This window comes from Corynebacterium sp. CNJ-954, assembly GCF_001942345.1.
In the GTDB taxonomy this organism is placed as follows: Bacteria; Actinomycetota; Actinomycetes; order Mycobacteriales; family Mycobacteriaceae; genus Corynebacterium.
Genome location: NZ_MKKI01000022.1, coordinates 1 through 57,671 on the forward strand (window position 1 = coordinate 1; position 57,671 = coordinate 57,671).

At 66.9% G+C, this 57,671-nt stretch carries 45 protein-coding genes, 1 tRNA gene, 1 other RNA gene and 2 pseudogenes (1 of these 49 running past the window's edge); 29 read left to right on the forward strand and 20 right to left on the reverse strand.

Annotation, left to right across the window (positions count from 1 at the left end; all coding sequences use genetic code 11):
• From BJF89_RS07905 to BJF89_RS07930, 6 genes and pseudogenes are all read right to left on the reverse strand, one after another.
• Nucleotides 1-547 (reverse strand): annotated as a pseudogene (locus BJF89_RS07905) (HNH endonuclease); the annotation flags it as partial.
• Between the two features lie 95 nt (nt 548-642).
• Nucleotides 643-1,098, reverse strand: coding sequence for an NUDIX hydrolase (locus tag BJF89_RS07910; RefSeq protein WP_075813835.1), 456 nt, complete (start codon nt 1,096-1,098; stop codon nt 643-645).
• A gap of 11 nt (nt 1,099-1,109) precedes the next feature.
• Nucleotides 1,110-2,837 (reverse strand): AarF/ABC1/UbiB kinase family protein, encoded by a 1,728-nt coding sequence (locus BJF89_RS07915; RefSeq protein ID WP_075814321.1) that lies wholly within the window; start codon nt 2,835-2,837, stop codon nt 1,110-1,112.
• Nucleotides 2,821-3,453 carry a PadR family transcriptional regulator gene (locus tag BJF89_RS07920; protein WP_075813837.1) on the reverse strand — a complete coding sequence of 211 codons (633 nt, stop codon included), beginning with the start codon at nt 3,451-3,453 and terminating at the stop codon, nt 2,821-2,823. The genes BJF89_RS07915 and BJF89_RS07920 overlap by 17 nt, the downstream gene beginning before the upstream one ends.
• Nucleotides 3,454-3,539: 86 nt before the next feature.
• Nucleotides 3,540-4,421, reverse strand: coding sequence for a hypothetical protein (locus BJF89_RS07925; protein WP_075813839.1), 882 nt, complete (start codon nt 4,419-4,421; stop codon nt 3,540-3,542).
• Entirely contained in the window at nt 4,418-5,137 is a 720-nt protein-coding gene (locus BJF89_RS07930; protein WP_083650584.1) for an AraC family transcriptional regulator, read from the reverse strand. Before BJF89_RS07930 ends, BJF89_RS07925 begins: the two co-directional genes overlap by 4 nt.
• 111 nt (nt 5,138-5,248) lie before the next feature.
• Here BJF89_RS07930 and gluQRS point away from each other — a divergent pair, with 111 nt between their 5' ends.
• Nucleotides 5,249-6,163: a tRNA glutamyl-Q(34) synthetase GluQRS gene (gene gluQRS, locus BJF89_RS07935; RefSeq protein ID WP_075814323.1), complete on the forward strand. Its 915-nt coding sequence runs from the start codon at nt 5,249-5,251 to the stop codon at nt 6,161-6,163.
• On the opposite strand, the gene BJF89_RS07940 is transcribed toward gluQRS, so the two are convergent.
• Nucleotides 6,160-6,969 carry a crotonase/enoyl-CoA hydratase family protein gene (locus BJF89_RS07940; protein WP_075813843.1) on the reverse strand — a complete coding sequence of 270 codons (810 nt, stop codon included), beginning with the start codon at nt 6,967-6,969 and terminating at the stop codon, nt 6,160-6,162. The two genes, gluQRS and BJF89_RS07940, sit on opposite strands and share 4 nt — an antisense overlap.
• A 47-nt stretch (nt 6,970-7,016) precedes the next feature.
• Nucleotides 7,017-8,012: an ABC transporter substrate-binding protein gene (locus BJF89_RS07945; RefSeq protein ID WP_075813845.1), complete on the reverse strand. Its 996-nt coding sequence runs from the start codon at nt 8,010-8,012 to the stop codon at nt 7,017-7,019.
• Nucleotides 8,013-8,073: 61 nt separating this feature from the next.
• Here BJF89_RS07945 and BJF89_RS07950 point away from each other — a divergent pair, with 61 nt between their 5' ends.
• The 5 genes from BJF89_RS07950 (at nt 8,074) to BJF89_RS07970 (ending at nt 12,945) form a co-directional block, all read left to right on the forward strand.
• Nucleotides 8,074-8,850 (forward strand): AraC family transcriptional regulator, encoded by a 777-nt coding sequence (locus BJF89_RS07950; RefSeq protein WP_255372537.1) that lies wholly within the window; start codon nt 8,074-8,076, stop codon nt 8,848-8,850.
• Between the two features lie 141 nt (nt 8,851-8,991).
• Nucleotides 8,992-10,041, forward strand: coding sequence for an iron-siderophore ABC transporter substrate-binding protein (locus BJF89_RS07955; protein WP_075813847.1), 1,050 nt, complete (start codon nt 8,992-8,994; stop codon nt 10,039-10,041).
• Between the two features lie 14 nt (nt 10,042-10,055).
• Nucleotides 10,056-11,105 (forward strand): iron ABC transporter permease, encoded by a 1,050-nt coding sequence (locus BJF89_RS07960; RefSeq protein WP_075813849.1) that lies wholly within the window; start codon nt 10,056-10,058, stop codon nt 11,103-11,105.
• Complete coding sequence (locus BJF89_RS07965) at nt 11,102-12,148, forward strand: iron chelate uptake ABC transporter family permease subunit (RefSeq protein ID WP_075813851.1); 1,047 nt, start codon at nt 11,102-11,104, stop codon at nt 12,146-12,148. Before BJF89_RS07960 ends, BJF89_RS07965 begins: the two co-directional genes overlap by 4 nt.
• Nucleotides 12,145-12,945, forward strand: coding sequence for an ABC transporter ATP-binding protein (locus BJF89_RS07970; RefSeq protein ID WP_075813853.1), 801 nt, complete (start codon nt 12,145-12,147; stop codon nt 12,943-12,945). Before BJF89_RS07965 ends, BJF89_RS07970 begins: the two co-directional genes overlap by 4 nt.
• Here the strand turns inward: BJF89_RS07970 and BJF89_RS07975 are convergent.
• On the reverse strand, nt 12,930-14,408 hold the full coding sequence (locus BJF89_RS07975; protein ID WP_075813855.1) for an alanine/glycine:cation symporter family protein: 1,479 nt from the start codon (nt 14,406-14,408) through the stop codon (nt 12,930-12,932). The two genes, BJF89_RS07970 and BJF89_RS07975, sit on opposite strands and share 16 nt — an antisense overlap.
• A 376-nt stretch (nt 14,409-14,784) precedes the next feature.
• Between BJF89_RS07975 and BJF89_RS07980 the strand changes: the two genes are divergently transcribed.
• From BJF89_RS07980 to BJF89_RS08005, 6 genes are all read left to right on the forward strand, one after another.
• Nucleotides 14,785-15,258 carry a universal stress protein gene (locus BJF89_RS07980; RefSeq protein ID WP_255372538.1) on the forward strand — a complete coding sequence of 158 codons (474 nt, stop codon included), beginning with the start codon at nt 14,785-14,787 and terminating at the stop codon, nt 15,256-15,258.
• 25 nt (nt 15,259-15,283) lie between these two features.
• On the forward strand, nt 15,284-15,961 hold the full coding sequence (locus BJF89_RS07985) for a cyclase family protein (protein WP_075813859.1): 678 nt from the start codon (nt 15,284-15,286) through the stop codon (nt 15,959-15,961).
• 49 nt (nt 15,962-16,010) lie between these two features.
• On the forward strand, nt 16,011-18,125 hold the full coding sequence (locus BJF89_RS07990; RefSeq protein WP_075813861.1) for an NAD(+) synthase: 2,115 nt from the start codon (nt 16,011-16,013) through the stop codon (nt 18,123-18,125).
• A 193-nt stretch (nt 18,126-18,318) separates the two neighbouring features.
• Nucleotides 18,319-19,347 (forward strand): glycine betaine/L-proline ABC transporter ATP-binding protein, encoded by a 1,029-nt coding sequence (locus BJF89_RS07995; RefSeq protein ID WP_083650621.1) that lies wholly within the window; start codon nt 18,319-18,321, stop codon nt 19,345-19,347.
• A gap of 3 nt (nt 19,348-19,350) precedes the next feature.
• A complete protein-coding gene (locus tag BJF89_RS08000; protein ID WP_075813863.1) occupies nt 19,351-20,217 on the forward strand; it encodes a proline/glycine betaine ABC transporter permease in 867 nt (288 codons plus the stop codon).
• Nucleotides 20,218-20,270: 53 nt separating this feature from the next.
• Nucleotides 20,271-21,302 carry a glycine betaine ABC transporter substrate-binding protein gene (locus BJF89_RS08005; protein ID WP_139311943.1) on the forward strand — a complete coding sequence of 344 codons (1,032 nt, stop codon included), beginning with the start codon at nt 20,271-20,273 and terminating at the stop codon, nt 21,300-21,302.
• Here BJF89_RS08005 and BJF89_RS08010 read toward each other — a convergent pair whose 3' ends face one another.
• From BJF89_RS08010 to BJF89_RS08020, 3 genes are all read right to left on the reverse strand, one after another.
• Nucleotides 21,303-22,622 (reverse strand): D-serine ammonia-lyase, encoded by a 1,320-nt coding sequence (locus BJF89_RS08010; protein WP_075813865.1) that lies wholly within the window; start codon nt 22,620-22,622, stop codon nt 21,303-21,305. It lies immediately after the preceding gene.
• Between the two features lie 30 nt (nt 22,623-22,652).
• A complete protein-coding gene (locus tag BJF89_RS08015) occupies nt 22,653-23,435 on the reverse strand; it encodes a pyrroline-5-carboxylate reductase (RefSeq protein WP_075813867.1) in 783 nt (260 codons plus the stop codon).
• Nucleotides 23,436-23,533: 98 nt separating this feature from the next.
• Nucleotides 23,534-23,622, reverse strand: a tRNA-Ser gene (locus BJF89_RS08020).
• 147 nt (nt 23,623-23,769) lie between these two features.
• Between BJF89_RS08020 and ffs the strand changes: the two genes are divergently transcribed.
• From ffs to BJF89_RS08035, 3 genes are all read left to right on the forward strand, one after another.
• An RNA gene (gene ffs / locus BJF89_RS08025) (signal recognition particle sRNA small type) lies at nt 23,770-23,866 on the forward strand.
• A gap of 132 nt (nt 23,867-23,998) precedes the next feature.
• The gene (locus BJF89_RS08030) at nt 23,999-25,630 is read left to right on the forward strand and encodes an ABC-F family ATP-binding cassette domain-containing protein (protein ID WP_075813869.1); all 1,632 of its coding nucleotides are present in this window, start codon (nt 23,999-24,001) and stop codon (nt 25,628-25,630) included.
• A gap of 43 nt (nt 25,631-25,673) precedes the next feature.
• Nucleotides 25,674-26,327, forward strand: a complete 654-nt coding sequence (locus tag BJF89_RS08035) for a dihydrofolate reductase family protein (protein WP_075813871.1) — start codon at nt 25,674-25,676, stop codon at nt 26,325-26,327.
• A gap of 14 nt (nt 26,328-26,341) precedes the next feature.
• Here BJF89_RS08035 and BJF89_RS08040 read toward each other — a convergent pair whose 3' ends face one another.
• Genes BJF89_RS08040 through BJF89_RS08050 form a run of 3 tightly spaced genes read right to left on the reverse strand, consistent with a single transcriptional unit; the run spans nt 26,342 to nt 28,901 of the window.
• Nucleotides 26,342-27,136, reverse strand: a complete 795-nt coding sequence (locus BJF89_RS08040) for an ABC transporter permease (RefSeq protein WP_075813873.1) — start codon at nt 27,134-27,136, stop codon at nt 26,342-26,344.
• Nucleotides 27,133-27,930 carry an ABC transporter permease gene (locus BJF89_RS08045; protein ID WP_075813875.1) on the reverse strand — a complete coding sequence of 266 codons (798 nt, stop codon included), beginning with the start codon at nt 27,928-27,930 and terminating at the stop codon, nt 27,133-27,135. Before BJF89_RS08045 ends, BJF89_RS08040 begins: the two co-directional genes overlap by 4 nt.
• Nucleotides 27,930-28,901, reverse strand: coding sequence for an ATP-binding cassette domain-containing protein (locus tag BJF89_RS08050; protein ID WP_075813877.1), 972 nt, complete (start codon nt 28,899-28,901; stop codon nt 27,930-27,932). Before BJF89_RS08050 ends, BJF89_RS08045 begins: the two co-directional genes overlap by 1 nt.
• 191 nt (nt 28,902-29,092) lie before the next feature.
• On the opposite strand from BJF89_RS08050, the gene BJF89_RS08055 reads away from it, so the two are divergent.
• The 10 genes and pseudogenes from BJF89_RS08055 to BJF89_RS08105 all read left to right on the forward strand — a co-directional run bounded on the left by BJF89_RS08055 (nt 29,093) and on the right by BJF89_RS08105 (nt 49,313).
• Nucleotides 29,093-30,379, forward strand: coding sequence for an aminotransferase (locus tag BJF89_RS08055; protein ID WP_075813879.1), 1,287 nt, complete (start codon nt 29,093-29,095; stop codon nt 30,377-30,379).
• A 30-nt stretch (nt 30,380-30,409) separates the two neighbouring features.
• Complete coding sequence (locus BJF89_RS08060; protein ID WP_255372539.1) at nt 30,410-31,024, forward strand: hypothetical protein; 615 nt, start codon at nt 30,410-30,412, stop codon at nt 31,022-31,024.
• A gap of 49 nt (nt 31,025-31,073) precedes the next feature.
• The gene (locus BJF89_RS08065) at nt 31,074-33,485 is read left to right on the forward strand and encodes a DNA polymerase III subunit gamma and tau (protein WP_075813883.1); all 2,412 of its coding nucleotides are present in this window, start codon (nt 31,074-31,076) and stop codon (nt 33,483-33,485) included.
• 95 nt (nt 33,486-33,580) lie between these two features.
• Nucleotides 33,581-33,895 (forward strand): YbaB/EbfC family nucleoid-associated protein, encoded by a 315-nt coding sequence (locus tag BJF89_RS08070; protein ID WP_075813885.1) that lies wholly within the window; start codon nt 33,581-33,583, stop codon nt 33,893-33,895.
• Between the two features lie 13 nt (nt 33,896-33,908).
• A complete protein-coding gene (recR, locus tag BJF89_RS08075; protein ID WP_075813887.1) occupies nt 33,909-34,553 on the forward strand; it encodes a recombination mediator RecR in 645 nt (214 codons plus the stop codon).
• Between the two features lie 752 nt (nt 34,554-35,305).
• Nucleotides 35,306-35,695, forward strand: a complete 390-nt coding sequence (locus BJF89_RS08085) for a hypothetical protein (protein WP_075813891.1) — start codon at nt 35,306-35,308, stop codon at nt 35,693-35,695.
• Nucleotides 35,696-36,075: 380 nt separating this feature from the next.
• A complete protein-coding gene (locus BJF89_RS08090) occupies nt 36,076-37,971 on the forward strand; it encodes a biotin carboxylase N-terminal domain-containing protein (protein ID WP_075813893.1) in 1,896 nt (631 codons plus the stop codon).
• A gap of 143 nt (nt 37,972-38,114) precedes the next feature.
• A pseudogene (locus BJF89_RS08095) lies at nt 38,115-39,535 on the forward strand (acyl-CoA carboxylase subunit beta).
• A gap of 23 nt (nt 39,536-39,558) precedes the next feature.
• On the forward strand, nt 39,559-48,843 hold the full coding sequence (locus BJF89_RS08100) for a type I polyketide synthase (RefSeq protein ID WP_075813895.1): 9,285 nt from the start codon (nt 39,559-39,561) through the stop codon (nt 48,841-48,843).
• The gene (locus BJF89_RS08105) at nt 48,840-49,313 is read left to right on the forward strand and encodes a holo-ACP synthase (protein ID WP_075813897.1); all 474 of its coding nucleotides are present in this window, start codon (nt 48,840-48,842) and stop codon (nt 49,311-49,313) included. Before BJF89_RS08100 ends, BJF89_RS08105 begins: the two co-directional genes overlap by 4 nt.
• A gap of 72 nt (nt 49,314-49,385) precedes the next feature.
• On the opposite strand, the gene BJF89_RS08110 is transcribed toward BJF89_RS08105, so the two are convergent.
• Nucleotides 49,386-50,051, reverse strand: coding sequence for a heme-binding protein (locus BJF89_RS08110; protein ID WP_255372540.1), 666 nt, complete (start codon nt 50,049-50,051; stop codon nt 49,386-49,388).
• A gap of 76 nt (nt 50,052-50,127) precedes the next feature.
• Between BJF89_RS08110 and BJF89_RS08115 the strand changes: the two genes are divergently transcribed.
• The 3 genes from BJF89_RS08115 (at nt 50,128) to BJF89_RS08125 (ending at nt 53,252) form a co-directional block, all read left to right on the forward strand.
• Nucleotides 50,128-51,288, forward strand: coding sequence for a sensor histidine kinase (locus BJF89_RS08115; RefSeq protein ID WP_075813899.1), 1,161 nt, complete (start codon nt 50,128-50,130; stop codon nt 51,286-51,288).
• Between the two features lie 14 nt (nt 51,289-51,302).
• Nucleotides 51,303-51,911: a response regulator transcription factor gene (locus tag BJF89_RS08120; RefSeq protein WP_255372541.1), complete on the forward strand. Its 609-nt coding sequence runs from the start codon at nt 51,303-51,305 to the stop codon at nt 51,909-51,911.
• A 156-nt stretch (nt 51,912-52,067) separates the two neighbouring features.
• The gene (locus tag BJF89_RS08125; protein WP_255372542.1) at nt 52,068-53,252 is read left to right on the forward strand and encodes an ankyrin repeat domain-containing protein; all 1,185 of its coding nucleotides are present in this window, start codon (nt 52,068-52,070) and stop codon (nt 53,250-53,252) included.
• Nucleotides 53,253-53,312: 60 nt separating this feature from the next.
• Here BJF89_RS08125 and BJF89_RS08130 read toward each other — a convergent pair whose 3' ends face one another.
• Nucleotides 53,313-53,576, reverse strand: coding sequence for a hypothetical protein (locus tag BJF89_RS08130; protein ID WP_075813903.1), 264 nt, complete (start codon nt 53,574-53,576; stop codon nt 53,313-53,315).
• A 128-nt stretch (nt 53,577-53,704) separates the two neighbouring features.
• Between BJF89_RS08130 and BJF89_RS08135 the strand changes: the two genes are divergently transcribed.
• Complete coding sequence (locus tag BJF89_RS08135; protein ID WP_083650623.1) at nt 53,705-53,902, forward strand: aldo/keto reductase; 198 nt, start codon at nt 53,705-53,707, stop codon at nt 53,900-53,902.
• Here the strand turns inward: BJF89_RS08135 and BJF89_RS08140 are convergent.
• The 3 genes in view from BJF89_RS08140 to BJF89_RS08150 are tightly spaced (at most 51 nt apart) and all read right to left on the reverse strand, a layout consistent with a single transcriptional unit that may run on beyond the window.
• The gene (locus BJF89_RS08140) at nt 53,899-55,401 is read right to left on the reverse strand and encodes an aldehyde dehydrogenase family protein (RefSeq protein ID WP_222843816.1); all 1,503 of its coding nucleotides are present in this window, start codon (nt 55,399-55,401) and stop codon (nt 53,899-53,901) included. The two genes, BJF89_RS08135 and BJF89_RS08140, sit on opposite strands and share 4 nt — an antisense overlap.
• Nucleotides 55,402-55,436: 35 nt before the next feature.
• Nucleotides 55,437-56,333 (reverse strand): dihydrodipicolinate synthase family protein, encoded by an 897-nt coding sequence (locus tag BJF89_RS08145; protein WP_075813905.1) that lies wholly within the window; start codon nt 56,331-56,333, stop codon nt 55,437-55,439.
• 51 nt (nt 56,334-56,384) lie between these two features.
• Nucleotides 56,385-57,671: the 3' portion of an NAD(P)/FAD-dependent oxidoreductase gene (locus BJF89_RS08150; RefSeq protein WP_075813907.1), read on the reverse strand. The gene runs 84 nt beyond the window's last position; the window shows 1,287 of its 1,371 coding nt (coding positions 85-1,371); the start codon falls outside the window, past its right edge; the stop codon is at nt 56,385-56,387.

Below are 57,671 nucleotides of genomic sequence, written 5' to 3' on the forward strand. Positions count from 1 at the left end.
GGCGGGTCAACGACACCGCACCGGCCTCTTGGGTCTCGGTGTCCTGCACGATCAGTGGGGCCACCCGGCACAGCACCTCGTCGGTGACATCGGCCAGGGCGGTGTGGCAGGTGATACCGGTGCTCTGGACCCAGTCGGCCACGCCCAGGGCGACAGCGGCATCGACGGCGTCAGCGGCGTCGGCGGTGTCGACGGTGTCGGCGGTGGTGGGTATCTGCGTCCCGGTGGTGGCCAGAGCGCGGGTGTGCCGGTTGATCCGGGTCCAGATCGCATCCAGGTGATCGACCGAATAGCGCCCGTCGGCACGGAACGAGTGGAACAGGTCGGGCATGCGTGCGGCCAGGTCGGCGGCGTGGGTGTAGCGGTGGGCTTCACGCGGTGTTCTGCGTCGTACGGCCAGGGCGGTGGAGTGGCGGGTGTCTGCCGGGATGGTGGTCAGAAAGGCCACGAGGTCGAGTTCGGCGGTGTTGACGGCCACGGCGAAGCGGGTGGCCAGGGTGGTGTAGGACTCGCCGGTGGTGGGTTCGGTGGTGTAGCTGCTGGTCATGGTGTCCCCTCCTTGGATACGAACACTGTATCGCATCAGTGGTACACCAAAACCAGGAACGAACAATAAATAGAACAGGAGTTCGAAACTGAAGGCTAGACGAGCTCCGCTGCCTGAGACAGAAGCTCCGGGAGGTCCTCGGGGAAGTACCGCACCTCCGTCTCACGGAGTTCCGCCACGCTCCACCACCGGGCCGTGACCATCGCGGCCCTCTCCAGCTCCGTCCACCCACCGGGACTCCACCGAGACGCCGGTGCACGGGCTGCGAAGAAGTGCTCGACCTGATGTCGGGCCACACCATGGTCGGTGAAATCGAATTCCCTACGGTGGAACGGGCCGACGAGCTCAAGCCCCTCCAGACCCGTTTCCTCACGGAGCTCCCGGATGGCAGCACCGTGCAGCGTCTCGCCGTCCTCGCAGCCCCCGCCGACCGTGAACCAGAACCGCACGGTGTCGGTGGCGTCGGAAAGATCCCGGCCCTCGAAGAGCAGGACGCGGGACGACGGGTCGAGGAGCACCACCCGTGCCGCGGTGCGGACATGGTCAGCCATGACCGGGAAGACTACCCGGTCCCACGACCGCCCACCAGCGCGTACAGGAACGGCATCGCCGAGATCACCATCATGGACGTACCGATGCCGAAGGCGACGCCACCGTCGGCACTGCTGCGGAGCACCGCGCCGCCGATGACGAGCCCGACGAAGATGATCGCGGCGACGACGCGCACTGCCGCGCGTTCCAGACGTTTGAGCTGCCGTTCGACCTGCGGCGTGTTGACCGAGAGGTCACCACTCGCGATCATCGTGATCGCATTGTCCAGGCGTCGGGGCAGACGGCCGAGTACCCGGGCGGTGGTCACCGTCGTGGTGAGCGCACGGTGCGCCAGGTCCTTCGCCGAGGAACCGGCCCGCTCCCTGATCAGCCGCGCGGCGAAGGGCTCCACCGAATCCCAGATGTTGAATCGGGGGTCCAGCGTGGAACACAGTCCGGAGAGCATCGACACGGCCCGCATGATCAGCAGGAAGTTCTCCGGCAACTGGAACGGCATCGAGCGGATGACGTCACGGAACCGTCTGGCGAAATCCTCGAACTCGCGGGGGTCGACATGCTGCAGGTCCATGACCCCCATCCCGCCGAAGCGGGCGAAGAGCTCGGTCATCGCCACCTGCAGTTCCGCCGTGTCCGCGGTCGGGAGCAGCACACCCAGGTGTTTCATGGCGTCGACCATGCCCGGTCCGTCCTGCATCCCCACCGCGACCACCAGGTCCTGGAGCTCCGACTTCAGCTCGTCATCGACGGTGCCGGTCATCCCGAAATCGATGAAAGTCAGACGGAACCCGTCGGTGGCACCGGCGTCGTCCGGGGTGACGAAGATATTTCCCGGGTGAGGGTCGGCATGGAAATGGCCGGTGTCGAAGAGCTGCGTGAACATCGACTCGGCGAGCCGCTCGGCCACCGCCGACGGGTCGATACCGGCGGAGCGCAGGCCGTCGACATCACTGATCTTGATCGCCGTGACATCCTGCAGGGTCAGGACGTGTCGGGTGCTGCGCTCCCACACGACCGTCGGGGCGTCCACGAGCGGGGAGTCTGCCCGGAAACTTGTGCGGAAAGCATCTGCTTCCGCCGCTTCGTGCAGGTAGTCGATCTCCTCGTAGCTGGTGCGGGCGAACTCCTCGACCAGAGCCGGTACGTCGGCCCGGGTGGCGATGAACCGGATCCGTGACAGCCACGCGGCGATGCGGCGCAGGGCAGCCAGATCGACGTCGACGATATCGGCGATACCCGGCCGTTGGATCTTCACCACGACGTCGGTGAAGCCGACGTCCGCGGCGTCCTGCGCCCGCAACCGGGCCCTGTACGCCTGGCCCAGGGAGGCCGCCGCCAACGGCTGTGGTGAGAATGCGTCGAACGCCCGCGTGAGTGGCATACCCAGGTCAGACTCGGCCAGCGCGATCATGGCGGCTGCATCCTCCGCCGGAACCTTGTCCTGCAGTTCGGCGAGTTCGTCGGTGACCGACGACGGCAGAATGTCGATCCGGGTCGACATGAACTGGCCGACCTTGATCATCAGTCCGCCGAGCCCGGTGGCCAGGACGCGGAAGCGGGCGGCCGCACGGACGAACCGGCGCTCCTGGCCGCGCTGGCTGAGCCTGCGCAGGCCGAGACGTGGCAGCACGATCTCGAACCACCACATCTGCACCATCAGCCGCAGACCGAAGGTGGTGATGCGCCGGTAACGGCGGCGGAGAGCTCTCCGGTCGCTCCGGCGGTCAGTCTTCCGGGACACCGTCGGCACGGTCGACACCGTCGACACCGTTGTCCTCGGCGAGGATGCCGTAGATCTGACGGCGGGTCTCGTCGAGCAGGGCAGTGGCACGACGTCGTTGGTCCTCGGTGCCGCTGATGCCGATCTGGTGCACCGCCTGGCCGAGCTTCACCCCGGATTTCGGCAGTTCCCCACGGCCGTCGAAGATCCGGGTGAACGCGTCCCACGGTGCCGGGGTGGCGTCGTCCTCCGTGACGTCGTCGGCCTCCGCACGTCCTGCGTCGGTCAGCGTGTAGGTCCGACGGCCGTCGGACTCCTCCACGGTGGCCAACCCTTCGTCGACGAGGAGCTGCAGCTCCGGGTAGATCTCCGCGGCCCCCGGTGGTTCATGGCCGTCCTGTGCGCCGTGACTGTCGGCGATCTCGCGGACGACCTGACCGCCGTGGCGCGGCCCGTCCGCGAGGACGCCGAGCACGGTCGCGTGCACACTCCGGCGGGGTCGGGACGTGCGGCGGGCCTGCTCCTGCGTCGTGGCCGGCGCAGGGAACGGCAGGTATCCCCGCACGTTCTCGAGCAGGTTCCACAGCGCCGCCGGATCCGGGGAGCCGTCGTATCGGTTCTGGTGAGAATATCCCATGTCAGCGCCTCCATGCGCCTGGTGACGGATAGGTGGACCACACCAACGCTACCTGCGCTCCCTGTCCGGCACCTGGGAGCTGCCGGTCAGTGGCCGTTGGCGCGGAGCACCTCGACCGCGCGCACCGTCGCGTGGCCACGCCACTCCAGGGAAGCGGCGGGCGAGTAGCTGGTGAAGTCGACGGGCCACCCGCCGTCGGTGCACTGCGACCGCTCCAGTCGGTCCAGGTCGTCCTCGAGGGCAGCGGTGTCTAACAGTTCGCGGACCGGCTGATCAGGGAAGGGGGAGATGTCGAGGAGCCGCAGCGTCTCGCCTTCCGCCCCTCCGGTGACCGGGACCGCACCGTCCGACGGCACGAATCGTCCCAGTGTCCTGATCTGGTCGGACGCGTCACCTGTGGCGTCGAGCAATTGCAGGGCGAAGGAAAGGACGTAGGCGAATGGAGGGTCCTGAAGCTTATTCAGATCGTGGATCGCATTGATGCAGTACTGCGTGGCTGTCGAGAGCCACGGGTGGTCCCGCACCCTGTCATCGCTGTGTGCGAGCAGGTGTGCCTGCGCTGCCACTGCGGCCGTGATCTGCAGCGACGACACCATCGGGTCGGCGTTCACCCAGAATGGTGAGCAGGCAGTGGGGTCGGCGAGGGGGAGGGCGAAGGGGAGGCCACCGTCGGGCAAAGTCACTGACTCCAACCAGTCGAGGAGATCGACCGTGTGTGGTGATAGCGCAGGGGCCGCGCTGACCAGTGCTTCGAGGGCGTGCAACGCCCCCGCCGGCTGGCTCTCTGGTGCACGTAGGTCGGGCTCCAGCCCCCAGCCGTAGCCGCCGTCGTCGTTGCGGTAGGCGCCGAGGGCACGGACGACCGCGTCATGGCCGGAACCGGTGGTCAGTATCTCGAACCGGTGTCTGTCGAGGGTACGTGCGTGGGAGGTCATGAACTGGGAGGCAAGTGTGAGGTCGATGCTCATGATGCCATTGTCCCGTGGGGGCGACCTGGTGTCTTGAAGGAATCGGCCATGGCTGGTGTGTGTGCAATCTGCGATGGTGTCTGGTCAGCGAACCGCTTCATCTCGCGAGATAGGTGTGCCTGGTCAGCATATCCTGTGGAACTCGCAACCTCACCCGGCGGTACTCCTTCCCGCAGAAGATGGAGGGCCGCCTGGAAACGGTGGATCTGCGATAGCATGCTGGGGCCATAGCCGAATTCCGCATCGCACAGCCTGCGCAGTGAGCGTTCCGACATCTCGTGTCGTGCCGCGATCTGCTGGACGGTTTCGCCGTTCCGTGCGGCCCGGTCGATTGAGGTGGCCAGGCGCAGAGCGCAGGCGTCCGGGCGTGCATGGTCCCACAGTGCGATGAACATGTCTTCGAGCCGCTGCGGGTGGATTGGGGGGACTGGGACGATGTCGACCAGCGGGACGCGTTCATTGCGTAGTTCCCGGACGGAGATCCGGAGTAGGGCATGCGCTACTCCCGGGTCGAAGCGTAGCCCCCATGTCGAGTCGCCGACGCTTACCGGGATAGACACGCAGTGCGTGTCGGGACCGGCGACGACCAACTCGTCCTGGAACCACATCAGGTCCATTACGCCGTCTGGAAGAATGCCCTGATGTGATTCATCCCGTACTGCCCGCCACAGGGTTACGCCCGTGATCGTGCTGCGCGTGGATCTGTAGTCGCTCATGGCGCCTCCCGTCGCAAGGTGTGTGATCCAGCATCGCACACCTTTTCCGTGGGGGAGGGCCGAGGTATCGGCGGAACGGCACTCGGCGACGCGCGCGTTATCCTGAATGCCATGACGGACTCCCGCACCAACGGCCGCTACGCGCCGAGCCCCAGCGGCGACCTGCACCTCGGCAACCTGCGCACCGCCGTGCTCGCCGAAGCCTGGGCGGGTGCCACGGGACGCGGGTTCGTCCTGCGTATCGATGACATCGACGCGTCACGGTCCTCGGAGATCTCCGCCTACCGCCAGCTCGAGGACCTTGAGGCCGTCGGTGTCCACTGGGATGGGGCGGTGGCACGGCAGTCGGAGACCGTCGACCGGTACGACGTGGCCCTGGAACGACTCCAGGAGGACGGTCTGGTCTACGAGTGCTACTGCTCCCGCAAGGACATCCGCGAGGCAGCACGTGCTCCGCACGTCGTCCCGGGGCACTATCCCGGCACCTGCCGCGACCTGGATGACGCCGAGCGGGAACGGCGTCGGGACGCCCTCGCCGCCGAGGGCCGCGTCCCGTCACTGCGGTTGCGTGCCCAGGTCAGCGAGTGGACGGTGCGGGAGGCTTTCGCCGTCGACGGCGGGCACTACACCGGTGACGTCGACGACATGGTGCTCAGACGGGGCGGCCAGGGTGGTGCCGACGTGGGCTTCGCCTACAATCTCGCCGTCGTAGTCGATGACACCCTGGCGGGCGTCGACCAGGTCGTCCGCGGTGACGACCTGTTGAGTTCCGCACCACGGCAGGCGTACCTGGCGCACCTGCTGGAACTTCCCGAGGTGGAGTACGTGCATGTCCCCCTGGTGCTGGGGCCGACCGGTGACCGGCTGGCGAAGCGGGACGGGGCGGTCACGCTGCGGGAGATGCCGGGGGACACGCTGGAGGAGAAGGGACGCACCGCACGCGCATGGATTGACCGGTCGATCGGGGAGGGTGCACTGCACGATCCGGCGCTGTTGTCCCGTGAGCCGGTCACGTGGGAGGGTTAGCGCACGCCGCGCCGCTGGAACACGGGCGCGGTCTTCTTCGCCGCCGCCTTCTGCGCTACGCGGGTGTTCTCCGCGGCGAGCAGCCGGAACTGACGCAGACGTTCCCGCAGGAAAGTGGCGTAGGGGCCGCGTGACCAGGTCTCGTCCACGAGCTTCTTGGTGTAGGCGACAGAGTCAGGGGAGCGCGTCGCGATCACGGCGGCAAGCTTTTCGGCGTCCTCGACCGGACTCTCGGAAACCTCGCTGGCCAGGCCGTACTCGACTGCGGTACGACCGTCGAAGACCTCCCCGGTCATCGTCAGTTTCTTCAGGACGTCCGCCCGCAGCTGCTGGGGCAGCGTCTGCATGCCCGACATGTCCGGGATCAGACCCCACTTCGACTCGAGGATGCTCCACTGGGCGTCGGCGGTGGTGAACCGCCAGTCCGCGGCGAGTGCCAGCTGCAGGCCGCCACCGAAACAGTGTCCGTGTACCGCGGCGATCACCGGGACCGGCAGACGACGGAAGCCCCAGCACGCTTCCTGGAACTGGTTCGTCCCGCGCCACGGACGGGACAGGAACGACGACACCATCGACGAGGGCTTCTTCATCGCAGACGCGAAGTCCAGGCCCGCGCTGAAGGAGCGGCCCTCCCCGGAGACGATCACCGCACGGATGGTGCGGTCCTTGCGGATGCGCCGGGTGATCGACACCAGTTCGTCGAGGATCTCGAGCGTGAGGGAGTTCAGCTTGTCCGGACGGTTGAGCCGGACGTGGGCGATCCGTGTGGGACCGTCGGTGATGGTGAGGGTGGGAAGACCAGTCATGGAGCCAACGCTAGAGCACGGGACACGTCGGCGCGGGTGAATGGCCGTCAGGAGCGGGCCTCGTCCACCGCCGCGAAACTCTCGTCGAGCTCGTCCACGGTCCACGGCACGGAGGCAACCGTCGGTTGACTCAGTGCCATGGCGGACGTCTGGTCAGGCAGGTAGGCAGCCCCGCTCCTGACCGCAGTGAGCTGGACCCACCCCTTGAGGTCCGACGGAGTGACCCCGATAGCCCACATCGCCAGGAAGTCGGTGTTCAGCATGTCGATGTTCTCCTCGGCGATGAAGGCACGTGAGCCGTCCTGGCTGGCGGACCTGATCTCCTCGGGAACGCTCATGCCCAGGTCACTCAGGAACGTGTTCGCCGGATCATTGTCGTCGGTGACCACGGCGAGCCCCTGCTCACTGATCTGTCCGAACGCGGCGCTGGCGCCGTCGAGCCCGGGGTGGGCGTCCTTCGTCCCGGCGATCTTGTCGTCCACGGACTGGATCAGGTCAGCGGCGTCCTCGGACCGGTCCAGGATCTCGCCGGCCAGCTCGGTGACCTCACGCCAGTCGTCCGACTGCGTGTTGTCCCCGACGACCGCGACGGTGGGCGCGATGGCGTTGAGCTTGTCGTAGGTGGCCTGGTCGGGAACGTAGCTCACGAAAATGACGTCCGGGTCCTCCGCGGCGATGTCCTCGCTGTTGTCGCTCCGTCCGGTCGCATCTGCGGAGTAGGTCTCGACCTGTCCTGAATCGTTGGTCGCCCAGGGTTTGTCGTCGTCGTAGCCGTCGATGCGGTACTCGATGTCCACGGGGCTGCCCAGGGCGCTGAAGGCGTCGGTCCACGCCGGTGAAAAACTCACGACTTTCTCCGGGTTCCTCGGCACCTCGGTCGTCCCCATCGAGTGGGTCACCGCCACGGGACCCGACGTGGTTGTCTCTGACGCTGATCCGGAATCATCGTTGTCGGAGCAGGCGGTCAGGACGGTGGCTGCGAGGAGGAGCGCGACGGCGGCGGTGCCGCGTCGGCGGCGACTTTGTGCGGGGAAAGTTGTCATGGAAGCGAAGCCTATACTAAGTTACTGGCACTATGGAACACCTCGCACAGGACGCCGACCGGTGACGGTGGAGAGCAGGAGTCTGCCGTTCTACCGGGCAGGTGAGCTCAGCTTCGACGTCCGGGCGTTCGGGTGGGACGAGGTCTTTGTCCGGGACACTGTCTGGGGCGAGCACTCGCACCCCACCCACGAACTCCTCTGGCACGACTACGGCTCCGGTGCCGTGAGTGTCGGCCAGCGCGTATGGACGATCGCAGGGGGTGTGGCGTTGTGGATTCCCGCCGGGCTGGTGCACACCGGACGTGCTCACGCAGGTTCACGTCAGCGCACCGTCCACTTCACCGTCGACACCCCGGCGTTGGGGGAGGACCCGGTCACCGTGGAGCTCACGCCGCTGCTCGGGCTCCTCATCGACCGGCTCGGCACCACAGGGCTCGGCGGGCGCTCCCGTGAGCTGACCGAGCGGATGATCCTCGACGTCATCACACCGTCCGAGCGGGAGCTCGTCCTCTCGATGCCGACCTCGGAACTGCTCGGCCCGATCGTGGAGAGGATGCGTGACTGTCCGGCCGATCAGACCACGTTGAGTGTCTGGGCGACCCGGCTCGGAGTGAGCACGAAGACCATCACCCGCACGTTTGAGGCGGAGACCGGGCTGGGTTTCAGCAGGTGGATCGCGATGGCGAGAATGAAGCATGCGGTGGTGCTGCTCGGTGCGGGGGATGAGATCGCCGAGGTGGCGGAGCAGGTCGGGTACCGGTCGGCGAGTGCGTTCATCACCGCGTTCCGACGTGCGACAGGCCTGACACCGGGGCAGTTCAGGTCTCCGGAGCAGTGACGGCCCGGTGTCCGATCCGCGAAATGCTCTGTCCTGAATGCGTGATTGCGAACAGGGTACCCTCAAAGCTACTTTGAGCAGGCATGCCTTATTCGGGCGTGGCACTTCTGACGTTTCCCTTCCGCCGAAAGGTTCGACCCCATGACCCGCACACCACTCCGGGGCACACCGCTTCGTACGTTGCTGTTCTCCCTGCTCGCCGTCTTCGGTCTCGTCCTGACCGCCTGCTCCTCCGACGACGGTGGAAGCGATGGTTCCGGCGACGGCTCGGGTGACACCATCACCATCGAGCACGCATTCGGCACCACGGAGATCGACGGCACCCCGGAGCGCGTCGCCACCGTCCAGTTCGAGAACCAGGAAGTTCCCCTGGCACTCGGCGTGGTCCCGGTGGGCATGGCCAAGGCGAACTTCGGTGGCTCCGACGTCCTGCCCTGGGTGCAGGAGCAGCTCGACGAGCTCGGCGTCAGCGGCGACGACGAGCCTGTGCTGTTCGACGAGTCCGACGGCATCGACTTCGAGGCGGTCTCCGACACCGCGCCGGACGTGATCCTCGCCGGATACTCGGGGCTGGAGCAGGAGGACTACGACAAGCTCTCCGAGATTGCGCCCACGATCCCCTTCCCCAAGGACCAGGTTGCCTGGGGTACTCCGTGGCGTGAGAACATCGAGATCGAGTCGAAGGCCATCGGCAAGGAGGACGAGGGCAAGGACCTCATCACCGACCTCGAGTCGCAGATCTCCGAGGTCGCCGACGCCCACCCGGAGATCAAGGGCAAGAAGACCATGTTCCTCACCCACGTGGAGATCGGCGACCTGAGCAAGGTCAGCTTCTACACCAGCCACGACACCCGTCCGATGTTCTTCGAGGACCTGGGTATGGAAGCACCGGACTCCATCAAGAAGTTCTCCGACGAGAACGACTCGTTCAGCGGCACCATCAGCACCGAACAGGCCGACGTCTTCGACGACGTCGACATCATCGTCACCTACGGTGACCAGGAGCTGCTCGACGCCATGAAGGACAACCCGGTGCTCGGGCAGATCCCCGCCATCAAGAACGACGCCGTCGTCCTGCTGGAGAATGACGAACTCGGCACCGCGGCGATGCCCACCCCGTTGGGCATCCCGTACATCCTCGACGACTACGTCAAGGTCCTCTCCGACGCCGCCGCCAAGAGCGAGAGCTGACACCGGCCCCCGCAATGACGACGAGCACGACGACGCGCGCCGCCGGGAACACGGCTGAGCGCCTGCGCCGCTCAACGGCGATGCGCACCTTCTGGCTGCTTCTCACCACCGTGGCCCTGGTGGTGGTCATGGCGGTCTCCACGGCGGTCGGCTCGCGTAGCGTCGGCCTCGAGGACATCCTCGCCGCCTACGCCGGCGCTGCGGACGGGTTCGACCAGGCCGCCGTCGCCACCCGCATCCCCCGTACCGTCCTGGCGGTCATCGCCGGGGCAGCACTCGGTGTCACCGGCGCAGTGATGCAGGGAGTCACCCGCAACCCGTTGGCCGACCCGGGGATCCTGGGGGTGAACACCGGTGCCGCGCTCGCCGTCGTCCTCGGGATGGCCTACCTCAGTCTCAGTACCCCGGGCGAGTTCATCTGGGTGGCCATGGCCGGGGCGGCGGTCACCGCTGCCGTCGTCTACGTCATCGGCTCCCTCGGTCACGGTGGCGCCACGCCACTGAAACTCGCCCTCGCCGGATCCGCCACGGCGGCGGCGTTGACCTCTTTCATCAGTGCGATCATGCTGACCCGGACCGACCTCGTCGATGTGGCACGGGACTGGCAGATCGGCGGTGTCGGTGGCGGGACCTGGGCGTCGATCCGGCTCGTCGCACCGTTCCTGGTGGTGGGGTTCCTGATCTGCCTGCTCTCGGCCCGCGGCCTGAACTCCCTCGCCCTCGGTGACGAACTTGCCGCGGGTCTGGGGGAGCGGGTCGCGCGGACCCGTGCCGCGGCTGCTCTCGGGGCGGTCATCCTCTGCGGGGCGGTGACCGCGGTGACCGGCCCCATCGGCTTCGTCGGTCTCGTCGTCCCGCACGCCTGCCGGCTGCTCGTAGGGGTCGACCACCGCTGGCTGATCCCGTTCTCGGCGGTGACCGGTGCCGTCCTGCTCGTTGCCGCAGACGTGCTGGGGCGCATCGTCGCCCGTCCCTCCGAGCTGGAGGTCGGTATCCTCACCGCCCTGATCGGGGCACCGGTATTCATCGCCATCGTCCGACGTCAGAAGGTGCGTGCGCTGTGACCACTCCGTCCACTGTCGCGGCCGTCGCCGCCGAACGCCGGGGACGCCTCCGTCGCTGGTGGATCCTCGTCGGGGTCCTTTCCGTCCTTGTTGTCGCGATGTACCTGGTGTCCCTGTCCTACGGCCACACCGTCTACCCGTTGAAGGACGTGTGGCGTGTCGCCACCGGGGAGACGGTCCCCGGCGCCAGCTTCACCGTCGGGCGCCTCCGCCTGCCCCGCGCATCCCTGGCGGTGGTCTGCGGCCTGGCCTTCGGGCTCGGCGGCGTCGTCTTCCAGACGATGCTGCGTAACCCTCTGGCCAGCCCTGACATCATCGGAATCAGCTCCGGTGCCTCGGCTGCGGCCGTGTTCGCCATCCTGACCCTCTCACTCAGCCAGGCAGGTGTGTCCGCCTTCGCGATTGCCGCCGGTCTCGGCGTGGCGGTCCTGGTGTTCGCGCTCGCCTGGAAAGGTGGGGTCGCCGGGACGCGCCTGATCCTGGTGGGGATCGGTGTGTCCGCGATCCTCACCAGTCTGACGAACTGGCAGTTGTCCACGGCGCAGACCTGGGACACCCAGACCGCCATGCGTTGGCTCACGGGCAGCCTCAACAACGCCACCTGGGAGGACGTCCTTCTCGTTCTCGTCGCTCTCGTGGTCCTGGTACCGGTGCTGCTGGCCCAGTGGCGCAACCTCGCGATCACCCAGCTCGGCGACGAGACCGCCGGTGCACTCGGCGTCCGTGTCTCCGTCACCAGGCTGGTGCTGGTGGTCGCCGGCGTCGGGCTCATCGCCTTCGCCACCGCGGCGGCCGGACCGATCGCCTTCGTGGCCTTCCTCTCCGGCCCGATCGCGGCACGCCTCGTCGGGCCGGGAACCAATCTGCTCATCCCGTCTGCCCTCGTCGGGGGCCTGCTGGTCCTCGTCGCCGACTTCGCCGGACAGTGGGCGTTCGACGCGCGCTACCCCGTCGGCGTCATCACCGGTGTCCTCGGCGCGCCCTACCTGATCTACCTCATCATCCGGACCAACCGGCGCAATGCCACTGGAGGCGCACTGTGACGACACACCACACGCTGACCGTCGACGACCTGACCCTGGGGTACGGCGACCGTACCGTGATCCGCGACATCGACCTCTCCGTCCTGCCGGGGAAGGTCACCGGCATCATCGGGGCGAACGCCTGCGGGAAGTCGACGTTGTTGAAGTCGATGTCACGCCTGCTGAAACCTGCTTCCGGGCACGTCCTGTTGGACGGAAAGGACGTGCACTCCCGTCCCGCCAAGGAACTCGCCCGGACGCTCGGCCTGCTGCCCCAGTCGCCGATCGCGCCGGAAGGCATCACCGTGGCGGACCTGGTGGGACGTGGACGGCACCCGCACCAGGGCATCATGTCGCGCTGGTCGGCCGCGGACGACGAGGCCGTCGCATTCGCACTGGACACCACCGGGACCGCGGCCCTGGCGGACCGGGCCGTCGACGAACTGTCGGGTGGACAACGCCAGCGCGTGTGGATCGCCATGGCACTCGCACAACAGACCGACCTGATGCTGCTGGACGAGCCGACGACGTTCCTGGACGTCGCACACCAGGTCGAGGTACTCGATCTCCTCACCGACCTGAACGGCTCGGCCGGAATCACGATCGTCATGGTGCTGCACGACCTGAACCTTGCAGCGCGCTACTGCGACCAGGTCGTGATGATCGCCGACGGAGGAGTGGAGGCGGTGGGTGCGCCGTCGGAGATCTTCACCGAGGAACGGGTGGAGAAGGTCTTCGGGCTGCACTCCCGGATCATCGAGGACCCCGTGTCAGGGACGCCGCTGGTGCTGCCCATCGGCCGTCACCGGGTGCTGTGAGCTGAGTCCGTGGGGTCCGTGGACCGCTCCTGGCGCTCCCGGAACGTGGTCTCCCACCACAGTGCTCCCTTGATCCCCAGCGGTTCAGGGTCGAAGACGGGGTCCTGCCCGAGCTTGCGTTGGCGGTCGTAGTCCCGGACCACCTTGAACACGATGGGGGTCAGCAGTACCACGGAGATCATGTTCAACCAGGCCAGGAGTCCGTAACCGATGTCTCCGGCGGCCCACATGGCGTCTGCGCTCACCACGGAGCCGGTGAAGGAAATGGCCAGTGCGCCCAGCTTGATGATCCATTCGAAGAAGCGGTTGCTCTTCTCGCCGAGCAGGAAGATCAGGTTCGTCGTCGCCACGTAGAAGAAGAACACCTGGGAGGTGAAGGCGAACAGCAGGACCGCCAGGGCGACGAAGACGCTGCCCCAGCCCGGCAGACTGGTGTCAATGGCCAGCTGCACGAAGTTGGGGCCGGCAATCGCGCCGGGTACATGGTTGACGAGGTAACCGCCGGCCTGATCCACCACGTGGTAGCTGTCGGTGATGATGATCATCAGGCCCGTCGCCATGCAGATGAGGAACAGGTCGATGTAGATGCTGAATGCCTGGATGATCCCCTGCTTGCCGGGGTGGCTGGCGTCAGCGGTCGCTGCGGCGAACGTCCCCTCGCCGAAGCCGGTGGCAGAGGCGAAAACTGCACGACGAACGCCCCAGGCGACGGCGAAACCGACGATGCCGCCGAACATCTGGTCCACGCCCAGGCCCGACATGACGATCAGTCGAAGCGCCTCCGGCACCTTTCCGGCGTTCATGGCGATGAGGATCACCGCGAACAGGAGGTATCCGACCGCCATGAACGGGACAACGGTCTGGGCGACCTGCACAACTCGACGGGTGCCGCCGACGACGACGAACGCGAGGATGGCGGTGATCACCACACCCGTTATCCAGGGGTCTAGACCGAAAGCCTGGTTCGCGCTGGAGGCGATGTTGTTGGCCTGGATTCCGGGGAAGACGAAACCGTATCCGATCATCGCGGTGAGGGCGACAGCCGCAGCCAGCCATCGGGCACGCAGCCCGTGCCTGATGTAGTAGGGCATGCCTCCCCGGTCTTCGCCGTGGATGCGGCGTTTGAAGACCTGGGCAAGGACGGCCTCGGCGTAGGCACAGGTCGAACCGAGGAAGCCTGTGACCATGATCCATATGAGGGAGCCCGGGCCTCCCATGGCGATGGCAGTCGCCACGCCGGCGATGCTGCCGACGCCGACCCGGCTGGAGAGGGTGAGTGCGAGGGCCTGGAACGATGACAGTCCGCCGTCGGTGGTCTTGCTCTGACGCAGTTGGCGGATCATGTCGGGGAGGCGTCGGAACTGGACGCCGCGTGTGACGATGGTGAAGAATCCGCCGACTGCCAGTGCGAAGTAGGCGAGTGGGTTCCAGATCCAGTCACTGATCGTTGTCAGTAAGTTCATGTGGGTACCGTCCGGGACGTGACACCCGCCGCGGAGGACCGTCTGATCGTGACACAGGACACAGTGCGGAGTCAAGGACTTGTTTCTCGGGCAAAGCAGGCAGGGGGTCGTCGTGCGTGTGTCGATACAGGGGAATCCACTGTTCGTGACCGATATTTGAACGAGGTCCTTGTGTGTCGGCCGTTCTCTATGTAGTTTTGTGATCACACATCACATCGGTGTGGAGCTTGAGAGCTCGTATCCTCGCAACCACCACGACACCCGCCGCGGGGATCCCGGCTCACTCCCGAGCCCAGTACTGTCTCCGTTTTCCCAGACCGCGATCCGTCACATCGGGTGCGGCCCCCGGGGGAACCACCCTGGAAGTGAAAGGAAGATGATGGCCAAGAAGATCGTGGCAGGAGTGGACTCAAGCCAGACCGCACTCAGCGCCGCCATGAAAGCCGCAGAACTGGCTGAAGGAATGGGAGCCGAGGTCCATCTCTGCACCGCCTACAGCACCACAAGTGCCGATGCCCTCGACTCGATCCGGACCAAGAGCACAGGGGTGGCCAGTCAAGCGGCGTACAAGAAGCTGACCGACGGACTCGCCGAGGCATCACGACAGGTCGCCGAGTCCGTCGCCGCCGTCCTGCGGGAGTCCTACCCGTCGCTGGTGGTCGAGGCGACCGCAGGCGAAGGGGCCCCGGCGGACGTCCTTCTGCGCACGGCGAAGAAACTCGATGCCGACCTCATCGTCGTTGGCAACAAGCACGTCCAGGGTTTCAAACGCATCCTCGGCAGTGTCGCCCGCAAGGTCGCCTCCGAAGCGCGATGCGACCTCTACATCGCCAACACGACCCAGCGGTGACCTGCGTCCCACTACGCTGAGCAGCATGTCCGGCGCGTGGTTCGACCTCACCCACCCTGTTGAGTCAGGCATGCCCGTCTACCCGGGAGATCCGACGGTGACGGTCACGGAAGTCGCCACCGTCGCCGCCGAGGGTTGCTCTGTGCGCTCGCTCTCGCTGGGTACCCACACCGGCACGCACCTGGACGCCCCTGCCCACGTGGTCCGTGGCGGCCGTACCGTCGACGATATCCTCCCGGATGAACTCACCGGCGCGGCGAGTGTCCTGCATGTCCCCGGCCTCGCGCCGGGGGAGGTCGTCACTCCGTCCCATCTGGGAGCGTGGCATCCCGCGCGCATCGTGCTCATCGCGACAGGGTGGGACGCCCACTGGGGTACGGACGCCTACCTGGAGTATCCGGTGCTCGGCGAGGACGTGTGCCGACTGCTGGTCGACTCCGGGATGCACGTACTCGGGATGGACACCGCCAGCCCGGATCCACCGGGTGCCGACCTGCTGCCTGTGCACGACCTGCTGCTCGGGACTGACCGCCTGATCGTCGAGAATCTACGCGGACTCCGCAACCTGCCGTCGTGTGTCGAGTTCACTGCGCTCCCGCTGCCTGTCGTCGACGGAGACGGCTCACCGGTACGCGCGGTGGCTCGACGGCGGACCGCTGGCCAGGAACACCGACGCAGCAACCCCACAGGTCGGTCCGACTAGCCTGTGGGGTTGCTCCGTCGGGCGAGAGCCCCGTGGCACACTGGGGGCCATGTCGACAGGACCATCAACATCCTCCGCAGCGCACACCGCCCCGGAAAGTCCCCCTTCCGGTGCCTACACGCACGGTTTCGCCAGGGTCGCCGCGGCCACCGTTCCGGTCTCTGTCGCCGACCCGGCATCGAACGCACGTGTCATCCTCGAGACCGCCCGTCAGCTCCACGACGATGACGTCGCCGTCGCCGTCTTCCCTGAGCTCAGCCTCACCGGCTACGCCATCGACGACCTGGTCATGCAGGACGTCCTGCTCGACGCGGTCACTGACGCGTTGCGCACCCTTGTCGCGGCGTCGGAGAAGCTCTTCCCAGTCCTGGTCGTCGGCGCCCCGCTGGCGCACGGCAACCGCCTGTACAACTGTGCGGTCGTCATCCACCGGGGGAGGATCCTCGGCGTCGCGCCGAAGTCCTACCTGCCGACCTACCGGGAGTTCTACGAACGCCGCTGGTACGCCCCGGGTGATGACGTCCGCGGTGGGCACATCCGGATCGGCGGGACGGAGGTACCCTTCGGTACCGATCTGCTCTTCGAGGCACAGGACGTGCCAGGACTGACCGTCCACGCCGAGGTCTGTGAGGACATGTGGGTCCCGGTGCCGCCGTCGTCGCTCGCGGCGTTGCAGGGGGCCACCGTCCTGCTGAACCTGTCGGGAAGCCCGATCACGGTGCAACGGGCCGATGACAGGCACCTGCTGGCGAAGTCGGCGTCGTCGCGGAACCTGGCGGCCTACGTCTATGCCGCTGCAGGCCAGGGAGAGTCCACCAATGACGTCTCCTGGGACGGGCTGACCATGGTGTACGAACGCGGCGTGCTGCTCGAGGAGACGGAACGTTTCCCCGACGGGCCGCGGGTCAGTGTCGCTGACGTGGATGTCCACGGCCTCCGGGCCGCGCGCATCCGCCAGGGCACCTTCGACGACAACCGTCGGACGATGCAGGACCGGTCGGACACCGCATTCCGTACGGTCGCCTTCACCCTGAATCCGCCACAGGGTGATGTGGGGCTGCGCCGGGACGTCGCGCGGTTCCCGTTCGTGCCCGGCGACCCCGCACGCCTGGCGCAGGACTGCTACGAGACCTTCAACATCCAGGTGTCCGGACTCGTCCAGCGGTTGCAGGCCATCGGCAACCCACGCCCCGTGATCGGTGTCTCCGGTGGTCTGGACTCCACCCATGCGTTGCTGGTCGTGGCACGTGCGATGGACCGCACCGGGCGCCCGCGGTCGGACATCCTGGCGTACACCATGCCGGGGTTCGCCACCTCAGACCACACGAAATCGAACGCGGTGAAGCTCGCCGAAGCCATGGGCGCGACGATCGAGACACTCGACATCAGGCCCGCTGCCACCGAGATGCTCGCGCAGATGGGCCATCCGGCCGGTAGTGGCGAGCCGGTGTACGACGTGACCTTCGAGAACGTGCAGGCAGGTCTGCGCACCGACTACCTCTTCCGTCTGGCCAACCACCTCGGCGGCATTGTGGTGGGCACCGGAGACCTCTCCGAGTTCGCCCTCGGGTGGTGCACCTACGGGGTGGGGGACCAGATGAGCCACTACGCGGTGAACTCCGGTGTGCCCAAGACGCTGATCCAGCACCTCATCCGCTGGGTCATCGCCGACGGGAACGTGGTCGGGGAGGATGCCGCAGAGGTGCTGCGCTCGGTGCTCGACACTGAAATCAGCCCCGAACTGGTGCCCGCCGGTGCAGACGGGCAGGTGCAGTCCACCGAGGACACCATCGGGCCGTACGCGTTGCACGACTTCACCCTGTGGCACGTGTTCCGCGGGACCCGCCCCTCCACGATCGCCTTCCTCGCCTGGCATGCGTGGAAGGACGCGGGAGAAGGGCAGTGGCCTGCAGGGTTCCCGGACGAGGACCGCTACGACTATGACCTCCAGACGATCGTGACCTGGGAACGTACCTTCCTCCGCCGGTTCTTCGGCTTCGCCCAGTTCAAACGGACTGCCGTGCCGAACGGGCCGAAGGTGTCGCCCGCAGGTTCCCTGTCGCCGCGGGGGGACTGGCGCGCCCCGTCGGACGGGAATGCCCGGGTGTGGCTGGCCGAGCTCGAGCGCGGCTACCCCGACGTGCTCCCCGATATCGGGGGGTGAATTCTCCACTCTTTTCGCTTCGATGTCTCCGGATATGATCTCGGTCATACTGACTGGTAGACGCGCTAAATGATGCGCGTTCCGCACGAATTCTCTGGCAGTTTTTATCCAGAATGTTCGCAGTGAACTCCAATGTTTTCTATGGTGGAAGCCTGTCATAAGGAATTCCGTGAACGTCGGAGGCGAAAAGAACATGGGTGTAGTCGAGGCGTCACATGTCTACAAGGTCTTCGGGAAGAACGGCCCTGAAGTGGTGCGACGACTTGAGGACGGAGCCGACCGCAGCGAGGTGACGGACCTTGGGACCGCTGGTGTCATTGACGCGAGTTTCTCCGTGGACAAGGGTGAGATCTTCGTGGTCATGGGGCTGTCCGGTTCCGGTAAATCCACCTTGATCCGCATGATCAACGGGTTGTGGACCCCTACAGCAGGCACGATCAATGTCGCCGGGAAGAACATCTCGGAGATGGGGGACGGCGAGCTCCGGGAACTCCGCAAGAAGCATATTTCCATGGTCTTCCAGCATTTCGCGCTGCTGCCGCACCGCACCGTCCGCGACAACGCCGCCTACTCCCTGGAAATTCAGGGGGTAGATAAGAAGCAGAGGCTGGAGCAGGCGGACCACTGGCTGACACAGGTCGGGCTCGACGGGTGGGGTGACAGCCTGCCAGGGCAGCTCTCCGGCGGTATGCAACAGCGTGTCGGCCTGGCACGTGCCCTTGCAGCGGAGACGGAGATCCTGCTCATGGATGAGGCGTTCTCCGCGCTCGACCCCCTGATCCGAAACGAAATGCAGTCGCAGCTGCTTGAACTACAGCGTGATCTGGGAAAGACGATCATCTTCATCAGCCACGACCTCAACGAGGCCATGCGTCTCGGTGACCGCATCGCGATCATGCGCGCAGGACGTATCGCACAGATTGGCACAGCCAACGAGATTCTCACGAACCCCGCCGACGACTACATCGCCGACTTCCTCGCTGACATCGACCGCACCCGCGTCCTGACGGCGCGCAACGTGATGACAGACGCGGGTCCGGAAGCGTCCTCCCTGCCGACGGTGGATGCGGGCACTTTGCTGGGGGACCTGTTCGCCCGTTCTGCTGACGCATACGGTGCCGCAGACGCCGCCGGATCGTTGGCGGTGATGGACAACGGCTCCCTGGTCGGCGTCGTGGACCCGAGAGCACTGGTGGCGACGATGGCCGGAAAGGTGAACTGACCCATGAATTCATTCCTCAATCCCGACATTCCGCTCGGGCGGTGGGTCTCTGATTTCATTGACTGGTTCAATCGGGCCTTCAGTTGGTTGCTGGATTTCATCGGCACCGTACTCGGCGGTGCGTACGACGGCGTCGCCGCCGTCCTGGAATCCCCCGTCTACTGGGTGATGATCATCGTGCTCGCTGCCCTGGCCTGGGCCGCGGCCAGTTGGAAGGTCGCGCTGTTCACCGTCGTCGGCTTCTACGTCGTCCGTGGAGTGAACCAGTGGACCAATACGATGGACACGCTGGCGATGGTGTTCGTAGCGGTGGTCATTGCCGTGGTCATCGCGGTGCCGGTGGGTATCTGGGCGGCGAAATCGACGACGGTGTCGGCGATCGTCAAACCCGTGCTGGACTTCATGCAGGCGATGCCCGCCCTGGCCTACCTGGTGCCGATCATGGTGATCTTCGGTATCGGTGTGGTCCCGGGCATGATCGCCACGCTGATCTTCTGCCTGCCGCCTGGGGTCCGGTTCACTGAACTGGGGATACGCCAGGTTAACCAGGAAACCGTGGAGGCAGGCAACGCCTTCGGCGCGACTCCGCGTCATATCCTGTTCCGCATCGAGTTGCCGCTGGCTCTGCCCACGATCATGGCAGGCATCAACCAGGTCATCATGCTGGCCCTGTCCATGGTGGTGCTAGCCGGTATGGCCGGTGCGGACGGCCTGGGCGGGCCCGTTACCCAGGCACTGCAGACCCTCAACGTCCCGCTCGGGGTGAATGCCGGCGTCGCCGTGGTCATCCTGGCGATCTACCTGGACCGGGTGACTGCAGGACTCGGCCGTCGGACGCCGCTGGCGCGGGCGCAGAAGGAGAGCGGCTGAGACGGGATTATTTCAGTACTCTAATCACCACACGACTTTCTCGAGGAGACATCATGACCACGACTGCACGGACAACCACATTGACGAGGGGACGTAAGGCTGCGTCCCTCGGTGCGCTGCTGGTGACGACGGCACTCGTCGCTTCAGCATGCGGCGCCGAGAATGAAGGCGGCGGAAGCGACAACAGCGGTGACGGCGATGACTCCAGCGCCGCCTCCGAGTTCGCGGACTGCACCCCAGGTGAGGAGTCGTCGGACCTCGCCGACCTCGACACCGACGGCGACACAGACATCACGATTGCCGCGTTCAACGGCTGGGACGAGTCCTTCGCCGCCTCGCACCTGGTCAAGCATGTCCTGGAAGACGAGGGCTACACCGTCACCATCTCCAATTTCGACGCCGCCCCCGCCTACACCGGCGTTGCACAGGGTGACGTCGACGTACTCATGGACGGTTGGCTGCCCATCACTCACGAGACCTACATCGACGAGTACGGGGACGATCTTGAGGCCCAGGGCTGCTGGTACGACAATGCGAAGCTGACGATCGCCGTGAACGAGGATTCGCCTGCCCAGAGCATTGCGGATCTCGCCGACATGGGCGACGACTACGGCAACCGGTTGGTCGGTATCGATCCCGGCGCCGGGTTGACGAAGCAGACGCAGGACGAGGCCATTCCGGAATACGGCCTGCAGGACTACGACTTCCAGATCTCCTCCACCCCGGCGATGCTCGCTGAACTTCAGCGTGCCACCGACAACGGTGACGACATCGCCGTCACCCTGTGGCGCCCGCACTGGGCGTACGATGCTTTCCCCGTCCGCGACCTGGAAGACCCGAAGGGTGCCATGGGAGGTGCGGAGAACATCTACAACTTCTCCCGTACCGGCTTCTCCGACGACAACCCCTATGTCGCTCAGCTGTTGAAGAACCTGGTGCTCGACGACGAGCACCTGTCGTCTCTGGAGAACGTCATGTTCTCCGAAGACAACTACGGTGGCGAGAACATGGAGGAGGCTGTCTCCGAGTGGCTCGACGACAACCCGGACTTCGTCGACGACTGGAAGGCCGGCGCACTGGGATAGTCAGCTGATCGTCCCGGCAGTCACCATTCGCCGTCCTGCCTCGAGCAGGACGGCGAATTCATGGTCCGGCATGAGGGAGCCACCGGTCAGCCATGCGATGTGGGCGCCGGGGTTGTCGGGCTCTCCCTCCTCGAGACACCCGGCAGCCAGCAGGCCCGCACACGCCGAGGGCTCGAGGGGTAAGGCGGATATGTCGTACGCGAGTGCGAGGGCCCGCATCAGGTCATCGTCTGTGACTGTGGCGTAGCCGGCAATCAGGCCGCCGACGGTCGCTCCGACGAAGCCGGAGGGGCGGCCGACCGCCAGTCCGTCGGCGACGGTGAGCTCTCCGCGCCCGATGTCCGTGACGCTGACGCCGTCGTCCAACCCGGTGAGCCTACCGAGCATGAATGCGGGCATTGACACCGGTTCGACGAACACGCAGCGCACGTTGTCGCCGAAGACAGTGCTCAGCCCGTAGGTGATCCCACCCGGGGCGCCGCCGATACCGCACGGCAGGTACACGGTCAGCGGATGCTCCTCGTCGACCTGGACTGACGCCGCGGCCAACTGTCCGACAAGCCGCCGGCCGGCCACAGCGTAGCCGGCGAAAAGACTGCGGGAGTTCTCGTCGTCGATGAAGTGGGCCCGGGGATCCGCGTCGGCGGCGCGGCGTCCGGCGTGAACCGCTTCAGTGAAGTCCGTGTCGTGTTCGACGACCTCCACACCGGAGTTCCGGAGCTTGTCCTTCTTCCACTGTTTGGCGTCGTGCGACATGTGCACGGTGACCGAGAATCCGAGAACCGCGCCCATCAGGCCGATGGACATTCCCAGGTTCCCTGTTGAGCCGACGACGATGCGTCGTGTCGCCATCTTCTCGCGTACCGGCCGCTCGAGGAACACCGTAGGGCCGGGTGACAGGTCGACGCCGAGGTCCGCAGCGACGGTGAGTGCCGTCTCGAGGACTTCGTGAATTCCCCCGCGTGACTTCACCGAGCCGCTCACCGCCAGCACATCGTCCCGCTTCACCCACAGATTTCGGGGGACGGGGCGGCCGAACTCCTGGGAGAGGGCGTCGCTGAGCGCGCTGACCTTGGTCAGCGGTGACTCGATGATGCCACCGAGTTCCCGTGTGCCCGGAAAAAGTTCCTCGATCAGCGGGGCGAACCAGCGGAAGCGTGCCTCGGCCCGGTCAACCAGGGCAGGCAGGTCGGTGAGTGTCTCTCCGTCGCCTGTCGGCGCGGCGTCACCGGGGATCCACACAGTGGGGCGACCAGCGGAAAGATCGTCGAATGCCGCGCGGTCACGGTCGGACGACAGTGCGTCCCGAAGAGTCTGCATAGTTTCCCAGCATAGAGAGGGACGCCAGGTTCAGTCGGTGAGGGCGTCGAGGAACGCTGAGCGGACCCCGCGGCGGTCGAGCGCTGCGATCCGCCGGATTCCTCCGCCGCCGGGAGCGCACATCTGCTCCCTCAACTGTGAGGGAGCGAGATCCTCACGACTGTCCAGAAGCGCGGCGGTGCCGGTCAATGTCTGCGTCATGACCTTCCTGGCCACGTCGCGGGGAACTCCGCGGAGGGCGGCAGCCTCCACCATCGCGTCGACGACATACAGGATGTGGGCGCTGCCGCCGCTGCTCAGCGGTGCGAGACGGGCCTGCTGGCCCTCCTCGACGTGAAGGACCTCCCCGGAGCGACTGAAGAACGAGGTGACGTCGTCCAGCTGGGTCTCAGAGCATGGATGCGCCGTCAGGAGTGTCAGTCCCTGTCCGACACGGGCGGTGAGGCTCGGCATCGCCCGTACCACGCCGACACCGTCGGGAAGGATCTCGGCCAGGTCGCTGAGTGTGACACCGTCGGCGAGGGACACGACGACGGTGTGAGGACGCAGAGTGTCGCCGAGCGATCTGAGGGTATCCGGTACGCGGTCGGGAGGTAGGGCGACAATGACCAGTTGTGCTTCGGCCACGGCCGCCGCGGTGTCGGTGGTGCCGTGGACACCGTAGGTCGACGCGAGTTGGTCGGCCCGCTCCCGGTGGCGTGAGGTGACGGTCACCGTATCCGGGTCGACGCCGCCTGTGAGTGATCCGTTGAGCAGGGCCTCACCCATGGTTCCGGCACCCAGGAAGGTGGTTTTCAGTGGTCTGGTCGGCATGCTGACCAGCTTCCCCGCGGAGTGGAGAGTTGTCCAGAGTTGTCCAGGGTTATCCAGGGAATGACGAATCCCCCGGTCCGAAGACCGGGGGATTCCTGTGGCGGAGGATAGGGGATTTGAACCCCTGAGGGATGTGACTCCCGCACGCGTTCCAGGCGTGTGACATAGGCCGCTAGTCGAATCCTCCGCCGAGAAATATACACACGACGCCGTCCGGGATGCAAAACGTCAGTGGACATGCTGGTGGGGCGGTAGAAATGAGCGACGGGTGTCCTGTGGTCGGGGCGAGGAGAAACGCGTGTTGGCTCCGGGAGGGCTCCGTTGCTATCATGAGGTCCGGACGCCGCGCGGCGTGCATCTTGTGAACTCCCCCAGGGCAGGAATGCAGCAAGGGTCAACGAGCTCTGGCGGGTGCGCGGTGTCCTTTAACTTTTTCTCCGGACGAAGGACGTCTCATGCTGATCGACGATCGTCATCCCGCACACCGTCGTGCGTTGACGTCGTCGTAGCCGTGTCGTCGGCTCCGTTGTCAACGCCTCCGTTGACAACCACTGGAGTCCACGATGTCAGTAACCCCCCAACCGTCCGTCGTCCTCACGGACGTTTCCTTCTCCTGGCCTGACGGCACCGCCACCCTGGACCACATCTCTGCCGCATTCGGTACCGGGCGTACCGGCCTGGTCGGCGCCAACGGAACCGGGAAATCGACCCTGCTCAAGCTCATCACCGGTGAGTTGACACCGGTCGCCGGGACGGTCACCACCAGGGGTGCCGTCGACTGCCTGCCCCAGAATCTGGCCCTCACGACCGAAGTGACGGTGTCGGATCTTCTCGGTGTCACCGACACACTGCACGCGCTGCGCGCCATTGAGGCAGGCTCGGTCGAGACGCGGCACTTCGATGTCCTCGACGAGGCGTGGGACTGTGAAGCACAGGCCCGAACCGCGCTGGACGACGTCGGCCTCGCGACTGTCGGTCTCGACCGCACGGTCGGGACGTTGTCCGGCGGAGAAACCGTCCTGACGGCCGTGGCAGGACTCCGCTTGCGACGCAACCGGAGCGACGGGGTCGTCCTGCTCGACGAGCCCACCAACAACCTTGACCGGCGTGCGCGGCACGATCTCTATGACGCGCTGACGACATGGCCGGGTGCACTGATCGTGGTCAGTCACGACGTCACATTACTGGACCTCATGGATGACACCGCAGAACTGCGTCTCGGCAACCTGGAGATGTTCGGCGGCGGTTACAGCGACTACCGGCAGCAGGTGGAGCAGGAGCAGGCGGCCGCTGAACAAGCGCTGCGCACCGCAGAACAGACACTCAGGACGGAGAAACGCCAACAGGCGGACGCCCAGACGAAGCTGGCACGCCGTCAACGCTACGCCCGCACGGACTTCGTCAACAAGCGCAAGCCCAAGATGATCATGAACCAGCGTAAGACCGAGGCTCAAGTCTCCGCAGGCAAGCTGCGTGGTGAGCTGGATGAGAAGGTCGCAGCGGCGCAGCGTGAGAAACAGCGGCAGGAGGAGCGGCTCCGCCACGAGTCGGTCATCCGGATCACGCTGCCTGACCCCGTTGTGCCGGCCGGGCGGCGCCTGGTCGAGTTCCGTGATGACCGTGCTACCTCAGTGGTGTTGCAGGGGCCGGAGCGACTCGCACTGACCGGGCAGAACGGTGTCGGGAAGACGCGGTTGCTGGGGGCACTCGTCCGTCAGGCCCGGGATGATGACGGTTCGACCGCGGCACAGCACGGTGTCCGTGCGTCCGCATTCACCGACCGGATCGGGTACCTGCCGCAGCGGCTCGACCACCTGGACGACGAAGCCACGGTCATCGACACGGTGCGGGCGGCGGCGCCGAATGCACCGGTTGAGCAGGTGCGTGCGAGTCTCGCCCGGTTCCTCTTCGGCGAGGATACGGTTCACCGGCGGGTGGGGGACCTGTCCGGTGGTGAACGTTTCCGGGTCGCCCTGGCCCACATCCTGCTCGCGGAACCGGCGCACCAGCTGCTGGTACTTGACGAGCCGACCAACAACCTCGACCTCGACAGCGTCGACGCACTCGTCTCCGCGCTGGAGGACTATCACGGTGGCCTGATCGTGGTCAGTCACGACGATGCATTCCTCGGCCGGATGGGCATCGACACCTGGGTGGAACTTCAGCATGGCGTCCTGCACCGGGTCGGCCTATAGTTAGTTCACTTCATTAGTGAACCGAAATATGTCGGGAGTGACGATGGTCCGTACGAGAGTCCACAACCTGTTCGTGTCCTCCGACGGCTACGCGGCCGGAGACCACGTGACCTTCGAGAACCCGATCGGTGACGCCGGGGCACTGTTCAGCCGGTTCGACGGCCGTGTCATCGACGGCATCCACGGTATCGAGGGGACCGGCGACCCGGTGACCGTGGACCACGCCATGTTCAGCATGTGGGGTCAGGGGATCGGGGCCGAGATCATGGGCCGGCGCAAATTCGGCCCTCAGACTGGCCCGTGGCCCGATGACGGATGGGAAGGATGGTGGGGAGAGGCGCCACCGTTCCGGACCCCGGTCTACGTCCTGACCCATCATCCGCGGGAGCCGATCGAGTTCGACAACGGCACGACTTTCCACTTCGTGGATGCGTCGCCGGACGAGGCGCTCCGCCTTGCGCGTTCTGCGGCACAGGGCGTGGATGTGCGCCTCGGCGGTGGTCCGTCCACGGTGCGGGAGTTCCTGCAGGCGGACCTCGTCGACTTCCTCCACGTCATCATCATCCCCGTCGTCCTCGGAGCAGGCGTGCGACTCTGGGATGACCTGGCCGGCGTGGAGGAACGCTTCACGGTCGAGTCCGTCAGCACGTCCTCCGGGCTCACGCACCAGTTGTGGAACCGGGTCGCACGCGGCTGACGCGGTTGACACGGTTACCGGCGCCGGCGTGCTGTGGCTGCAAGTAGCAGGGTCCCGACGGCCGCGGCCCCGACAAGCCACAGCAGTGCAGGGACTACGGAGCCGCCTGCCCCGGCGGTTCCCGCGCAGACGTTCATCGCCTCCACGACGGTACTCAGCGGATTGATCCGGACAATACCCTGCATGTAGGACGGAAACCCGTCGACCGGCATGAATCCGCTGTTGCAGAACATCATGATCATCATCACCGGCAATGCGGCCACCGTCGCCTCCGGGGTGCGCGCCACCATCCCGACCCAGGTCAGGAAGCAGCTGAAAGCCAGGGAGACCAGGGCAGCGAGCGCGAGGATGCCGACGACGGCCAGCGGGTTCTCCAGGCGGTAGCCCATGAAGAGCCCGGTGACCAGGATCAGCGCCGCGCCCACAGTCCCCCGCACCACCTCTGCAAGGACCCTGCCGACCAGAGGTGACACGGCGACACCGGGAAGCGTCCGAAACCGGGTGAACAGGCCCTCCTGACGCTCGGTGACCAGCCCCGCAGCGCTGGTGGCTCCGGCGAACATCGGACCGGTGCAGATCATCAGCGGCACCAGCCCCTGGACCGCCGGCCGGCCCGTCGCCATTTCTACGGCGTTGCCGAACATGAACGCGATGATCAGGAGCATGGCCACCGGCATGCCCAGGCTCTGCACCAGAATCGCGGGGGTGCGCGACCATCCGCGGAGGGTCCGTCCGGCGTGGAGGGCAATCGCGCCGATGACGGACGCCGAAGCGCGTTGTGACGGGGGTGTGTGCGTTGTCGAACTCATCGGCTCCTCCTGAAACTCCGGGCGCACAGGACGGCGCCGATGACTGCGAGCCCGACGATCCAGGCGGTGGCGGCCCCGGCTGTCCCCGCGGTGACACCGGTGGTGCTGGCCTGGCGGAGGAGTTCTCCGATGACGGACACGGGGAGTGCGCTGATGACGTCCGCCGCGCCGTCGGGCAGGGTCTCAGCGGGAACGAAAGACGTGGACAGCATGATCAGTGGCATGGACACCGCCTGCAACAGCGCGGCCGCGGACTCGGGGGTGGCGGCGAGGAGTGCGAGGCCGTCGTAGACCAGCGATGCCGCGACGGCGAACCCGACGGTCGCGACCAGGTAAACCATCGTGTCGCCGGCGTTGCCCTCCCATCCGAACCCGAGGAATACAGCACCGATCGCTGTCACGACCGTCACGGACAACACCGCGCGGGTCAGATCGGCGATGAGCCGGCCGAGCACGGGGGCGGCCGTGGGGACCGGGGAGGCACGTAGCCGGTCATTGATGCCGTTGGTCTTGTCGACCCCGATGGCCATCGCCGATCCGCCGGCGGTGAACAGGATCGCCTGAAGCGTCGCTGCAGGAACGAGGTACTGCCCGTAGTCGATACCGTTTGCTTCCATGACCCGGGAGAACACGATGTAGAGGGCGACGAGGAACAGCCCCGGAATCACGGTTGCGCTGATGACGGATCCGGAGTTGCGCCGGATCCGGAGTATGTTGCGTCCGGCCAGCGCCAGTGTGGACGGCAGCAGCTCCGGTACGTGGGCAACCGCGGTGGAGGGGACGGAGGTGGTCATCACGCCGACTCCTGCGGTGCGGCCCTACCGGTGAGGGAGAAGAACACGTCGTCCAGGGTGTGACTGCCCATTTCCATGCCTGCCAGTTCAATGCCCGAGCCCCCGAGTGCCTGCATTACGGCGGCCGCCGTCCGGGCTCCGTCCGTCAACGGCACTGCGACCGTGTCCTCCCCGGCGGTCGGTGCCCAGGTGGTGAGGACGGTGGATAGGCGGGGAAGGTCAGCGGGGTCCTCCGGAGTGAGGACGAGGTCGTTCGGGCCGAGCCGTCCCTTGAGTTCGTCTGCCGTCCCTTCGGCGATCACGGTGCCGTGATCGATGACGACGATGCGGTCAGCGAGCTCGTCTGCTTCCTCGAGGTACTGGGTCGTGAGCACGACCGTGACTCCGCGGGCCTTGAGTTCCCTGACGACGTCCCACAGTTCGGAGCGGGCGTGGGGGTCCAGGCCGGTCGTCGGTTCGTCGAGGAAGAGGACCTCCGGGACGGTCATCATCGACACCGCGATGTCCAGGCGTCGCCGCATGCCGCCGGAGTACGTACGGACCAGCGAGCCGCCGACGTCGGAGAGACTCAGGCTGGCGAGAAGTTCATCGGCACGCGCCCCGGCTGCCGTCTTGCGCAGGCCGCGGAGCCGTCCGAAGAGGACGAGGTTCTCACGTCCGGTGAGCTCGCCGTCCACCGCGGCGAACTGCCCTGTGAGGGAAATGGCGGACCGCACGGCTGCCGCGTCCTTGACGACGTCGAACCCGGCGACGGTCGCGGTACCGCTGTCGGGCGTCTCCAGCGTCGACAGGACATTGACCGCCGTGGTCTTGCCTGCACCGTTGGGACCGAGGACACCGAGCACCTCACCACGTCGGACGCTGAGGCTGAGTGTGTCGAGCGCGTGCACCGTCCGGTTCCGGGTGCGGTAGGTCTTCCGGACCGCGTCCATGCGGACGACGGGTGGCGCGCCGGGGTCGGGCTCTGTCATTGCTGTGGTCTCCGGGTTCTAACAGTGAATAGGTGTCAATGTTAGGGTTGCCTGTTCATTCTCAGTTGTCAAGAGGTGATGTCGGGGAGAGAGGTCCCGTTCCTGCGACGGCGCACCCTGTCGGTTCCCGCCCGGTCCCACTACACTCGAGCGGAACACACCCGTTGAAGTCGAGGAGGTCCTGCGGGACTATGAAGCTCACCCACGCGAACACTGACGTACTGAACACCCTGACGTCCCTGAGGGGCGAGGCCGACAAGGCCTACCAGGAGCTCAAGGACCGGAATCTGGCACTTGACCTCACGCGTGGGAAGCCTTCCGCTGAACAGCTCGATCTCGGCATGGACCTGCTCAGCCTCCCCGGAGTCAACTACACGGGCTCGGACGGCGTCGACACCCGCAACTACGGTGGTGGCGACGGCATCATGGACATCCGGTCGCTGTGGGCGGAGCTCCTCGGTGTCGATCCGTCGCGGCTGATCGCCGGGGACTCCTCCAGCCTCAACATCATGTTCGACCTGGTCTCCTGGTCCCACACCTTCGGGAACAACGATTCGGAGCGACCCTGGTCGGCCGAGGAGACGGTCAAGTGGATCTGCCCGGTCCCCGGGTACGACCGGCACCACACCATCACCGAGACCTTCGGTTACGAGATGCTGACGGTCCCGATGACGGACCAGGGCCCGGACCTGGAGGCCGTCCGGGAGCTGGTCAAGGATCCTGCGGTCAAGGGCATGTGGACTGTGCCGGTGTTCTCGAACCCGACCGGGTGGTCGGTCTCCCGCGAGGTCGCCGAGGGGCTCGCCGCGATGGAGACCGCGGCGCCGGACTTCCGCATCGTGTGGGACAACGCCTATGCCGTGCACACCCTCACCGACGAGTTCCCGGAGATCATCGACGTGGTGGCCCTGGCTGCGGACAAGGGGCACCCGAACCGCTTCTGGGCGATGTCGTCGACGTCGAAGATCACCTTCGCAGGAGCCGGTGTGGCCTTCTTCAACTCGTCGAAGGAGAACCTCGACTGGTACCGCGGAATCGCCTCGGCACGCGGAATCGGGCCGAACAAGGTCAACCAGCTCGCGCACGCCCGTTACTTCGGCAGCGCCGAGGGGGTCCGCTCTGTCATGCGGAAGCACTCGGGCATCCTGGCTCCGAAGTTCAGTGCGGTGACCGCGATCCTGGAGCGCCGTCTGGGTGGGCTGGGGATCGCCGAATGGACCACCCCCGCCGGCGGTTACTTCATCTCCGTCGACGTGGTGGACGGGACAGCGTCCCGCGTGGCCGAGCTCGCGAAGAACGCGGGGATCGCCCTGACCGGGGCCGGGGCGACCTTCCCGTACAAGAAAGACCCGCACAACCGTAACCTGCGGTTGGCCCCGTCCATGCCGCCCCTCGAAGAGGTCGAGGTGGCGATGGACGGGGTGGCGACCTGCATCCTGCTCGCGGCCATCGAGGCCGCAGAGGCCGCCGGAGAGTAGCCGTTGAATCTCGAGGAGACGACATACTGGTTGGCAGATCTGCTGCCCGGCGAGTTCACGACATCCCGGCGCCGGGTGAGCCAGAGTTTTCCGGAGTTCACCGTCGCCGAACTCCGGCTCGGTGACAACGGTGGGGAGGCAGGCGGGGAGGACGATGGTGCGGAGACCGTTGCAGCGACGCTGGACGCCGCACGGATCGAGCCTCAGCTGGTCACCGAGGACGGCTCTGACCTGAGGGTCGAGTTCATCACCGTCGCCAGTGGTCACGGTCGTGCCGCCGCAGACCTCGTCATGGCGGCGGCAACGATGGTCGCCAAGGACCCCATCCACTTCTCGCCGCAACCCGGACTGCTGCTGCCGAAGCTCGGCTGGCATGTCGATGACACGATCACGGCTCTGCACGGGCTGCTGGTGCCCCCGTTCCTGTGGGAGGACGGGGTGCCGAACGTGCACGAGGTGAATTTCGGGGGACGGCACGGTGGTGGCACGTACCACGAGTACACCCACCCGGGCCGGATGACGGTCTATGCACAACTGGTCATGCTCACCGAGGAGGAGTATCGCGTGGCTGTGGACGGCGGCCCCGCGGCGGCACAGCAGTTGCTGGCCACCTCGCAGGCGAATCTCAACGACGTCTGGCGCTAGCGCCAACGGCGGGGCGGTAGCTGTCTGCCCCGCCTTGTAGGCTGGGTCCGTGGCTCTTTACAGGAAGTACAGGCCGGCGACGTTCGCCGAGGTCGTGGGGCAGGAACATGTGACCGAGCCGTTGTCGACGGCACTGGACAGCGGGCGGATCAACCACGCCTACCTGTTCTCGGGCCCGCGCGGGTGCGGCAAGACGTCCTCGGCGAGGATCCTCGCCCGGTCACTGAACTGTGAGCAGGGGCCGACATCCTCCCCGTGTGGCGAGTGCGCGTCCTGTCGAGCACTGGCACCCGGGGGGCCGGGGACGTTGGACGTCACGGAGCTGGATGCTGCCACGCATAACGGTGTGGAGGACATGCGCGAGCTCCGTGACCGTGCTTTCTATGCCCCGGCGGACTCCCGGTACCGCGTCTTCATCATCGACGAGGCGCACATGATCTCCTCGGCGGGGTTCAACGCGTTGCTGAAGATCGTCGAGGAGCCGCCCGAGCATCTCATCTTCATCTTCGCCACCACGGAGCCGGAGAAGCTGCTGCAGACCATCCGGTCGAGGACCCACAACTACCCGTTCCGGCTGCTCACCCCGCCGGCGATGCGGGGGCTGCTCGGCAGGGTGTGTGAGGACGAGGGGGCCGTCGTCGAGGACTCCGTGTATCCACTGGTCATCCGTGCCGGGGGTGGTTCACCGCGTGATTCGCTGAGCATCATGGATCAGCTGCTGGCCGGGGCAGGGGACGAGGGCGTGACATACAGTCGGGCCGTGGCCCTGCTGGGGTTCACCGACACGTCGTTGATCGACCGGGCCGTGGACGCCCTGGCGGACCAGGATCAGGCGGGGTTGTTCGGTTGTGTCAGTGACGTCATCGACGCCGGCCACGACCCCCGTCGGTTCGCGATGGACCTCCTGGACCGTTTCCGTGACCTCCTGGTGGTTCAGGCGGTGCCGGACGCTTTCGACACCGGCCTGGTGGATGCTCCGGCCGACCAGCGTGAGGTCCTTGCGGCGCAGGCGCAGGCGGTGGGGCAGGCGACGCTGACCAGGTGTGCATCACTGGTGAACGAGGGGTTGGCACAGATGCGGGGCGCGACCGCACCCCGGTTACTTCTGGAGATCCTGTGTGCCCGGATGGCACTGCCCGCGGCAGGTATGACCGTCGAAGCGCTGGCACAGCGTGTCGAGGCCCTCGAAGCCGGAGGGGGCACAGGTGGCACAGGCGGAGGTGGCGGAACCGGTGCGGGGACCGGGCGACCCTATGTGCGTAAGTCGAAGCGCGAGGCGGAGGCCGCGCCGCAGGCTGTTGCAGAGGCAGTTCCGGAGACCGACCCAGATCAGGCACCGGCACCGGCGGCACCGACTGCCCAGGACGAGCCTGCAGCATCCCCGCAGGACACTCGCCGGGCAGAGGCGGAACGAGCCCGCGAGATCATGAGGCGGCGCCGGCGTCCGTCCGCCGAAGAGCCGACCGACACCGGTGGCACAACGGATCCCGGTGACGTCGCTGACACCGATGGGTCCGGCACCTCTGCGCAGGCAGAGACCCGTGACGAGGCTGCCACAGAGCGTCCGTCGTCCGACACGGAAAATACGGCCCCGTCGGAGACCCCGGAGGAGCCGGAAACGACAGCCCACCCGGTTCAGCGGTGGGACGAGATCCTGGAGACGGTGAAGCAGTCGAATCTCGCCGCGTGGATCGCTGCGCGTGACGCGACCGCGCAGGAAGGACCCGACGACGAGGGCGGCCGAGCGGCGATCACCCTGGTGCACCACACGGGTGCGCTGGCGAACTACATCAACTCACCGGAGCATGCCGCCGTGTACTCCGACGCCGCAGAAAAGGTCACCGGTGCGCCGGCCCGGATCACGGCGAGCGTCGGTGGCAGGACCGCGCAGGAGTCGCCGGGAAAAGCTGAGGCTGTGGCGGACCCGCAGCCGGAACCTGAACCGCAGGAGGATGCTGCCCCGGCAGAGGAGCCTATTGCCGCGGGCGAGGCCCCGTCCGACCCGATGTCGGTCGCGTTGCAACGGGCACGGCACGTGGAACCCCCGCAGGACCCTCCGGTCGCGGAACGGAAACCGGAGGAAACGCCGGTACAGCGGGTGCAACCACCGGCGGTGAAGAATGACGGTCAGGATGAACAGCTTTCCGGCTGGCGGGCACGCAAGGCCAGGATCGATGCGAGACGCGGTTCCGGGCAGGCGGTCCATTCACCGCAGTCTGGCGGGGACGCGCGTGGCTTCAACGGAGTTCCTCTTCCCGAAGAACCTGACGAACCCTGGGATGACGGCCCCGGCGGCCCTCCGCCGGACCCGGAAGGACCGCAGGGCGTTGACAGGGCGGAGGCAGAGGAAGCCATGGCGCAACTCAACGACCCGTCCTCGGCGAACATCGACCACCGCAGTGCCATCGAGATCGCCGGCGAGCTCCTGGAGAAGCACCTCGGGGCGGAACGGACCCGGTAGGTGTGCGGCGCCGTACCCCGGTAAACTCTCCGGGGTACCGACGTTGCAGTCCATGCAATGACCACAGACCTGTACGAACAGCGGAGGGAAACACCGTGAACCAGCCCGACATGAACCAGATCATGGCTCAGGCCCAGCAGATGCAGCAGCAGCTCCAGGAGGCACAGGCCGAGATCATCGCCTCCACCGTCGAAGGGACCGCCGGCAACGGGCTGGTCAAGGTCGCGCTGCGCGGTTCCGGCGAGGTCGAGAGCCTGAGCATCGACCCGTCCGTCGTTGATCCGGAGGACGTCGAGACCCTCCAGGACCTCATCATCGGGGCGTACCAGGACGCCGGTGAGAACCTCAAGAGCCTCTCGAACGAGAAGATGGGTCCGCTCTCCCAGGGCCTCGACGGCCTCGGCTTCTAGGGTCGCGACCACCGTGTTCGAAGGTCCCCTCCAGGACGCCATCGACGAGTTCTCCCGCCTCCCGGGCGTGGGGCCCAAGAGCGCTCAACGCATCGCCTTCCATCTTCTCCAGGCCGAGCCGGAGGATCTGGAGAGGCTGACCGGAGCCCTGTCACGCCTGCAGAAAGGTGTGCGGTACTGCCGGATCTGCCACAACGTGTCCTCGGAGGAAGTCTGCCGTATCTGTGCGGACTCCACCCGGGACGCCACGATCGTCTGTGTCGTTGAAGAGTCCAAGGACATCCAGGTCATCGAGCGTACCGGCGAGTACGACGGGCGTTACCACGTCCTCGGCGGTGCCCTCGACCCGCTCAACGGCATCGGCCCGAAAGAGCTCAACGTCACTGCGCTGGTGCAGCGTATCGGAGGACGGGTCGACGACGTGGTGGCCGCCGACGGCACGGTCGCCGATGCCCCGGACATCGCCGAGGTCATCATCGCCACCGACCCCAACACCGAAGGGGAGGCGACCGCCGCCTACCTCGGGAGGTTGCTCAAGGAGTTCCCCGGTCTGACCGTGTCACGGTTGGCGTCCGGTATCCCGATGGGTGGAGACCTTGAGTTCGTCGACGAGCTGACGCTGTCGCGTGCCTTCGAGGGACGCACAGCGATCCGCTGACGTTATTCGCCACCTCAGGAATGAGCCCGCAGGTGTGCTGTCTCTCTGTATCGTCCATGTACGGCCACTCCGAGGTCAGGAAGGCCTCGATCGCCCGATGTCGGAACGTGTACGGCTTACCCCGGCTGAGAATCCCGCGAACCCTGTCGAGTCGGCGCGTGAAAGTCCCGGTGTTCGATGCTGTCGGAAAACCACAGGCGGCGGAGCCGGCGAGCTGGAACAGAAACGGCTCGCCATGACAGATGTCGGTGATCGCGTGCTGGGCTTCGGGGTCCATGTACACATGTCCGGTACGTCCGTTGTCCTCCGCCAGCAGCCAACCTTCTGTGACGAACATCTGGAGGGCGTGGGTGAGTTCGTCCTCAGTTGCCGGTCGCAGAATCGTAGTCTGACACCGTCGGGCGAAGGTCGCCCCCTGACGCGCTGGTGCCAGATCCTCGAACTCCGGTAGCCCGGAGAGGTAGACAGCGATCGGCAGAAAGCGCCTGATCTGCCGCCTGTCTGGAGTGGTCACCGTGACTTCGTGGGCGAAGGATATCCGACCAATCGCTGAGTTCGGAGGTTCGGCCGACCCAGACCTGTGGAATCGCATCAGATCCTGGGACGAACGGGGAGCCGAAGGGCTCCCGCATGCGTTAGCATCAACACATATGGGGGTGCCTGTTAACGTTAACAGTCGCGATCTGGTCTGTCTTGTGTTGCGTCCGCTGATACCGCTGACGGGGGGCTTCAGGCGGCGTAGCCTGAGCCGCATGACTACATCTGAGAGCAGCCGGGCGACGACCCGGGCCGTCGTCTGGGCGACTGTCTTCGGCGGTGCAGGCATCCTGCATTTCGCGCAGCGACGCTTCTACGATTCCCTGGTTCCGGAGGAACTCCCTGGCGAGCAGAGGTACTGGACGTGGGGGAGCGGGGTCGTGGAGCTCGCCCTTGCGGCGGCGATCGCCAACCCGTCCACCCGTGCGGCATCGGCGACACCCGCAACGCTGTTTCTGCTCGGTGTGTGGCCCGGCAACATCAAGATGGCGCTGGACTGGCAGAAGTCCGAAAAGAAGAGCGCACTCATGAAGATCGGCGGATGGGCCCGCGTGGCAGGGCAGGTTCCGATGTTCCTCTCGACACGGAAGCTGGGGGAGAAGTAGCCGACGTTTTTCGGTCATTCAGGTTGTTTCGTTTGGGGGACGACAATCTGATAATCACTATGTCCGTAATAGTGTCCGCATAGAGTGACGCAGCACACATGTTGCTGACCGGGGGGTTGCCGGAGACGACCACGGGGGTGGCTGCCGGTCCACGGGGGACGGGTGTGAGGAAATGCTTGTTGACCTAAGGAAATTCCGGGAGCGAGGGGTGCTCCGCCATCGTGCACGGGGGTGGGGCATGTATATGTGCAGAACTGAATGAGTCGGAGCAGTCCGGGGCGCTTCCTAGAGTTCATCCCTATTCACGCGACCCGTGCCCGACCCATGTCCGGGCCCGTTCGTGCTGAGCCTCCATGAACCGACTCTCCGAAAGGAGCCCGATGCCGTCCACCATCCTCGTGGCCAATCGTGGCGAGATCGCCGCACGTGTCGTCCGTACTGCCCGTGACCTGGGCCTACGGTCCGTCGCCGTGTATTCCGACCAGGACATCGACTCACCTGCGGTCGCCCTGGCCGATGACGCGTACTCCCTGGAGGGAACCACACTCCAGGAGACCTACCTCGACATCGCCAAGATCATCGACGTCGCCCAGCGTTCCGGGGCGGACGCCGTCCACCCCGGTTACGGCTTCCTCTCCGAGGTTCCCGACGCAGCCCAGGCTGTCGCCGACGCCGGACTGACCTGGCTCGGCCCTGCCGCCGACACGATCCGGCAGCTCGGCGACAAGATCAGTGCGCGCCGTACCGCCCTGGCGGCCGGTGTCTCGCCGGTTCCCGGCACCACCGACCCGGTGCAGTCCATGGAGGAGGTCGACGACTTCGTCGCCGCCCACGGTTACCCGATCGTCCTCAAGCGCTCTGACGGAGGCGGCGGACGTGGAATCGAGGTCATCCGCACCGCGGAGGACCTGAAGACCTTCGCCGCCGGGCACGCCATGGCAGGCGGTGACCTGGACAAGTTCTTCATGGAGCGCTTCATCCTCTCCGGGCGCCACATCGAGACCCAGTGCATGCGTGACTCCCACGGCAACTTCGCCGTGGTGACCACCCGCGACTGCTCGGTGCAGCGTCGCCACCAGAAGGTCATCGAGGAAGCTCCGGCCCCGTTCCTCCCCGACGGCGCGGAGGAGACACTGAACGCCTGGTCCAAGGCCCTGTTCGACCACACCGACTACGTGGGCCTGGGTACCTGCGAGTTCATGCTCACCGAGGAAGGCGAGCTGTTCTTCCTCGAGGTCAACCCCCGTCTCCAGGTGGAGCACACCGTCTCTGAGGAGGTCACCGGTCTCGACCTGGTGGAAGCTCAGTTCACCATCGCCGACGGCGGCACCATCCCCGAGGTCCCCGAGGTCCGCGGCCACTCCATCGAGCTGCGCATCACCTCCGAGGATCCGGCCAAGGACCTCACCCCGACCGCCGGCAAGATCAAGGAACTCGAGTGGCCGGCCGGCCACGGTGTCCGGATCGAGACCGGTGTCCGGCTCGGCGACAAGGTCTCGCCGGAGTTCGACTCGATGATCGCCAAGCTCATCGTCACCGGCCCGGACCGTCCACGTGCGATCGCCCGCGCCCGCCGTGCGCTGGGCGAACTGTCCATCAAGGGCATCGCCACCTCCACTCCGGTGCTGGACCTGATCATGGCCCACCCCGACTTCGACGGCACCAACGGCCACCGTGATCTGCGGGTCCGTACCCGGTGGCTCGAGACGAGCTTCCTGCCCGACGTGGACCTGGAGAAGCTCGGCCAGGATGCCGCGGCCGAGGAGGAAGGCGGCATTGCTGCGGCGCTGCGGACCTTCACCGCCCAGATCGACGGCCGCCGTCACCGGATCACCCTGCCCGAGGGGCTCGCGAGCCTCGGCTCGATGATGCAGAGCGGTTTCGGCAGCCTCGGGGAGAAGGGCCAGGAACTCGGGGCCCGCTCCCGGCGCAGCCAGCCGCGGCGCGGTTCGCGCCGTCGTGGCGGCGACGCCGCAGGCGCCGGTGCAGCCACCACCGGTGAGTCACTCACCGCCGAGGGTGCTCTGCAGTCCCCGATGCAGGCCATCGTCGTGCGCATGGGAGCCGAGCCCGGAACCACGGTCAACGAGGGTGACGTGGTCATCGTCCTGGAGGCGATGAAGATGGAGAAGTACATCCACGCCCCGGCCGGCGGCACCATCGCGTCGATTGACGTCGCGGTCGGCCAGAACGTCAACGCCGGCGACACGCTGCTGCACATCGACACAGCTGACACAGCTGACACCGCCGAGAACACCGAGGAGGCCGCGGAATGACCGCTCCCGAGAAGACCGCCAAGGTCGAGAAGATCGCTGCGAAGGCGTCCGTCGACTATGACGCACTCGCCGCCGCCGCGGACGAGAAGGCGCAGAAGTTCCAGCACGGCAAGGGCAAGATGACCGCCCGTGAGCGCATCGACATGCTCTGCGACGAGGGCTCCTTCGTGGAGTTCGGTCGTTTCTTCGGCGGCGACCCCGCCGAGGGGTTCCTCGGTTCTGCCGTCGCCACCGGTTTCGGCACCATCGACGGCCGGACGGTCGCCATCTACGCCCAGGACTTCTCCATCCGTGGAGGCACCCTCGGCAAGGTCGAGGGCCAGAAGATCACCGACCTGATCGACCGCGCCATCGCCGAGCGTGTTCCCTGCTTCGGCCTGCTGGACTCCGGCGGAGCCGGATCCAGGAAGGTGTCGCAGCGCTGTCGTGGTACGGCCGTATCTTCCGTAAGTCGTGTGAGGCCTCCGGCTTCATCCCGCAGATCTCGTTGATCCTCGGCCCGTGTGCCGGCGGTGCCGTCTACTCCCCGGCGCTGACCGACTTCGTCATCATGCCGCGGGAGAACTCGCACATGTTCGTCACCGGCCCGGACGTGGTCAAGGCCGTCACCGGTGAGCAGATCAGCCTGGATGACCTGGGAGGTGCAGAGATGCACAACAGTGTCTCCGGTGTCGCCCACTACCTCGCCGAGGACGAGGAGGACGCGATCGACTACGCGCGCGCCCTGCTCAACTACCTCCCTCAGAACTGCAACGAGGAGACCCCCTCCTACGAGTACGTCCCCACCGAGGAGGACCTCGAGGCCGCACGAGGCGTCGGTGACATCGTCCCGGCCGACAACCGCATGCCCTACGACGTCGTCGAGGTCATCGAGTCACTGGTCGACCACGGCGAGTTCGTCGAGGTCCAGGAGCACTGGGCCCGGTCCATCGTGATCGGATTCGCCTGCATCGAGGGCAAGCCCGTCGGTATCGTGGCCGACCAGCCGATGCACAACGCCGGCACCCTGGACGTCGAGGCCTCGGAGAAGACCGCACGCTTCGTGCGCTGCTGTGACGCCTTCGGCCTCCCCGTCGTCACCCTAGTCGACGTGCCCGGCTACCTCCCCGGTGCCGAGCAGGAGCGTGCCGGAATCATCCGTCGTGGCGCGAAGGTCATCTACGCCTACGGCAACTGCACCGTCCCGGTGGTCACCATGATCACCCGCAAGTCCTACGGCGGTGCGTACATCGTGATGGGTTCCAAGGGCATCGGGGCGGACTTCGCCTTCGCCTGGCCGGACGCCGAGATCGCCGTGATGGGTGCCGAAGGTGCCGTCCAGATCCTGCGTCGCCGCGACATCGCCGCCGTTCCGGACGAAGAGAAGGCCGACTACACCAAGCAACTCGCCGACGAATACCAGGCCGAGAACATCAACCCGAACTTCTCCGTGGAGACCGGCGAGATCGACCGCATCGTGGCACCCGCTGACACCCGCGACACACTCGCCTCCGCCCTGCGCTCCCTGCGCACCAAGGACCGCGACCGCCGCCACTTCAAGTTCCACTCCAACGGGCCCCTGTGACCGACAGGGTGATTAAGGACATCATGACTGACACCTCCTCCAGCTTCCTCGCGCGCCTGAACGGCGGCAGCGAGAAGACCGCCCTGCTCTTCGGCGGACAGGCCACCCCGTGGCGCCCTGCCTGTGCGCAGATCTCCGAGGACCCCACCCTCGCCGGCGAGATCCGTGACCTGATCTCGGCCTCTTCCGACCTGTTGGCCCCGGTCGCGGCCGAGCTGACCGCCGCCACCGCCGGTGCACTCTCCCTCGAGCGGCTCGCCGGGACAGGGTCCTTCGCAGCGGGAGCTTCCGCCCCCGTCTCCGCGGCGCTGTCGGTGCCCGGCATCACCGCCGTGCAGTACGCCCAGCTCTCCGCGCTGAAGAGCGCCGGTTACGACGCCCCGGCCGCGGTCGCCGACGGCCGCGCGACCGCACTGGGACACTCCCAGGGTGTGCTCGGCGCAGCTCTCGTCAACGACAACGGACTCTCCGACGCCCAGATCTTCGCCATCGCCCGCCTCATCGGTGCCGCAGCGGCGCGGACCACCAGGTCTGCCGGCTTCGCCGTCGGTGAGCACACCCCGATGCTCTCCGTCCGTGGCCTGGAGCGCTCCCACCTCGATGCCGTCATCGCCGACGCCGGCGTGGACGTCGAGGTCGCCATCCACAACGGACGGCGTCGGTTCATCCTCTCCGGCACCCCGGATGACCTGGGCGTCGTCGAACAGACCGTCCTGCAGCTCGGTGAGAAGGACGCGGCCGAGCTCGCGTCCAAGACCCGTGGCGGTGCACCGCTGTCACCCCAGACGGAGTACCTCGAGGTCACCGTCCCGTTCCACCACAGCTCCATGGAGCCCGCGGTCGAGCAGGTCGTCGCCTGGGCCGAGCGTTGCGGACTGTCCGGCGCGGAGGCTTTCGCCCGTGCCGTGCTCACTGACCACATCGACTGGGTCTCCCAGGTCACCGAGGCCCGCGACGGCGGCGAGCAGGGGGCCGACTGGTTCCTGGACCTGGGTCCCGGCGTCGTCGCCTCCCGGATCTCCGCCGATCTCATCGAGGGTTCGGGTGCGGGAATCGTCGCCGCCGGCAGCCTCGACGACGTCGACACCCTCGCCGCCCCCGCTGAGGACCCCGAGCGCACCGTCGACTGGTCCACCTACGCCCCGCGGCTGCTCGACCTGCCCACCGGACAGGTCGTGGAGACCGCGTTCTCCCGTCTGACCGGCCGGTCACCGGTGCTGCTGGCCGGCATGACGCCGACCACCGTGGACCCGGAGATCGTCGCCGCAGCCGCCAACGCCGGCTACTGGGCCGAGATGGCCGGCGGCGGGCAGGTCACCGCCGAGGTCTTCGACGCCAACCTCACCAAGCTCAAGGGACTGCTCGAGCCCGGACGGGCCGTGCAGTTCAACGCCATGTTCATGGACCGCTACCTGTGGAACCTCCACTTCGGCGGTCAGCGTGTGGTCTCCAAGGCCCGCGAGTCCGGCGCCCCGCTGGACGGCGTCGTCATCTCCGCCGGTATCCCGGAGCCGGACGAAGCCCCCGAGGTCATCGGCGCGCTCCGCGAGTCCGGTTTCTCCCACATCGCCCTGAAGCCGGGCACCGTCAACCAGATCCGTGCCGGTCTGGGCATCGCCCGTCAGATCGAGGACACCGGCGCCAGCATCATCCTCCAGGTCGAGGACGGCCACGCCGGTGGCCACCACTCCTGGGAGAACCTGGACGACCTGCTCACCGCGACCTACGCGGAGATCCGTCGTCAGAAGAACGTCGTCCTCTGTGTCGGCGGCGGAATCGGAACCCCCGAGCGCTCCGCCGACTACCTCTCCGGTGACTGGTCGGTGGCCCTGGGTCTGCCGTCCATGCCGGTCGACGGCGTGCTCGTCGGCACTGCGGCCATGACCACCAAGGAGGCCAAGACCACCGACGAGATCAAGCAGCTGCTCGTCGACACCCCTGGCGTCGCCGACGAAACCGGTGCAGCCTTCACCGCCCCCAACGGCGGCTGGATCGCCCCGGGGAACTCCGCCGGTGGTGCGACGTCGGGACTGTCCCACCTGCGTGCCGACATCCACGAGATCGACAACTCGGCCGCGAAGTGCATGCGCCTGATCCAGGAGGTCGGTGGATCGCTCGAGGCGGTCAACGCCCGTCGCGACGAGATCATCGAGGCGATGAACAAGACGGCGAAGCCGTACTTCGGTGAGCTGGAGAAGATGACCTACGCCGAGGTCGTCCGTCGCTTCGCCGAACTGAGCTTCCCGTGGGTCGACCCGTCCTGGCTGCAGCGCTTCCAGGAACTCCTGCAGCGCGTCGAGGCACGTCTGACCACCGCCGAGCACGGCCCGGTCGAGACACTCTTCCCGACCGTGGAGTCCGCCGAGGACCCCGAGGCCGCCGTGAAGACCCTCGTGGCCGCCTACCCTTCGGCCGAGGTCGACACCCTGACCCCGCTCGACACCGCATGGTTCATCGCCCTGTGCCGGAAGTACCCGAAGCCCATGGGCTTCGTCCCCGCGATCGACGAGGACCTGCTGGCCTGGTGGGGCAAGGACTGCCTGTGGCAGGCCCAGGACGACCGCTACTCCGCCGACCAGGTCCGCATCATCCCGGGACCGGTGTCCGTCTCCGGCATCACCACCGTCAACGAGCCCGTCGCCGACCTCCTCGGACGTTTCGAGGAGGCCTGCCGCGCCCGTATCGCCGACAGCGAGCCCGCCACGGCGTGGTCCCGTACCGAGGACGCGCAGGACGTCGAGTCCTTCCTCAAGGCCGTGCCCTACATCTCGTGGACCGGCCACCTCATGGACAACCCGGCCCACGTCATCGACGAGGACCGCTACGACCTGGTCGTCGTCAACGACGGCTCCGACGGAAACCCCGTCAAGGTCACCATCGACCTGCACCTGGACACCTTCTGGGACGACACGGCCGCCGGCAGTGGTGACGCGCAGGTCCACGCTGTCCGCAGCCTCCCTGTCCCGCTGATCCTCGACACCACCAGCATCACCGGTGGCCTTCCCGTCGTCGACGAGGAGCGCCTGCCCGACACCATGTACGGCCTGCTCGCAGGTACGGCCGGTGTCGGCAACACCGCGGTCACCGGTGACGAGATCACCGCCATGCCGACGAAGGTCGAGGGGTCCACCTCCGAGACTGCACCGTTCGGCACGTTCAACTACAACTTCACGCTCACCGAGTCCCTCGGTTCCGAGCACGCCGGCGTGACCGGCGACGGCCTGGGCGACCTGTCCGAGGTCGGTGGCGGTGCCACGCGCGCCTTCATCGTCCCGGACGCCCTCCTGGGGACCTGCTGGCCGGCGATCTACGCCGCCCTGGGCTCCGCGATGGTCAACGATTACCCGGTCATCGAGGGCCTGCTCAACGCCGTGCACCTCGACCACACCGTGGCGCTCGAGGTCTCCGCCGAAGAACTCGCCGAGCGCGCCCCGTTCCAGATCACCGTGACCAGCTGGGCCGCCGGCATCGAGGAATCCTCGTCCGGACGTGTCGTCACCGTGCACCACCACATGCACGACGACCAGGGCACCCTGCTGGGACGTCAGACCGAACGCTTCGCCATCCGTGGTCGCGCGTTCGGCACCACCCCGCCCGCGGATCCGGCCCTGGCCGGTGGCACCGGCGCGGAGACCACCGACACCCCGCGCTCCACCCTGCTGCGCACCCGGGTGAACGCCCCGGCGGAGATGACCCCCTTCGCCTGGGTCTCCGGTGACTTCAACCCGATCCACACCAGCCACGTCGCTGCCCGCGTGGCAGGACTGCAGGCACCGCTGGTGCACGGCATGTGGCTGTCCGCCACCGCCCAGCACGCCGCGTCCGCCGCCGGCTCCGGTCACCACATCCTCGGCTGGACCTACCGCATGTTCGGTCTTGTCCAGCTGGGCGACCCGGTGGACATCCAGGTCGAGCGCACCGGCCGCGTCGCCGGTGGCGGCCTGCTCCTCGAAGTGACCTGCCGGATCAACGACGAACTCGTGTCCCAGGGCACCGCGGTCACCGCCGCGCCGTCCACCGCGTACGTCTACCCGGGCCAGGGCATCCAGTCCAAGGGCATGGGTCTGGACGAGCGCGCCGCCTCCAAGGCCACCGCCGCCGTCTGGGAGCGGGCCGACGCCCACACCCGCGCCACCCTGGACTTCTCCATCCTCACCGTGGTCCGCGACAACCCCACGTCGCTGACCGCCAACGGTGTGACCTACCACCACCCGGACGGCGTCCTCTACCTCACCCAGTTCACCCAGGTCGCCCTGGCCACGCTGGCGCTGGCGCAGACCGCCCGGCTGCGGGAGGCCGACGCCCTGGTCGCCGACGCCTACTACGCCGGTCACTCACTCGGTGAGTACACCGCACTGTCGGCCTATGCCGGCACCATTGAGCTGGAGACCGTGCTCGAGGTCGTGTTCCACCGTGGTTCCACGATGCACCACCTCATCCCGCGTGACGAGAACGGCCGCTCGAACTACCGGATGGGCGCCCTGCGTCCCAACCAGTTCGGCGTCGACGACGACCACGTCGTCGAGTACGTCAACTCCGTGGCGGAGCAGTCCGGTGAGTTCCTCGAGATCGTGAACTTCAACCTCGCCGGCGAGCAGTACTCCGTCGCCGGTACGGTCGCCGGTCTCGCCGCCTTGGAGAAGGACGCGGCGAAGCGGACCGCAGCGGCCGGTGGCAAGGGATCGTTCATGATGGTCCCGGGCATCGACGTGCCCTTCCACTCACGAGTCCTGCACCCCGGTGTGCCGGACTTCCGCGAGAAGCTCGACGACCTGCTGCCGGAGACCATCGACCACGAGGTGCTCGAGGGCCGCTACATCCCGAACCTCGTCGCCCGCCCCTTCGAGCTCACCCGCGAGTTCGTGCAGTCCATCCTGGACGTCGTCCCCGCTGAACCCGCCCAGGAGATCCTGGACAACTGGGACGCCCGTACCAAGGACGAGGCAGGACGCGCCTCGGTCGCCCGCACCCTGTTCATCGAGCTGCTCTGCTGGCAGTTCGCTTCCCCGGTGCGGTGGATCGAGACCCAGGACCTGCTGCTCGCCAGCGACCGCCTGGACATCGAGGAACTCGTCGAGATCGGTCTCGGCGCCGCCCCGACCCTGGCGAACCTCGCCACGAAGACCCTGAAGCTGCCCCGCTTCACCGGTGCCGACGTCGCTGTGCGCAACGTCCAGCGTGACGAGAAGCTGGTGTACCACGAGGACGTCCAGACCATCGAGGCCCCGGTTGACGAACCGGCCGAAGCGGAGCGCGAGAGCGTTCCGACCGGTGACGTCGTCGCCGAGGCACGTCCGGACGCCTCCGCACCGTCGCCCGCCGTCGACGAGGGCTACGCCACCCCGGAGCCCCCGGCACCGGCAGGCTCGGTGGAGCGTCCCGCGGACCTGCCGTACAAGGCGTCCGACGCGATCAAGACGCTCCTGGCCTACGCCAACAAACTGCGCCCGGAGCAGATCGGTGGTGCCGACACGACCGGCACACTGACCAACGGTGTGTCCTCACGGCTCAACCAGCTGCTCATGGACATCTCCGCTGAGCTGGGGCTGTCCAGCGTCGAAGGCGCGGCCGAGGCCGACGTCACGACCCTGTCCGCCACCGTGGACGCGGCCGCGCACAACTACGCGGCATTCGGACCGGTACTCGGTGAGGCGGTGAAGGACCGGCTGCGCAAGCTCTTCGGTTCTGCAGGCGCCAAGGCCACCGCCATCGCCGACCGCGTCACCGGCACCTGGGAGCTCGGGCCGGGCTGGGTCGACCACGCGACCGCACAGATCCTGCTCGGTTCCCGTGACGGTGCCTCCGCACGCGGCGGCGACCTGTCGACCCTCCCGACCTCCGCCACGTCGATGAACGACGTCAACGCGATCATCGACGAGGCAGTCACCCAGGTCGGTGCCGCCCACGGCATCCCCGTGGCGAAACCGAGTGCCGGCGGTGCCGGTGGTGGAACCGTCGACTCCGCGGCACTGGACGCCTTCGCCGAGGAAGTCACCGGCGATGACGGTGTGCTGGCCAACCTGGCCCGGCACATCCTGCACGACCTGAACCTGGACATCCCGGAGGCTTCGTCCTTCAGCGACCCTGAGGCCGACGAGACCGCCGCCATCCTGCAGGCGGTCAGCGAGGAGCTCGGTGCCACCTGGCCCAAGCAGGTCGCCCCGGTCTTCGACGACCGTCGCGCCATCCTCATCGACGACCGGTGGGCCACTGCCCGGGAGGATATCGCCCGCCTCGCCGCCGGTGAGGAGATCGCGGAGTCCGCGACCTTCCGCGGCACCGGCGAGACCGTCGCGAAGCACGCCGACTGGTGGGCCACGCATACCACCGACGCCCAGCTGGCGACCCGTTTCACCGACATCGCCGCAGCGGCCCGGGACGAGACGACCACCGGTGAGTTCGCCGGACAGGTCGCCGTCGTCACCGGCGTCACCCCTGCCTCCATCGCCGGAGGCGTGGTCGGTGACCTGCTGGCGGAGGGCGCCACCGTGGTGATCACGGCCTCCCGGATCAGCGCTGCACGCCTGGAGTTCATCAAGAAGCTCTACCGGGAGCACGCGTCGGCGGAAGCGAAGATCTGGCTGGTTCCGGCGAACCTGTCGAGCTACCGTGACATCGACGCCCTCGTCGACTGGATCGGCAATGAGCAGACCGAGACGGTCGGTTCGGAGAAGAAGCTGGTCAAGCCGGCCCTCGTGCCTGACCTCTTCCTGCCCTTCGCCGCACCGTCGGTCTCCGGCACGGTCGAGGACGCCGGCGGAAACGCCGAAACCCAGGCCCGTCTGCTGCTGTGGAGCGTGGAGCGTTCCTTCACCGCCCTGTCGCGCATCGGTCACGAGGCCAACCTGGCCCACCGCCTGCACGTGGTGCTGCCCGGTTCCCCGAACCGCGGAACCTTCGGCGGCGACGGTGCCTACGGTGAGACCAAGGCCGCCTTCGACGCCATCTGCAACAAGTGGTCCAACGAGCCGTGGGCTGAGCGCGTCACCATCGCCCACCCGCGTATCGGCTGGGTCTCTGGCACCGGCCTGATGGGAGGCAACGACCCGCTGGTCGACGCCGCAGTCGAGGCAGGCGTGCGTGTGTGGACCCCGTCCGACATCGCCGGCGAGCTGGTCCGTCTGTGCTCCTCCGAGATCCGCGCCGCCGCGTCCATCGGCCCGGTCGACGCCGACCTCACCGGTGGCCTGGACAAGATCAACCTGGTGGAGCTGCGTGAGCAGGCGCTGGCCGACGGCGCATTCGACGTCGCCGGTGACGGTGCCGCCGCCGAGGCCGCCGAGGCCCCGGTCACGGTCAACGCCCTGCCGTCCCCGGTGCGTGCTTCCCAGCCCGTCGCCGGTGATACGGTCGACTCACAGGATGAGCCGTGGGGCGAGGTCACCACTGACCTCGACGACATGGTCGTCGTCGTGGGTCTCGGCGAGGTCAGCGCCTGGGGATCCGGGCGTACCCGCTTCGAGGCCGAGTACGGGGTCCAGGCCGATGGATCGGTCGAACTCACCGCCGCCGGTGTGCTGGAACTCGCCTGGATGACCGGCTTGCTGACCTGGAAGGACACCCCGGTCGCCGGCTGGTACGACGCCAAGGGCGAGATCGTGCCCGAGGAGGAGATCTTCACCCGCTACCGGGACGAGGTCGCCGCCCGTGCCGGCGTGCGCACCTTCGTCGACGACGTCGCGCTCGAGGACGTCCACACCCCGGCTGCCGCCGAGATCTTCCTCGACCGTGAGGTCACCTTCTCCGTGGACTCCGCCGAGGACGCCCAGTCCTTCGTCGAGGCCGACCCGAACTTCACCCGGGCGACCCTGGACGAGGAGACAGGCGAGTGGTCCGTCACCCGACTGCCCGGTGCCCGTGCACGGGTGCCCCGTCGCGCCACGCTGGCGCGCAAGGTCGGCGGCCAGTTCCCGACGGACTTCGATCCCACCCGCTGGGGCGTGCCGGCATCCATGGTCGAGGCCATCGACCGGATCGCCGTGTGGAACCTCGTCGCCACCGTCGACGCCTACCTCTCGGCGGGCTTCACCCCGGCAGAGATCCTGCAGGCGGTCCACCCGTCGGACGTCGCCATGACCCAGGGCACCGGCTTCGGCGGCATGACCTCGATGCGCAAGCTCTTCGTCGAGCGCTTCCTGGAGGAGGACATCCCGTCCGACATCCTGCAGGAGACACTGCCCAACGTCGTCGCCGCACACACCATGCAGTCCTACGTGGGCGGTTACGGTGCGATGATCCACCCGGTCGGCGCCTGCGCGACCGCCGCGGTCTCCGTCGAGGAGGGTGTGGACAAGATCAAGCTCGGCAAGGCCGACTTCGTGGTTGCCGGCGCCACCGACGACATGTCCGTGGAGTCGATCAGCGGATTCGCCTCGATGAACGCCACGGCCAACTCGGACGCCATGGCAGCGAAGGGCCTCAACGAGCGCTTCTACTCCCGTGCCAACGACCGTCGTCGTGGAGGCTTCGTCGAGGCACAGGGCGGCGGCACGATCCTGCTCACCCGTGGCTCTGTCGCGGCGAAGCTGGGTCTGCCGGTCCAGTCCGTCGTCGGCTACGCGGCGTCCTTCGCCGACGGCGCGCACACCTCCATCCCGGCCCCGGGCATGGGCGCGCTGGCCGCCGGACGTGGTGGCCAGGGATCGAAGCTGTCGAAGGAGCTTGCCAAGCTCGGTGTCAGCGCCGACGACATCTCCGTGGTGTCCAAGCACGACACCTCGACCAACGCCAACGACCCGAACGAGTCCCGCCTGCATACCCGCCTGGCGAGGGCCATGGGCCGCACCGAGGGCAACCCGATGTACGTCGTCTCCCAGAAGACGCTCACCGGTCACGCCAAGGGTGGTGCCGCAGTGTTCCAGACAGCAGGTCTGGGGGACATGTTCCGCACCTCGCGGATCCCGGCGAACCGTTCGCTGGACTGCGTTGACCCGGAGATGGCGTCCGCACCGAACCTGGTCTGGCTGCGCGAGCCGTTGCAGCTCAACCGGACGATCAAGGCCGGTCTGCTGACCTCCCTCGGCTTCGGCCACGTGTCCGCGCTGATGGCGCTGGTGCACCCGGAGGCATTCCGGGTTGCTGTCGCCAACCAGCTCGGTGAGGACGCAGCGAAGAAGTGGGTCGCCACCGCATCCGCACGCCTGCGCGCCGGTGTGCGTCGCCGTGAGGCCGGGATGCTGGGCCACCGTGCCCTGTTCGAGGAGATCGAGCACCGTCGTTTCGCCGACGGGGTCGAGATCGACGACGCAGAGCCGGCGATGCTGCTCGATCCGGAGGCACGTGCCGGTGAGGACGGTCTGTTGCGGTGACCGGATCCTCCTTCGTGATCGGTGTCGGCATCGACGTGGTCGACATCCCGTCGTTCGCCGAGCAGCTCGACATGCCGGGGTCGCGGTTCGCCGCGTCCTTCACCGGGGCTGAACGGCGCACCTGCGCAAAGCAGGCGCAGACCAGTGGCAACGAGGCACAGCATCTCGCTGCCCGGTGGGCGGCGAAGGAGGCGTTCTACAAGGCGTGGACCGCGGCCGAGGCCGGCGACGAGATCCCCGGGGCGAGGATGGACTGGTCACAGATCGAGGTGGTCAAAGACCGCTGGGGTCGACCGTTCATCCGCCTGCACGAGCCGCTGGCGTCCGTGGTGGACGGGGCACTGGTCCGTCACTTCGGTGGCGGCGCCCCGGGGAACACGGACAACGGGCATGCGGTCTGGCACCTGAGCCTGTCGCACGACGGGCCTGTCGCCCAGGCCTTCGTGGTCGGGGAGTGGCGCCGGATGTAGTCGACCGCCTCCCGTGGGGACAACGCCTGAGCCCGTGCACCGGATCATCTCGATCCGGTGCGCGGGCTCAGGTCACAGGGCATCCCTGACCGCATTGAGCCCTGCTGCGGCGCATGACTGGTCGTCCATGCCGGACGGAGCGCCTCCGACCCCGATACCGGCGATGGACGATCCGTCCACCTGCACACTCACTCCACCAGGCATGAACAGCGTGTCCGGCAACCGGTGCAGGTCGCTGTCGTCGGCCCGGTCGACGAGCTCGCTCGTGTCCGAACCGAACGCCGCAGCGGTGTATGCCTTGAGCCGGGACGCTTCGATTGTGTGCTCGGCGGCACTGTCCCCGCGGACGAACGCCTGAAGTTGGCCGTTGCGGTCCACCACGGAGACAGAGACGAAGGGGAGGTCGTCGGCCACGCACGATGCGAGTGCGGCGTCGGCCGCGGTCGAGGCAGCCGAGGCACTGAGCCGGTCCGGGTGCACGGTGTTGTCGCTGTTTACGGCGACTGGCTGCGGGTTGTCTGTGGTCGAGGACGCCGAGGTGTCGGACGAAGCATCGTCTGCCGAGCAGCCGACAGCCAGAACGGAGACCGCGACGGCTCCGAGTGTGACGATGGCTCGGCGGGTAGATGTGAACATGTTCTCTCCAGGGGTGTCGGGGGTGGTCAGTGGTTCCTGCTCCATCGTCGCCGGACGGCACCTGCCGCACATCGGCGACTGCGCTACTGTGCCGTCAATCATTTGATTGACGGCCTGATCGTCGGTTGTCGTGGATACTGGTGGGGTGGTGGATGAATGCAATTCTGTACCTCGCGCGGTGATCGGACGCAGGGTCGACGCCGTCGACGTCACCGTCAACATCGGTCTCGGTCTACTGCTTGTCGTGTGTTCCTTCCGGTACTTCGAGAATCACCCGATCGATGTGCGCGGTGTCGGCGTCGTCGTTCTCGCCGTCTTGGTGGCGGCTGCGTATCTTGCGGCAGTCATCGCCGCCTACCGTGACGCGCGTCGTAGTGAGCTGGCGGGTCTGGTTGCGGCGACCGCTCTGTGGGTGCCGTTGGTCGTCGCTGCGCCGTCGTACGGCTGGTGTGCGTTCGCATTGTTCTTCGCTGTGCACCGCGTGCTTCATGGGGCGGTGGCCCTAGTGGTGTCGGTCGTGATCGTCGTGGCGGTCAGTACCGGTCTGCTGATCATGTCGCGTGGTCAGGACCTGGGGTTGGTTCTGGGCCCCCTGCTGGGTGGGGTGGTGATGCTGTTCGCGTACCGTGCGCTCAACCGGTCCCTGGACGAACAGCGTGCGTTGGTCGGGGAACTGCTCACCACGCAGGCTCAACTTGCAGCCACCGAACGTGAGGCAGGGGCGCTGGCGGAGCGGCACCGTGTCGCCAGCGATCTTCACGATACGGCTGTGCAGAGTACCGCGAGCGCCCTGCTTCTGCTCGAGACGGCGGTGCAGAGTGGTGATTCCGCGGGACCTGCGGTCGACGAGGCCCGACAGGTTCTCCGGGAGGCGTTGTCGGAAACACGTCAAGTCCTCCAGGGTCTGACGGTCGCTGACGGTTCGACGGCCTCTGAGACATCCACGACGTCGCCTTTCGTCGAGCTCGTGCAGCAGTATGACGCTGATCTCGTACAGTCGGGCGAGTGCGGTGACCTGCCGCCCGCCCTTGAACAAACCCTGCTCCGGGTCGTACAGGAGGCGCTCCGGAACACGGTGAAACATGCCGGTGATTCGGCGCGTTCTGTGCATCTGCGTATCAACGACGGAATCGCCTCTGTGTCGGTCACGGATGAGGGGGCGGGCTTCGACGCCGTCGCAGAGCGCGGTTCAGACTCGCCACGCGGATACGGGCTCCGGGCGATGGCGTGGCGGATCGAGGACGCCGGAGGAGAGTTCCGGGTGTGGTCGGCGCCGGGAGAGGGCACCGTCGTGTCAGCCGTCGTGCCCCTGGAGCCCGGGGCGGGGGCACAACCGTGATACGTATCCTTCTGGTGGACGATCACCCGGTCGTCCGGCATGGTCTCGGTGCACTGCTCGCCACCCAGGACGACTTCGTGGTGGTGGGGGAGGTCGGTGCGGCGTCTGCGGCGACACAGCTCGTAGGGAATACTCCGGTCGATGTCGCTCTGGTGGACCTGGACCTCGGTGCCGGGATGCCGGATGGCGTTGAGGCGACGAAGGACATCACCCGAGTCTCCGACGGGACACGGGTCATCGTGTTCTCCGCTTTTGATGCGGATGCGGATGTGGTGCGGGCAGTGGAGGCAGGTGCTGTCGGCTACCTGGTCAAGGACATTGGTCCGACGGAACTCTTCCGGGCGGTCCGGGACGCGGCCGGGGGAGGAGGCGCACTCGGTGGTCCCGCGGCCGCGAAGCTGATGGAAAGGATGCGTCGACCGGACGAAGCTCTCACCCCGCGTGAGCTCGAGGTGATTTCCCTGGCTGCCACGGGGATGGGTAACCGTGAACTCGCCAGGACTATGAGGGTCAGTGAGGCGACGGTGAAGACGCACCTGCACCGCATCTTCACCAAACTCGGTGTCGACAGCAGGCAGGCGGCGATTGCGGCGGCCGTGGGCCGCGGCCTCATCCGTTTTTGAACTCACCGGCGGCAGGGGCCCGTCGAGTCCACCGATTGATGGACAAGAGTATGGACGCATCGTGGACGTGGGCGGTGGCCTGGCTCTCTTAACGTGGTGACAGGGACACCGACGTACGTACAGACCCCGCCGGGGTGTCACGAGGAGGAGACGCGAATGCATGATCGACGGCACGGCCGGACAGTGCACGGGATGATCCTGATCCTCGCTCCGGCGGTCCTCGTGGGATGCGCCGGGAGCCCGGAGCCGACGAAGACTTCCACCACCACGTCGGTCACCGCAGCAGCACCGTCAGCAGCAGGACGTACCGGTGGTGGGCAGTCGACCCTCGACGCGGAGCTGATCGATGCGGCCTGGCGCGATGACGTGGACCGTGTTGAACTCCTGATCGGTCGTGGGGCCGACGTCAACGCCATCGACGACACCTCACAGAACACTGCCCTCACCCGTGCAGCGGAGCGGGGTCACGCCGACATCGTGGGGATCCTCCTACAGACGGGTGTCTCCGTCGACCATGTGAACAACCTCGGGTGGACCGCGTTGCACGCCGCCCTTGAGTTTGCGCCGCAGGCGGGCGGGGAGCGTCGCGGGAGCGTGCAGGACTACATCGACGCGGCACGCCTCCTTGTCGCCGCAGGTGCAGATACCGGGCTTCCCGTGCGGTCCGACGGCCGGACGCCCCTGGAGCTCGCCCGCGGTGCAGGTCTGTCATCGCAGGTGCGACTTCTCGAAGATGCGGAGAGGGCAGTTCCCCCCGCCCAGGGCGAACTCGGTGACGCCGCCGGGCGCGGCGACGCCGATGCCGCAGCTGTCGCGCTCAGGCACGGTGCGGGACTGGAGGAACGGAACCGGCGACAACAGACACCGCTGCTCGTCGCGGCTGCTGCCGACCACCTGGATGTCGCGCGCCTGCTGGTCCGGGCGGGAGCGGATCCGAACGCCGTCGATGACCGGGACGATACGCCCTGGCTCGTCACGGGTGTCACCGGGTCAGTACAAATGGGGCGGCTCCTCCTGGACGCCGGGGCCGACCTGACGTTGACGAACCGGTTCGGGGGACTGTCACCGATCCCGGCGTCCGAACGTGGACACGCTGACTACGTGGAGTGGGTCGTGTCGACCGACGTCGACCTTGACCATGTGAACACCCCCGGCTGGACTGCGCTGCTGGAGGCCGTGGTCTACGGCGACGGCAGTGCGCGGTACCAGAGGATCGTCCGAACGCTGCTCGATGCGGGTGCGGACAGCGGGATCGCCGATGCGGAGGGCAGGACGGCCCTTGACCATGCTGCGAACCGTGGTCAGACCGTGATCGCGCGGATACTGCAGGATGAGCGTTGACACCGGCTCCCGGTGTATTCGCCCCGTCGCCCGATCAGCTCAGACGACTGGCAGGAGACGTCAACCGTGGTCCCATGTGTCCGGGACGTCACGGTCACAGAGCACAGGCAGAATCGTGGATGACCGGAGAGACCGGAAGTAACGCAGGAGGAACACCGAGGATGACGACGAACGACAGTCGAGGGATACGACACCGGTTCCGCCGCGGGAAAGCACCGTGGCGGCGGAATAACCCGGATACGCCCACGGCACGATGGTCAGTGAAGGATCATCTCGGGGAAGCGACGGGCCGGTTCCGGCTTCGGGGATCTTGACGCGGTACAAGACGGCGTCGGCCGTGACGCCGATGCCTGGGCATCCCTCAATGAGGCCGTCGACACCGGTATCATGCTGCTCGACACCCGTGGGCGTCTACGGCGAACCGCCGAGCAGGAGCCACACCGGCCCATGCGATCCATCCGATCGCAGCACTGCAGTCCGAACGGAGTGTCTGGTCGCGAGACGACGAGGATACGGTCGTACCAACGTGCGAGGAACTGGGTGTCGACGTCGTCCCCTACAGCCCGCTGCGGCGTGGTTTCCTCACCGGGAGGCTCTCCAAGGATGCCGTCAGCTCAGGTGACGCGGACGTCCCGCCGGCGATCGCCTAGCGCCGTTCGTGGTTGATCTGCACGTGTTTGGTGCGGGAGTAGTCCTGCAGCGCGTACAGCGACAGGTCACGGCCGTACCCGGAGCCCTTGAAGCCGCCCCACGGAACATCGTTGGCCAGTACGAGGTGGCAGTTGACCCAGACGGTGCCGGCGTCGATCCGGCGGGGTACCGACAGGGAGCGCGCGGCATCCGTGGTGAACACCGAAGCCGCGAGACCGTAGGGGACCTCGTTGGCGCGGTCGACGGCCTCCTTCTCGGTGGTGAAGGTCTCGACGGTGACCACCGGGCCGAAGATCTCCTCGGAGGCTGCCTCGGTTCCGGGCTGGACACCGGTCAGGACGGTGGGCGCGACGTAGTATCCCTCACCGTCCAGGGCGCCGCCGCCGATGGCTGCGGAAGCACCGTCGGCGAGTGCGCGGTCGATGAAGGACGTCACGCGGGTGAAGTGGTCCTCGGAGACCAGCGGACCGATCTCCACGTCCTCACCGGCGGCGGGATCGCCCACCACCAGGCTCGCCACCTGCTCGACGAGCAGTTCAGTGAACTTCTCGGCGACCGACTCGTGGACCAGGACGCGGGTGCCTGCCCCGCATTCCTGTCCGGAGTTCCAGTAGCCGGCCTCACGCAGTGATTCGGCTGCCTGCTGCAGGTCAGCATCCTCGAAGATGACCACGGGGGCCTTGCCGCCGAGTTCCAGGTGGACCCGCTTCAGGGAGTCGCTGGCAGATTCGGCGACGGTCTTTCCGCTTTTCACGCTGCCGGTCAGTGCGACCATGGCGATGTCGGGGTGCCCGGACAGGCGGGCGCCCACCACGGAACCCCGTCCGGTGACCACGTTCATCACGCCAGCGGGGAGCAGGTCACCGATGATCTCCATGAACTTCAGCATGCTCAACGGCGTCTGCTCGGAGGGCTTGAGCACCAGGGTGTTGCCTGCGGCCAGGATCGGCGCGATCTTCCACGCAGCCATGAGCAGCGGGTAGTTCCACGGCACGATCGCCCCGATCACCCCGAGCGGTTCGCGGAGGATCATCGACGTGTGGTCGGCGACGTAGTCTCCGGCGCCCTGTTCGGTGAAGGCGCGGGCCGCACCGGCGGAGAAGCGGAAGATGTCTGCGGTGCCGGAGACGTCGTCGTCGGCGACCATGCGGGGCTTACCGGCGTCGGCGGCCTCGAGACGGCCGAGGACGTCGGCGTTGGCCTCGATACGGTCGGCGATGGCGAGCAGCAGGTCGGCGCGGTCCTTGGGTGTGGTGTCACGCCAGGTGTCGAAGGCGGCGACGGCGGCGGCGACGGCGGTGTCGACGTCGTCGGCACTGCCACGGGGGACGTCGGCGATCGTACTGCCGTCGGCGGGGTTGACCAGGGTGACGGTCGTGTCACCGGTGCCGTTGGTGAAGGCGCCGTCGATGTAGTGCTGCAGCGGGGGCAGGTCCCCCTCGGTGATCAGGGCGGCACCCGATTCGGGACGTCGGACGGTGAAGGTGTGGTTGCTCACTGCGGTGGTCCTTTCAGACAGGGAGGGGCAGGTGGTCAGCGCTGCAGTGCATCCAGTGCGGCGGTGATGCGGTCGGTGGCGTCCGCGGGGACGTCGGCGACCGGGCGGCGGGGCACACCGGCGGAGATGCCGTTGTGGCGCAGACCGGCCTTGACGGCGGCGATGAAGTTCTCGGAGATCATCGCGTCGATGGCGGGGTAGACCCGGTTCCATTCCGTACGGGCCTCGACGAGTTTGTCGTCGGCGATCAGCCGGCTGACGGAGACCAGTTCGGAGGGGACGACGTTCGCTGCTCCGGCGACGGCTCCGGCGGCACCTTCTGCCAGGGCGCTGTAGAGGTAGGGGTCCCAGCCGATGAAGGTCCCGAGCTTGTCGCTGTGGTGGTGGATCAGGCGCAGCGCCTGCTCCCAGTCGGCGCCGGAGTCCTTGATGTAACGGATGTTGTCGATCTCCTCGGCGAGGCTGCCGGCGGTGTCGGCGTCGAGGTTGACGCCGGTGGCGTCGGGGATGTTGTAGAGCATCACCGGAAGGTCGACGGAGGAGGACACCTCGCGGATGTAGGTGAGGGTCTCGTCCAGGCTCAACGGCTCGTAGTAGGGGGTGACGAGCATGAGGACGTCGGCACCGGCGGACTGGGCGGCGCGTGAGTGGCGGATGGCCTCCGCGGTGGAGGTGGCACCGGTCTGGGCGACCACCGGAACGCGTCCTGCGGTGTACTCGATGACGTTCTCGACGAGCTGGAGGCGTTCGTCGGCGCTGAGAGCGGCGACCTCGGCGGTGGACCCGCCGACGACGACGCCGTCGACACCGTTGTCGACGGAGCGGTCGACGAGCTGCTTGAGCACGGCGGTGTCGATGTTCTCGTCAGCGTCGAAAGGGGTGGCGAGCGCGGTCAGGATCCCGCGGAGGTCGGTGACTGTCGCAGATGTCATGGGTGTTCTCTCCTTGCTGGTGGTGTTGTTGAAGGTGCGGGGTGGCAGGCGTCAGTGGGCGACGGTCAGACCCTGCTGGGATTCAGTGGCCAGCAGGCTCGCCGCGCGCTGGGCTGCGGTGAATGCTGAGGTGATGGCGGTTTCGGTGTAGAGCGAACCGAGGTAGTCACCGGCGAGGAAGACCCGCTCCTCGGGTTTCATGAGCTCTTCCTGGATCTTGGCGCGACCTGGGAAGCAGTAGGGTGCACCGAGCTTCCACCGCTGCACGTGGGTCTCCTCGACAATGTCCGCGAAGCCGGGCAGCACCTCATTGAGGTCGCGGTGGTAGATCGCCGCGATCTCGTCGTCGGTCTTGTCGATCAGGTTGTCGGCGAGGCTGGCAGGGGAGAAGACCATGATGCTGCCACCCGGACGCCGGGCGCCGCCGGTACCGTTGACCAGGTTGCCCATGTTCAACACGATGTTGAAGGAGCGTTTCGGGGTGGCGATTCCGTAGGCACCGTCCCATTCCTGCGGCGTGGTCTCCTTGGTCAGGAACGCCGCACTGACGTACGAGCCGTACTGGACCTTTCCGAGCGCGTCCCGCAGCTCTGGTCGGAGGTCCACACCGATGCGCCGGGAGATCGGCGCAGGAGTGGCCATCACCGCGGTGCGGGCCGAAACCTCGTGTTCCTGGCCGTCCTTGATGTAACGCACGGTGACGTGGTCAGAGTGCTGGGTGAGCTCCTGCACCTCCGCTCCGGTCTCGATACGGTCCCGTTGTGAGGCGGCGATGGTCTCGGTCAGTGTCGACGGACCACCGACGATGCTCTTGCTCAGCCCCTGACCGATGTTCCACACCAGGCTGAAGTAGCCGATCCCGGCGCCGGCGGAGATCTGGTCCGGGTCTCCGGCGGAGCGGGTGACGGTGGGGCGGAACAGGGCGTCGACGTTCTCGGGGACGTCACCGAGGTACTCGGCGAAGGTGCGGTCGTTCTCGAAGTCGTAGATCCGCTGCTGGCGGGTCTCGCCGCTCTCCCCGGGACGACGTCGGACGGCCTGTGCGTAGCGCAGGACGTCGAGGCTGACCTTTGCGCCGTGGGTGAGCATCTGGACGCGGTCGCTGAAAGGTACGGGGACGCGGAGGGGGTACGTCTGCGCAGGCCCGTTGATCAGGAGTTTTCCGTTCATGTGGACGCCGGCCAGGGTGCCGGGGACGTCCATCACGGCCGTGCCTGTCTCATGGAAGAGATCATCGGTGGACGTGCCTGCCCCGCTGAAGACGTGCCCACCCCAGTTGAGGAAGTACGGCCCGCGTTTTTCTGACCGGATGCGTCCGCCTGTGCGGTGCTCGGACTC

Bases quoted from the DNA above. Each gene is read 5' to 3' on its own strand.
- BJF89_RS07910 (WP_075813835.1), bottom strand. From the start codon at position 1,098: ATGGCTGACCATGTCCGCACCGCGGCACGGGTGGTGCTCCTCGACCCG.
- BJF89_RS07920 (WP_075813837.1), bottom strand. From the start codon at position 3,453: ATGGGATATTCTCACCAGAACCGATACGACGGCTCCCCGGATCCGGCG.
- BJF89_RS07925 (WP_075813839.1), bottom strand. From the start codon at position 4,421: ATGAGCATCGACCTCACACTTGCCTCCCAGTTCATGACCTCCCACGCA.
- BJF89_RS07930 (WP_083650584.1), bottom strand. From the start codon at position 5,137: ATGAGCGACTACAGATCCACGCGCAGCACGATCACGGGCGTAACCCTG.
- gluQRS (WP_075814323.1), top strand. From the start codon at position 5,249: ATGACGGACTCCCGCACCAACGGCCGCTACGCGCCGAGCCCCAGCGGC.
- BJF89_RS07940 (WP_075813843.1), bottom strand. From the start codon at position 6,969: ATGACTGGTCTTCCCACCCTCACCATCACCGACGGTCCCACACGGATC.
- BJF89_RS07945 (WP_075813845.1), bottom strand. From the start codon at position 8,012: ATGACAACTTTCCCCGCACAAAGTCGCCGCCGACGCGGCACCGCCGCC.
- BJF89_RS07955 (WP_075813847.1), top strand. From the start codon at position 8,992: ATGACCCGCACACCACTCCGGGGCACACCGCTTCGTACGTTGCTGTTC.
- BJF89_RS07960 (WP_075813849.1), top strand. From the start codon at position 10,056: ATGACGACGAGCACGACGACGCGCGCCGCCGGGAACACGGCTGAGCGC.
- BJF89_RS07975 (WP_075813855.1), bottom strand. From the start codon at position 14,408: ATGAACTTACTGACAACGATCAGTGACTGGATCTGGAACCCACTCGCC.
- BJF89_RS07980 (WP_255372538.1), top strand. From the start codon at position 14,785: ATGATGGCCAAGAAGATCGTGGCAGGAGTGGACTCAAGCCAGACCGCA.
- BJF89_RS07985 (WP_075813859.1), top strand. From the start codon at position 15,284: ATGTCCGGCGCGTGGTTCGACCTCACCCACCCTGTTGAGTCAGGCATG.
- BJF89_RS07990 (WP_075813861.1), top strand. From the start codon at position 16,011: ATGTCGACAGGACCATCAACATCCTCCGCAGCGCACACCGCCCCGGAA.
- BJF89_RS07995 (WP_083650621.1), top strand. From the start codon at position 18,319: ATGGGTGTAGTCGAGGCGTCACATGTCTACAAGGTCTTCGGGAAGAAC.
- BJF89_RS08000 (WP_075813863.1), top strand. From the start codon at position 19,351: ATGAATTCATTCCTCAATCCCGACATTCCGCTCGGGCGGTGGGTCTCT.
- BJF89_RS08005 (WP_139311943.1), top strand. From the start codon at position 20,271: ATGACCACGACTGCACGGACAACCACATTGACGAGGGGACGTAAGGCT.
- BJF89_RS08010 (WP_075813865.1), bottom strand. From the start codon at position 22,622: ATGCAGACTCTTCGGGACGCACTGTCGTCCGACCGTGACCGCGCGGCA.
- BJF89_RS08015 (WP_075813867.1), bottom strand. From the start codon at position 23,435: ATGCCGACCAGACCACTGAAAACCACCTTCCTGGGTGCCGGAACCATG.
- BJF89_RS08030 (WP_075813869.1), top strand. From the start codon at position 23,999: ATGTCAGTAACCCCCCAACCGTCCGTCGTCCTCACGGACGTTTCCTTC.
- BJF89_RS08035 (WP_075813871.1), top strand. From the start codon at position 25,674: ATGGTCCGTACGAGAGTCCACAACCTGTTCGTGTCCTCCGACGGCTAC.
- BJF89_RS08040 (WP_075813873.1), bottom strand. From the start codon at position 27,136: ATGAGTTCGACAACGCACACACCCCCGTCACAACGCGCTTCGGCGTCC.
- BJF89_RS08045 (WP_075813875.1), bottom strand. From the start codon at position 27,930: ATGACCACCTCCGTCCCCTCCACCGCGGTTGCCCACGTACCGGAGCTG.
- BJF89_RS08050 (WP_075813877.1), bottom strand. From the start codon at position 28,901: ATGACAGAGCCCGACCCCGGCGCGCCACCCGTCGTCCGCATGGACGCG.
- BJF89_RS08055 (WP_075813879.1), top strand. From the start codon at position 29,093: ATGAAGCTCACCCACGCGAACACTGACGTACTGAACACCCTGACGTCC.
- BJF89_RS08085 (WP_075813891.1), top strand. From the start codon at position 35,306: ATGACTACATCTGAGAGCAGCCGGGCGACGACCCGGGCCGTCGTCTGG.
- BJF89_RS08090 (WP_075813893.1), top strand. From the start codon at position 36,076: ATGCCGTCCACCATCCTCGTGGCCAATCGTGGCGAGATCGCCGCACGT.
- BJF89_RS08100 (WP_075813895.1), top strand. From the start codon at position 39,559: ATGACTGACACCTCCTCCAGCTTCCTCGCGCGCCTGAACGGCGGCAGC.
- BJF89_RS08110 (WP_255372540.1), bottom strand. From the start codon at position 50,051: ATGATTGACGGCACAGTAGCGCAGTCGCCGATGTGCGGCAGGTGCCGT.
- BJF89_RS08125 (WP_255372542.1), top strand. From the start codon at position 52,068: ATGCATGATCGACGGCACGGCCGGACAGTGCACGGGATGATCCTGATC.
- BJF89_RS08145 (WP_075813905.1), bottom strand. From the start codon at position 56,333: ATGACATCTGCGACAGTCACCGACCTCCGCGGGATCCTGACCGCGCTC.